This window comes from Micromonospora sp. C31 (assembly GCF_018070575.1).
GTDB lineage: Bacteria > Actinomycetota > Actinomycetes > Mycobacteriales > Micromonosporaceae > Micromonospora.
The window spans coordinates 57,672-115,342 of the sequence record NZ_JAGPXN010000005.1 but is presented as its reverse complement, the minus strand read 5'-3'; the positions used below and the strand labels follow the sequence as shown (position 1 = coordinate 115,342).

The window sequence follows — 57,671 nt, the reverse complement described above, 5'->3', positions numbered from 1 at the left end:
GCCGATCGCGGCGACCGCCCAGTGGCCGAGAACGACCATGCCGATGGCGAGCGCCCGGAGCAGGTCGACGTAGCGTTGCCGACCAGCGGGGGTGCGCGCGGCGAGTTGCCGCAGGCGGCGCATGGCCCCGAGGGTACGTCAGTGGCGGGCTGGCCGGTGCTGATAACGGTTCGGTCCCCGGGGGTTGAAGTCCGCGCCCTCCTGCCGTAGAAATTCTTCAGCAACATATTGCGAACTGAAGACAAATTCCCCCTGCGCCTCGTGCGGCGGTCGCCGTCCCCCATCCCCGCGACCGCCCGGACCGATCCGAGGAGAGACCATGAACAGGCGTGACATCCTTCGGCGCACCGCCGCCGCAGGCCTCCTGGCCACCCCCGCCGCCGCCCTGCTGACCGGCTGCGCCACGGGCGGTGGCGACGACAAGGGCGACGCCGGCACCCACAAGGGCACCAAGAGCGAGCAGAACCCGCTCGGTGTCAAGGAGGACGCGCCCCTCGAGGTGGTGATCTTCAACGGCGGCTTCGGCGAGGAGTACGCGAAGGCCCACGAGGCCATGTACACCGAGAAGTACCCGAAGGCGAAGATCAACCACTCGGCGACGCAGGAGATCAGCAAGACCCTCCAGCCGCGCTTCGTCGACGGCACCCCGCCGGACGTGGTCAACAACTCCGGCGCCGGCCAGATCGACTTCAACGGCCTGGTGTCGCAGAACGCCATCGCCGACCTGGGCGAGCTGCTCGCCGCCCCGAGCCTCGACATCCCGGGCAAGACGGTCAAGGACACGCTCCTGCCGGGCGCCGTCGAGGTCGGTTCGTACGACGGCAAGTTCCTGGTGATGAACTACACCTACACCGTCTACGGCATCTGGCACTCCACCAAGCTCTTCACCGAGCGCAAGTGGGAGTACGCCAAGACCTGGGACGAGCACATCGCGCTGTGCAAGCAGATCAAGGCCGCCGGCATCGCCCCCTGGACGTACGCGGGCGCGCACCCCCGCTACATGAGCTGGCCGCTGATCTCGACCGCGATCAAGTTCGGCGGCCCCACGGTCGCCACGGCGATCGACAACCTGGAGCCCAACGCCTGGAAGTCCGACGGGATGAAGGCCGCCGCCGACGCCTGGCACCAGATCGTCAAGGACAAGTACATCCTCGAGGGTTCGCCCGGCCTCGACCACAAGCAGTCGCAGACCGCGTGGTGCCAGGGCAAGGCGGCCTTCATCTCCTGCGGTTCCTGGCTGGAGAGCGAGCAGAAGGACGTCACCCCGGCCGGGTTCAACATGACCGTCCAGCCGACCCCGAGCCTGGGCAGCGGCGACAAGCTGCCGTTCGAGGCCGTCCGGGGCACCGCCGGCGAGCCGTTCATGATCCCGGCGAAGGCCAAGAACCTCGCCGGTGGCCTGGAGTTCTTCCGGGTCATGCTCTCCAAGAAGGGCGCGCAGGACTTCACCAGGAAGGTGTCCAGCCTGACCGTGGTGGCCGGCGCCAGCGAGGGCGTCGAGCTGCCGTACGGGCTGAACACCGTGGTGAAGGCGCTGGACGCGTCCGGCGCCAACGGCTTCAACTGGGTCTACAACAACTACTACCGCAAGCTGGAGCGCAACCTGGTCGACGCCGCGTGCGGCGAGTTCTTCAGCGGGCGGATCGGCCCGGCGGAGTTCCTCGACCAGTGCCAGAAGGGCGCGGACTCGATCGCCCAGGACAGCTCGATCAAGAAGTACAAGCGGGCCGTCTGAGATCCCGGCCGGTGGGGGGCGGGGTGCTCCGCTCCCACCGGGCCGACGCTGAAGAGGTAGGACCTCATCGTGAGACATGGCAAGTACCCGCTGATCGTCACCTTCCTGGTGCCGCCGGTGCTGCTCTACGTCATCTTCGTCGTGTCGCCGTACCTGCAGGCCTTCCAGATCTCCACCACCGACTGGCTCGGCTACTCGCCCGACGCCAACTCCGTCGGGCTGGCGAACTTCAAGACACTGTGGAACGACGACTACGTCTGGAACGCGTTGAAGAACAACGCGATCCTGCTGGCGCTGGTTCCGGTGCTGACGATCCTGCTCGGCCTCTTCTTCGCCGCCATGCTCAACATGGGTGGACGCAAGGGACGGGCGGGGGTCAGCGGGGTACGCGGCTCGTCGTTCTACCGCACGGTCTACTTCTTCCCGCAGGTCCTCTCCGTCGTCATCATCGCGCTGCTGTGGAAGGAGGTCTACCACCCGAACAAGGGCCTGCTCACCAGCGCCCTGAACAGCGTCGGTCTCGCCGCGCCCACCTGGCTCGGCGATCCGCGGACCGCCTTCTGGTGCGTACTGGCCGTGATGATCTGGAGCAACGTCGGCTTCTACGTGGTGCTCTTCGGCGCGGCCATGTCGGCCATCCCGAAGGAGATCTACGAGGCGGTCATGCTCGACGGCGCGTCCCGGCTGGCCACGCTGTGGAAGGTGACCATCCCGCTGCTCTGGGACACCGTCCAGGTCGCCTGGGTCTATCTGGCCATCTTCGCGCTGGACGGGTTCATCCTCGTGCAGTTGATGACCAACGGCGGGCCGAACTTCTCCACCGACGTCATCGGCGTGCGGATGTACGACACGGCGTTCGGCAGCGAGACGAAGTTCGGCTACGCCTCCGCGATCGGCGTGGTGATGTTCTTCCTGACCCTCACGGTGGCGGTGTTGGCGCTGCGGGCCAGCAAGCGAGACAGGATCGAGTACTCGTGACGACTCTGGACAAGCCCGCCCCGCTGGCGCTGCCCGCCGAGCCCGCCGGCCCCGCCGACCGCCCGGTACGCCGCGAGCTCGGCGTCGCCAACGTGCTGTCGCACGGCTTCCTGCTGTTCTGGGGCGCGCTGACCGTACTGCCGCTGCTCTGGATGTTCATCAGCTCGTTCAAGAGCAACGCGGAGATCCTGGCCGACCCGTGGGCACTGCCCGGCGCGCTGCGCTTCGACAACTGGGCCCGCGCCTGGAGCGGGGCGCACATCGGCCAGTACTTTCTCAACAGCCTGGTGGTGGTCGCCGGCTCGGTCACCCTGACCATGCTGATGGGCGCCACCGCCGCGTACGTCTTCGCCCGCTACGAGTTTCGCGGCAAACAGGTCGTCTACTACCTGTTCGTCGGCGGGCTGATGTTCCCCGTCTTCCTCGCCCTGGTGCCGCTGTTCTTCGTGGTGCGCAACGCCGGCCTGTTCGGCACCTGGACCGGGCTGATCCTGGTCTACGCGGCCTATTCGCTGCCGTTCACGGTGTTCTTCCTGACCGCCTTCTTCCGCACCCTGCCAACGGCCGTCGCGGAGGCGGCCCTGGTGGACGGCTGCGGCCACTTCCGGCTCTTCTTCCAGGTGATGCTGCCGATGGCGCGGCCGGGACTGATCAGCGTCGCGATCTTCAACTTCCTCAGCCACTGGAACCAGTTCCTGCTGCCCCAGGTGCTCATGCAGGGCGACGAGTCCAAGTGGGTGCTCGCCCAGGGGCTCGCCGCGCTCTCGGTCAACCAGGGCTACGCCGGAGACTACGCGCAGCTCTTCGCCGGCCTCACCATCGCGGTGGTCCCGGTGCTGCTGGTCTACATCCTCTTCCAGCGTCAGGTCCAGTCCGGCCTGACCGCCGGCCAGCTCAAGTGACCCTGCTCCGAGTGGCTCGTGTCAACTCACCGGCTGGCCGTTTCTGGTCATCCCGGTAAGACCGATCGAGATCACCGCGCCCCGGGCCCGGCTGAACCTGCCCGGCCCGGGGAAGCGGCGGGTGCCATCGGTGTACGTCGGACGCTGTCGAGCTGCCCCGCACATGGGACCAACGCCGCCAGACCGGGCCTCCGCCCGTGCGCCGGCCCCGGCCCCCTGCCCCTGGAACTCGTTTCGGGCGCCCGCCCTCGTATCCTGTCGGGTGTTCCCTTCCTCACCCTGCGTGGCGCGGACGGGTCTTCCCCGATTTGCCGGCAGGCAATGCGGATTTCCCTGCGCATGCTGTTCGTCCTGACGGTGGTCTCACGGACGGGGCAGCTCGACAGCGGCCGAACGCTCCTTGCCCGACCGGCCGTCACCTCGAGGTACGTCTGCGACCACGCCAACGACGCGGCCCGTGCCGAGGCTGGTGGGTCACGCCCGCGCTGGTGGCGTTCCGCGTGACGCCGTGGAGGCTGGCGGCGCGGGCAACGCAGGCATGCCGGGGCGGCGCGAGCGCGTGCGGCAGGAGGTTGCGGCCGGTCAGGCTGGGGTTGGTCGGGCTGGTGCCGGTCAGGCTGCCGGGACCAGCAGGGCGTGCAGGGACTTCGGGTCGGTCACCTCGGGCAGGTCCCGGGCGGCGAGCCAGGCCGCCGCGGCGGCGCCGTCGCCGGCCGAGTGCAGCGGCGCGTCCGGCCACTGCCGGCCGACCTGGGCCCGCACCGCCGTGGCGAGCGGCGTGTCGCCGGTCAGCAGGCCGCCGCCGAGCACGATCGGGGAGGCGTCGCCGGCCGGACGGATCCGGGCGGCGATCTCCGCCAGGTGCGCCGCGGCCTCGTCGATCAGCGCGCCGGCGACCGGCTCCCCGTCGACGGCGGCGGCGACCACGAGGGGCGCGAGCCGGGCGAGTTCCACGGGGGGCCGCCGGGTCACCGCCTGGACCAGGGCGTCGACGGTGTCGCGGGGGCGGACCGCCACGTCGGCGCAGCCGAGCAGTTCCGCGAGCACCGTGGCGGCCAGCCGGCCCGGCGCGTGCCCCCGGTCGAGGTCGGCCAGCAGCCGCCGGACCGCCTCCCGGCCCAGCCAGAAGCCCGAGCCCACGTCACCGAGCAGCCAGCCGTGGCCGTCGGCGACCCGGTCCAGCCGTAGCTCGCGGACGCCGGCGGCGATCGCCCCGGTGCCGGCGATGAGCACCGTCCCGTCGGGGCTCGCGGTGCCCGAGGCGTAGGCGACCAGCGCGTCGCCGTGCACCGCGTACGGGCAGCGCAGGCCGGCGTCGTGCCAGGCCCGGTCGAAGGCGCCCCGGCCAGCCGGGTCGGCGAGCAGCCGGCCCGCCCCGGCCAGCCCGATCGTGCCGCCCCGCACCCGGGCGGGATCGACGTCGGCGAGTGCCTCCCGCAGGGCGGCGAGCAACTCACCGGCGGCCCGCTCGGCACCGTGGCTGGTGGGGTTTCCGCCGCCCGCCCGGCCGCTGCCGAGCCGCCGCCCGTCCAGGGCCAGGGCGGTCGCCCGCGTGGACGTACCCCCGACGTCGAGACCGACCACGACGCTGCCGGACATCCGCACCCACCTTTCGATCGACGCCGCGTCCATGCTGGTCGGGTCGGCGGCGGCCGGCAAGGGGCGGGCCGGCTTCCGACCGTGTGCGCCAGGTAACAGTTTGAAAACTTCGCCCACGCTCTTGACACGGAGGGGCTTTCAGTAAGAACTTTTACCACTAACAGTTAACACTCTTTTCCGAAAGGTGCCCCATGGTTGATCACGAGGTGGACACCTCCGCGGGGACCGCGGTGGTCGACGCCGGCGCGGTCGACCGGCGGGGGGCGCCCGGGGTCGGCTCGGACGGCGTGCTGGCCCGGGTCCGGGCCGGCGCGGGCGAGCTGACGGGGGCACTGCGCCGCGTCGCCGAGCACGTGCTCAGCGACCCGGAGGCCGCCACCCGGGCGACGATCGTGGAGCTGGCCGAGCGCAGCGGCACCTCTCCGGCGACGATCACCCGATTCTGCCGGGCGATGGGCTTCGAGGGCTACGCCGACCTGCGGCTGGGCATCGCCGCCGAGACCGGCCGGGCCCGCTCGGCGGGGTGGACCGTCGACATCGGACGCGAGATCCAGCCGAGCGACCCCCTCTCCCGGGTGCTCGACCAGATCATGGCCGCCGACACCCGCGCCATGCACGACACCGCCGCGCTGCTCGACCTCGCCGAGGTGGAACGGGCCGCCGTCGCCATCGCCCGGGCGTCCCGGGTGAACATCTTCGGCGCCAGCGGCAGCGCCCTGGTCGGCGAGGAGATGCAGTTCAGCCTGCACCGCATCGGGGTGGCGGCCTGGGCCTGGAACGACGTGCACGAGGGCCTCGCCAGCGCCGCCCTGCTGCGCCAGGGCGACGTGGCGCTCGGCATCTCGCACACCGGCCAGACCCGGGAGACCATCGAGATGCTCGCCGAGGCCGGCAGCCGGGGCGCGACCACCGTGGCGCTGACCGGGTTCCCCCGTTCGCCGCTGGCCGAGCTGGCCGACATCGTGCTGCTCACCGCCAGCCAGGCCACCACCTTCCGCCCCGACGCGCTCTCCGCCCGGCATCCGCAGCTGGTCGTGCTCGACCTGCTCTACATCGCCGTCGCCCAGCGCACCCACGACCGCGCCCACGCGGCCTTCCGGCGTACCGCCCAGGCCGTCGACGGGCACAAGGCCGCGAAGGGGACCACCGCATGATCAGCGCCCAGGGGTACGCCGACGCCGTCCGCCCGGTGCTCGACCGGCTCGTCGACGACAGCGCCGACGGGATCGGCGCCGCCGCCGACCTGATCGCCACCAGCCTGCGGACCGGCGGGGTGCTCCAGGCGTTCGGCGCCGGGCACTCCGAGGCGTTCGCCGCCGAGCTGGTCGCCCGCGCCGGCGGGCTGGTGCCCACCAACCGGCTCTCCCTGCACGACCTGGTGCTGCACGGCGACGCCCCGCGCGACGTGCTCGCCGACCCGAAGCTGGAACGCGACCCCGCCGTCGCCCATCAGCTCTACGCGCTGGCTGCCCCGCACCCGCGCGACGTGTTCGTGGTGGCGTCCCAGTCCGGCATCAACGGCTCGGTGGTCGAGCTGGCGACGCTGGTCACCGGACGCGGCCACCCGCTGATCGCGGTCACCTCGGTCGCGCACACCGCACGGGTCGCCCCACGGCACCCGTCCGGCCGGCGCCTCGCCGACCTCGCCGACGTCGTGCTGGACAACGGCGCGCCGTACGGCGACGCACTGCTGCCGCTCGAGGGCGGCGGCGCGGTCTGTGCGGTCTCCTCGGTCACCGCGGCGCTGCTGGCGCAGCTGCTGACCGCCGAGGTCGTACGACGGTTCCACCAGGTCGGGGAGGTACCCCCTATCTACCTCTCCGCCAACGTCCCCGGCGGGGACGAGCACAACCACGCCCTCGAGTCGCGGTACGCCGGACGCCTCCGGCGCACCGCCTGACCCGAACACCACAAGGAGAGACGACGATGTCGATTACCCCCGACAACCCGGCCGACCTGAGCCGCCGGACCGTGCTGCGTCGGGCTGCCGCGGTGGGCCTGCTCGCCACCCCCGCCGCCGGCCTGCTGAGCGCCTGCGCGACCAGCGGCGGCGACGAGAAGAACGAGCAGGTCGCCGACGGCACCAAGAGCGCCACCAACCCGCTCGGCGTCGCCGAGGACGCCCCCATCGAGGTGGTCATCTTCAACGGTGGCTACGGCGAGAAGTACGCCACCGACGTGCACCAGCCGCTGTACAAGAAGGCGTTCCCGAAGGCCGAGGTCAAGCACCAGTCGACCCAGGCCGTGTCCACGGTGCTCCAGCCCCGGTTCGCCGCGGGCAACCCGCCGGAGTTCGTGAACAACTCGGGCGAGAAGCTGATCGATTTCGGCTCCCTGGTGGCCGACGGCCAGCTCGCGGACCTCACCGAGCTCTGGGACGCCCCGTCGGTCGACGACCCCAACAAGAAGGTCCGCGACACCGTGGTGCCGGGCACCGTCGACGTCGGCTCCTTCAACGGCAAGCCGTACGTCCTGTACTACGTCTCCACCGTCTTCGGCATCTGGTACTCGGGCAAGCTGTTCAAGGACAACGGCTGGGCGCCGGCGAAGGACTGGTCGGAGTTCACCGCCCTGCTCGACAAGATCAAGGCCAAGGGCATCACCCCGTACGGCTACGCCGGGGCGAACGCGGCGTACTACCAGTGGAACGTGATCCTCACCCACGCGGCGAAGATCGGCGGCACGGACGTACTGAAGAACATCGACAACCTGGAGGACGGCGCCTGGCAGCAGGACGCCGTCAAGCAGGCCGCCGAGGCGTGGGCCGAGATCGGCGCCAAGTACGTCGACAAGAGCTTCGAGGGGCTCAAGCACACCGACGTGCAGCTGCGGCAGAACCAGTACAAGCTGGCGTTCTACCCCAGTGGCGACTGGCTGGAGGGCGAGCAGAAGAAGGACACGCCGTCCGGCTTCGAGTACCAGCTGATGCCGGTGCCGAGCCTGTCCGCCTCGGACAAGCTGCCGGCGACGGCGCTGCGGGCGACCGCCGGTGAGGGCTACTTCGTCTCGGCCAAGAGCAAGAACCCCAAGGGCGGCCTGGAGTACATGCGCCAGATGCTCTCGGTGGCTGGCGCGAAGGGCTTCACCGAGGTGGTCAAGGCCCCGACCGTGGTCACCGCCGGCTCGGAGGGCTTCGCTTTCCCGCCCGGCGTGGCCAGCTCGCAGGCCGCGCTCAAGGCCGCCGGCCAGGACGTGTTCAACATCTACTTCGACGGCTGGTACAAGGAGCTCGACACGGAGGTCCGCACGGCCACCAACGAGCTGATGTTCGGCCGGATCAAGGCGGACGCCTTCGTGGAGCGGATCCAGAAGCGTGCCGACGCGATCAAGAAGGACAGCTCCATCGCCAAGTTCACGCGCTGATCGATCGGAGCGTAGGGGTCATGCGGCACGGCAAGTATCCATTCGTGATCGGGTTCCTCTTCGTGCCCGTCACGCTGTACGTGGTCTTCGTCATCGCGCCGTACGCGCAGGCGTTCCAGATCTCGATGACCAACTGGCGTGGGCTCTCCGCCCCGCAGTGGGTGGGCTTCGAGAACTTCCGGAGGTTGCTCGACGACACCAACTTCTGGAAGGCGGTCCAACACCACGGCGTACTGCTGCTTGCCCTGCCGCTGATCACCATCGCCATCGCGCTGTTCTTCTCGTTCCTGCTCAACGTGGGCGGCAAGAGCAGCGGCGGGCAACGCCAGGGGGTCTGGGGGTCGAAGTTCTACCGGGTGGTGTTCTTCTTCCCCCAGGTCCTGGCGGTGGCCATCATCGCGGTGCTGTTCCAGATGGTCTACCGGCCCAACGAGTCCGGCCTGATCAACGGCGTGCTGATGAAGCTCGGCTTCGACCCGGTGCTCTTCCTGGTCCGGCCGAACCTGGCGCTCTGGTCGATCATCGCCGTGCTGGTCTGGCAGGCGGTCGGCTTCTACGTGGTGCTCTTCTCGGCGGGCATGGCCTCCATTCCCGGTGAGATCTACGAGGCCGCCGAGGTGGACGGGGCGAGCCGGGTGACGCTCTTCTTCCGGGTCACCCTGCCGCTGCTCTGGGACACCCTCCAGGTCGCCTGGGTCTACCTGGGCATCGCCGCGTTCGACGCGTTCGCCATCGTCTCGGTGCTCTCGGTGGACGGCGGCGGCCCGGACGGCGCCACCACCGTGCTGGCCATGGAGATCTACCGCAACGCCTTCGTCTACTCGAAGTACGGCTACGCCTCGGCCATGGGCGTGGCGCTGTTCTTCCTCACCCTCACGTTCGCGGCGTTGACGCTGCGGCTGACCAAGCGGGAAAGCGTGGAGTACTGATGAACCCGCAGACGACGCTGCCGCCGACACCGGCGGCGCTACCGCCGAAGACCGTGAAGCCGGGCGCCGCGGGCGGGCGTGGGGGCCGGCGCTCGGAGGTGCGGCTCCTCGCCAACCTCGGGCACGTGGCGCTCGCGGTCTGGGCGGTGATCGTGATCGTGCCGATCCTCTGGACCTTCCTCGCCTCGTTCAAGGACACCACGGAGATCTTCAGCAGCCCGTGGACCCTGCCGGCGGAGCTGCGCTTCGAGAACTACGCCCGGGCGTGGAACAAGGCGAACGTCGGCCGCTACTTCCTCAACAGCGTGATCGTGGTGGCGTGCAGCACGTTCGGCACCATGCTGCTCGGCTCGATGGCCGCGTACGTGCTGGCCCGCTACAAGTTCTGGGGCAACCGGGCGATCTACTACCTGTTCGTCTCGGGGCTCGCCTTCCCGGTCTTCCTCGCCCTGGTGCCGCTCTTCTTCGTGGTGAAGAACCTGGGGCTGCTGGACACGCACACCGGGGTGGTGCTGGTCTACATCGCCTACTCGCTGCCGTTCACGGTGTTCTTCCTGGCCGCGTTCTTCAGGACCCTGCCGTCGTCGGTCGCCGAGGCGGGGATGATCGACGGCTGCTCGCACACCCGGCTCTTCTTCCAGGTGATGATGCCGATGGCGAAGCCCGGCCTGATCAGCGTCGGGATCTTCAACATCATCGGCCAGTGGGGGCAGTACCAGTTGCCGCTCGTGCTGCTCTCCAACGCCAAGGACAAGTGGGTGCTCACCCAGGGCATCGCGGACATCTCGGTCAACGCCGGCTACGAGGCGGACTGGTCGGGCCTCTTCGCCGCCCTCACCATCGCCATCCTCCCGATGATCGTCGTGTACGCGATCTTCCAACGCCAGATCCAGTCCGGCCTCACCTCCGGCGCGGTGAAGTAACCCGGGCCCGCGCCGCGCGCACGGCCTCCGCAGGGCGGTGGCTGTCCCACGGGGGGACGGCCACCGTCGGTGCGGGCGCGCAGTGTCGCAGGGGCGAGGCAGAATCGCAGCCGTGCTGGTGGCGGTGGTGCCCGATGAGCGGGGCGGGGGAGCGCTGCAACCCCTCGACGCCGCCGGGCTGCCCGCCGGCCCGGTGCGGCCGGTCACCGACCTGGCCGCCGCCGTCGCCGCGTTCGAGGCGGCGCAGCGACCGCGCTGGGTGTGGGCCTGCGGCACGACGCTCTACCCGGCGCTGCTGCGCGCCGGGGTGCGGGTCGAGCGCTGCCACGACGTCGAGCTGACCGAGGCCCTGCTGCTCGGGCACGCCGGCCGCTGGGGCGAGCCCCGCTCGTTCGCGGCGGCCTGGGCCCGGCTGACCGGCGCGCCGGTGCCGGCCGATCCGCCGCCGCGGCCGACCGCGCCGCCCGGGCACGGCCAGGGCGCGCTCTTCGACGCCCCGACCGGCCCGCCGGGCCCCGGCGTCGAGGCCCTGACCCGGGTGTACGCCGACCAGCTCGCCCGGATCGCCGCCACCGAACATCCCGGTCGGTTCCGGCTGCTGGTCGCCGCGGAGTCGGCCGGCGCGCTCGTCGCCGTGGAGATGGGGGCGGCCGGGCTGCCCTGGCGGGTCGACGTGCACGACGAGATCCTCGCCGAGCTGCTCGGCGAGCCGTCGCCGGTGGGCGGCCCGCCGCGCCGGCTGGCCGAGTTGGCCGCGCGGATCGCCGACGCGTTCGGCGTACGCCAGCTGCACGCCGACTCCCCGGCGGAGCTGTTGCGGGCGTTCGCCCGCGCCGGCGTGGAGCTGCCCAACACCCGGGCCTGGGTGCTGCGCGGGGTGGAGCACCCGGCGGTGCCGCTGGTCCTGGAATACAAGGAGCTCTACCGGATCTGGACGGCGCACGGCTGGGCCTGGCGCGACGCCTGGGTGCGCGACGGCCGGTTCCGGCCGGAGTACGTCCCGGGTGGGGTCGTCTCCGGCCGCTGGGCGACCCGGGGCGGCGGCGCGTTGCAGATCCCCAAGGTGATCCGGCGGGCGGTGGTGGCCGATCCGGGCTGGCGGTTCGTGGTCGCCGACGCCGGCCAGCTGGAGCCGAGGGTGCTCGCCGCGGTGTCGGGTGACGCCCGGCTCGCCGCCGCCGGTGGGGCCGGTGACCTCTACGCCGCCCTCGCCCGGGACGCCTTCGGCGGCGACCGGCCCCGGGCCAAGGTGGCGCTGCTGGGCGCCATGTACGGGCAGACCGGCGGGGCGGCGGTGCCGGCGCTGGCGGTGCTGCGGCGCAGCTACCCGACGGCCTTCGGCTACGTGGAGGCGGCCGCCCGCACCGGGGAGGCCGGCGGCCTGGTGCGTTCCTGGCTCGGGCGCACCTGCCCGCCAGGCACGTCCGGGTTCGGCGACGACGACCTGGCCGACCCGGACGCCGGTGGTGACCCGCAGTCGCCACGCGCTCGGGCGGCCCGGTCCCGGGGCCGGTTCACCCGCAACTTCGTCATTCAGGCCACCGCCGCCGAGTGGGCTTCGACGCTGCTCGCCGTGCTGCGCGGCGAGCTGGCCGGCGGCGGGGCCGAGCTGGTGTTCTTCCAGCACGACGAGGTGGTGGTGCACTGCCCGGCGGAACAGGCCGCAGCGGTGGCGGAGGCGGTGACGCGGAGCGGCCGACAGGCGTCGACACTGCTGTTCGGCGACACCCCGGTGCGTTTTCCGCTGGATCTGTCCATCGTCGATTGCTACGCCGACGCGAGTTGAGCAACTGTTCGAGGAGGCGTTCCGACCGTGTCGCCGGCGCTGAACAGCCGTGGACAGGCGCGGGGTCCGCGCCTGTCCACGGCTGTGCCCGATACTCAGACGAAGGCGGACCAGCCGAGGCCCACCGCGTTGGCGCTCCCTCCCGAGGCCACCTGGGCACCGTAGGTGAAGGTACGTCCGAAGCACACGGACCAGGAGTTCGCCCCGACCGCCGACAACGGGCACACCCACTCGCCCTGACTCTCGCGGTACACGTTCGTCATGTTCATGACAGCCGCCAGTGAGTAGAGGCTGGAGCGGTTGTTGCGTACGATCACCGCTGCCTGCACGGCGCTTCCACTCGACGACCTGATCGCGCAGACCTGCGCGAGCACATTGCTGGCAACGGCCTTGGTCGCACCACAAACCCACGTGCTGGGGCTGGAGGTGATCGGGTTCGTGTTGCCGTAGGCGTTCCATGACCCGGTCTCCGCAGCTGCGGCGGGTCCGGCCGACGCCAGCCCCAACCCGAGAACAGCAGTGATGACCGTCGTAAGTCCTGCGACCACCCGTGAAACTCGCATGACGATCCCTTCCAGATCTCGTGGGAGTTCTCTTGCAGAGAATTCGATCGGCTGGTCGGAGGTTAGCGGATATCGACGAGTTCCGTGGCCCGGGATTCAGGTCCTGACCTTTCACCGTGGCTGCGTGCTTGCGGTCCGCACGGCGTGCGACTCGTGCGGTGCCGAAGGCGGGTAGATGCGATAGATGCTGAATCGATCCGATTTGCCCCGCTACCCTCTTCGGTCCGTGTTCGTTGCATCCGGTGTGCGTAGGACGGGGCGGACGGGCCACATCGCCCGGCCGATCCCAATCTGGAGGGGGCCCAGCTGAACCGGATCGCAGGAATGATCATCGCCGCGGGTGGGGGGCGTCGCATCGGCGGCCCGGAAGCCCTGCTGCACCAGGGGGAGAAGCCCCTGGTGAACCAGATGATCGACACGATGACCGAAGCGGGCTGCGAGCGGATCGTGGTCGTGCTCGGCGCCGCCGCCGACCAGGTCCGCGCGACGGCGGACCTGAGCCGGGCCACGGTGGTGATCAACAGGGCGTGGGGGACCGGCGTCGGCTCGTCCATCCGGGCTGGCCTGGCCGCGCTCGACGACGACGGCATCGAGGCGGTCGTGGTGGTGCCGGTCGACATGCCCGGCCTGACCGCCGCCGCCGTACGCCGGGTGGTCGCGCTGCCGTACCCCGACGTGCTGGTCTGCGCGACCTACGACGGGCTGCGCGGCTACCCGATGCTGTTCGGACGCCGGCACTGGTCCGGCATCGCCACCCTGGCCAGCGCGGACGTCGGCGCCCGGCCCTACCTGCTGGCGCACAAGGACCAGATCGTCGACATCTCCTGCGACTCGGTGGCCGACGGCAGCCGGGTCGACACCCCGGAACTGATGGCGCTCTACGGGCTGACCGTCCCGCCGCAGCGCGTCGGCGTCTGACCCGGCGGGGAGCGGCCGAGTCAGACGTCGATGTTGAAGCGTTGCAGCACCGACGGGGCGACCAGCCCGGCCGCCGCCAGCACCGAGATCGCGGTCAGTACGGACCGGACGACCACCACCTCGGTCTTGCCGCCGGCCCGCAGGGCGATCTTGTTCGGCAGCCCGATCGGCGTCCACATCCGACGCTTGATCGGGATGGGCCAGAGGATGGGCACCCCGGCCCGGGTGATCATGTCGCCGAGGATGTGCACGAAGCAGCCGACCCCCACGGCGGTGCCGATCAGCGGGTAGCCCCGACCGCCGGGCAGGTTGGCGAAGGTGTACCAGGCGGCGGCGGCCGACGCGAGGGTCACGATGACCCAGCCGGCGCGCTCGGCCCACTTGTCGAACAGCCCGCGCAGCGCCAGCCCGAACATGAAGAACAGGATGCCGATGACGGCCCACTTGCCGTACGCGGCGCAGAGGCTTGTGGTGCCCCAGCCGACCAGCAGGGTGAACGGAATGGTGTGGGTCAACGTCCGGTGGCCGTTGTTGCGGCGTGGATCCTTGCTGAGCTTCGTCGCGTAGTAGACCCCGAGCGAGACCTTCTCCATGACCTCGGCGACGAAGAGCGAGAACACGCCGAAGGTGCGGGCGACCGTCGCCCCGCCCTGGTTGCGGGTCACCTTGCCGGACAGGTCGAGGTCGGGGAAGAGTGCCCCGCCCGCGCAGACGGCGGTGCCGACGGCGAGTTCCAGCGGCGACTGGTGGTAGTCGGCGAACTGTTGCAGCGCCCAGGACCCGGCCAGCCACACCGCCGCGCCGGACAGCGCGTGGGACGGTCCCATCATGTCGGTTCACCCTCCCCAGGGATCTTGAGCGCCAAAACTACGCCACTGTAGTTCGCCGGTGCGGCGCAGGGGCATCGCCCGGACGGTCCACTCGGGACGGTGCCGGGAGGGGGTGGGTGATGCTGGGCGTACCGGCGGGAAGTATGCCGTGTCGGGCGGCGAACGGCGCCGGTCTGTCGGCCATCCGACGGCGGGGGAGTGGCTCCTCAGCGGGCGCCGCCGACGGCGAGCAGGTTCCCCTCGGGGATGGCGATCGTCCGGCGGGTCCCGCCGAGCCGGGCGGCGGCACGCCGGGCCTGCGTCGGGCCGTGCTCCCGGCAGGCCGTCGCGTACGTGCCGGCGGTCCGGGCGGCGATGGTCGCCCAGCCGTACCGCCGGCCGACCATGGTGCGCGCCCGCCGGGCGACCCGCCGCGCGAAGACCTCGTCGCCGAGGAGCTGGTCGACCGCCTCGCCGAGGGCGCCCGGGTCGCTGTGCGGGAACGTCACCCCGGTCACGCCCGGCTCGACGATCTCGGCGAGGCCGCCGGTGCGGGCCACGGCCAGCGGCGCGCCGGCCGCCGCGGCCTCCAGGGCGACCATCCCGAACGGCTCGTAGAGGCTGGGCACCACGGTCGCGTCGGTCGCGCCGAGCAGCGCGGGCAGCCGGGTCGAGTCCAGGAAACCCGCGAAGCGTACGGTCGGCCCGAGCGCCAGGCGGTGGACCTCCTCCTCCAATTCGGCGCGGTAGGGGCCGTCGCCCGCGATCACCACCCGCAGCCCGGGGTGCCGCTCGCGCAGGTACGGCACGGCGCGCACCAGGTGCTGCACGCCCTTCTCGTAGACGAGCCGGCCGGCGTACCCGACGAGCGGGCCGTCGCCGGCGAACCGGGCCCGGGCCGCGGTGACCGCCCCCGGCCGGGCGCGCCAGGCCCGGTCGTCGACCCCGTTGGGCACCACGTCGACCTGCCCGGCCGGCACGTCGAAGAGCGTGGCGACCTGGTCGCGCATGTAGCCGGAGCAGGCGATCACCCGGACGGAGGCGTTGCTCAGCCAGTGCTCGACGCCGTGGATGGTGCGGTTCATCTCCTCCGGCAGCCAGCCCTGGTGCCGGCCGGCCTCGGTGGCGTGGATCGTGGTCACCAGGGGCAGGCCGAGATGCTCGGCGACGGTGATCGCGGTGTGTGCGACGAGCCAGTCGTGGGCGTGGACCACGTCGTAGGAGCCGGCCTCGGTGGCGCGCAGCGCGGCGCGGGTGAGGGTGTGGTTGAACGCCATGGTCCAGGCCAGCAGGGAGGAGGTGGCCAGCGGGAAGGTGACCGGGTCCTCGGCGGCCCGCAGGATGCGGACGCCGTCGGCGTACTCCTCCAGGGGTGCGCCGTCGCTGTGGCGGGTGACGACGGTGACCTCGTGGCCGGCGGCGGCCAGGGCGACCGACAGGGCGTGCACGTGCCGGCCGAGGCCGCCCACCAGGACCGGCGGGTACTCCCAGGAGAGCATCAGCACCCGCAGTCGCCGGGCGGGGTGGATGTCGATCACGTCGGCGTCAGGTGACATGCGGCCCCCTTTGAGTTGTCCCCGAGTGCGCGCCGACGACACCCGCAGCGGTGTCCGTGCCGGTCGCGACCGGATCGGGACCCATCCTGCTGGCGGCTGGCTAACCAGCGGAGACGGCGCCGTTGCGGGCGTGTAAAGCCCTACCGGCCATTCCTGCGGGCGCGCAGCAGCTCGGCGACCGACCACGCCTGGAACGGGCACCCGGTGGCGGCGTGCGGCGCCAGGCCGTCGGCCGTCTCACTCACCGAGCCCAGGCCATGTTCGGTCAGATGGGCCTCGACGCCGACGAAGAGGTCGTCGACCGGCATCCTGGCCCGCCGGGCTGCGTCGGCGTACGGGCCGAGCAGCCACGGCCAGACGGTGCCCTGGTGGTAGGCGCCGTCCCGCTCGGCCGGGCCGCCCCGGTGCCGCCCGACGAAGCCGGGCGAGTCGGGGGAGAGGCTGCGCGGGCCCAGCGGGGTGAGCAGCCCGGCGGCGATCCGGCGCACGGTGGCCTCGTCGGGCTCCATCGGGGCGTACGGCAGCGACCAGGCCAGCAGCTGGTTGGGGCGCAGCAGGTCGTCGTCGTGGTAGGCGGCGCCACCCAGCGGGTACGCCGGCGCGGGCGCGTCCACCACGTCGTGTAGCCAGCCCGTCGGAGCCGGGAACCGGTCCCGGAACGCGGCGCCGGCCCGCTCGTGCAGCCGCCACAGGTCGCCCGCGTCGCGCCCCGCCAGCTCGGTCAGCTCGGCCAGGCCGGCCAGCCCGTTGACCCAGAGCGCGTTGACCTCCACCGGCTTGCCGGTGCGCGGGGTGACCGGCACCCCGTACACCCGGGCGTCCATCCAGGTCAGCGCCGTGCCCGGGGTGCCGCCCTGGGTGAGCAGCCCGTCGGCCGGGTCGACGGCGATGCCGAACCGGGTGCCGGCCAGGTGCGCGTCGATGACCCCGTGCAGCGCGGGCAGCAGCTCGTCGCCGAGGTCGGTGTCGCCGGTGACCGTGACGTGCCGGCTGACCGCGTGCAGGAACCACAGCGTCGCGTCGACGGTGTTGTACTCCACCCGCCCGGTGTCGGCGGTGTTGGCCAGCATCCCCTCCGACAGCGTCGCCGCGTACGCCCGCAGCAGCTCCCGGCCCTCGGCGGCCCGGCCGGTGCAGAGGAACAGCCCCTCGTAGGAGATCATCGTGTCCCGCGACCAGGCGCCGAACCACGGGTAGCCGGCCACCACGTCCGGCCCGGTGGCCGTGTCGACCACGAACGCGTCGGCGGCCAGCGTGAGCGTCGCCTCGACCGCGTCGGCCGGCTTCGCCGCGGCCACCACCCGCCGGTTGCGCTCCCGCGCCGCCGCGACCACGTCGACCGCCGGGGGCGGCTCGGCGGCGAGGTCGCCGGCCCAGGCGAGCACCGACACCGTGTCGCCCGGGCGCTCCAGCCCGCCGGAGCACCGGCCCGCGTACCAGAGGTCCTCGTCGGGGTTCAGACCCCGCGCCGCCTCCTCGCGGTGGCGTGCGCCGAGCCACCACCGGCCCTCCGGGGCCCAGTCCGGCCCGGCGAGCCGGAACGCGCCCTCGACCACCGCGCCGCCGGGCGCCGGCTCCATCCGTGGCGCCGGGCCGTCGGCGCGGCGCTCGCCGTGCGCGTCGCGCCAGGTGCAGACCGCCGCCAGGTCGAGGCGCACCGGCCCGCCGGAGATCAGCCGGTGCACCACGGCCACGCAGGGCCGTCCGTGCGCCATCGCCAGTTCCCGCTCGATCACCACGTCGCCGATCCGCCAGCGCCACCGGGGCAGGCCGTCGGTGAGGTCGAAGCGCTCGAGCAGCTCGAAGCCGCGCGGGTCGACGTCGCCGGAGGCCCACTCGTGTGCGCCCAGGCGCACCCGGGCACCGGAGGGGAACAGCACGGCCGGGTCCAGGCCGACCAGTCCCACCCCGCGGGACGCCGGCGTCTCGCCGGCCACCACGAGCAGGCCGTGGTAGCGCCGGGTGCGCAACCCGTTCACCGTGCCGGTGGCGTAGCCGCCGAGACCGTCGGTGACCAGCCACTCCCGGGCTGAGCCGCCGGTCAGATCGCCGCAGACCTGCGGACCGAAGTGAATGTCGATCAACTTTCCTCCACCGGCGGCGGGGTGCGACACGCCACGACGAGAATGGCTCCTGTGGTGAAGTCTCCCGGCGACGTCGAAGATGTGCGAGTGATCACCGACGTGCCGCCCCCCGAGGACCACGCGCCCGACCCCGAACGGCTCCGGCTGGCTCAGGCCGACGCCGGGGCACAGGACTGGCGCGCATGGGGTCCCTATCTGTCCGAGCGGGCGTGGGGGACGGTACGGGAGGACTACAGCGAGCACGGTACGGCCTGGGACTACTTCCCGCACGACCACGCGCGGTCCAGAGCCTACCGGTGGGGCGAGGACGGCATGGCGGGCGTCTGCGACGACCGGCAGACGTTCTGCTTCGCCCTCGCCCTGTGGAACGGCAGGGACCCGATCCTCAAGGAGCGGATGTTCGGCCTCGGCGGCGACGGCGGCAACCACGGCGAGGACGCCAAGGAGTACTGGTGGTACGAGGACTCCACCCCCACCCACTCGTGGATGCGCTGGCGGTACCACTACCCGCAGGCCGCCTTCCCGTACGACGAGCTGGTCGCGGTGAACGCGCTGCGCGGCCGGGACGACACCGAGTACGAGCTGGTCGACACCGGCATCTTCGACGACCACCGGTACTGGGCGGTGACGGTCGACTACGCCAAGGCGACGCCGACGGACCTGTGCGTCGTCGTCACCGTCGCCAACCGGGGCGACCGGGCGGCCACCCTGCACGTGCTGCCGACGCTGTGGTTCCGCAACACCTGGGCCTGGGGGCTGCCCGGCGGTGACCGGGTGCCCCGGCTGGTCGGCGAGGGGTCGCGGCTCGTCGGCGAGCACCGGGTGCTCGGTCAGTTGCTGCTCGAGGGCGACGGGGAGCCCACGCCGCTGCTCTGCGACAACGACACCAACGCCGAGCGGCTCTGGGGGCTGCCCGGCCGGTCCCGCTACCCGAAGGACGGCATCAACGACCACGTGGTCGACGGGGCCCCGACGGTCAACCCGGCCCGGGAGGGCACCAAGGGCGCGCTGCACTACGTGCTGGACGTGCCGGCCGGGGAACAGCGGCGGATCCGGCTGCGGCTGACCCGCACCGCCCCGCCGCCCGGTGGCAGCCCGCCGCCGCCCGCGGACCTCGGTGACGGCTTCGACGCGGTGGTGTGGGCCCGGCGGGCGGAGGCGAACCGGTTCTTCGCCGGGGTGATTCCGGCCGCCGCGACCCCGGACGAGGCCCTGGTGGCCCGGCAGGCGATCGCCGGGCTGATGTGGGGCAAGCAGTTCTACCACTTCGACGTCAAGCGCTGGCTGGAGGGCGATCCCGGCTCCGCGCCGCCGCCGTCCGGGCGCCGGCACGGGCGCAACAGCGCCTGGTGGCACATGACGAGCTTCGACGTGATCTCCATGCCGGATCCGTGGGAGTACCCCTGGTACGCGGCCTGGGACCTGGCCTTCCACTGCGTCAGCATCGCCCGGGTCGACCCGGGCTTCGCCAAGGAGCAGCTGCTGCTCCTGCTGCGCGAGTGGTACCTGCACCCCAACGGCCAGATCCCCGCGTACGAGTGGGCGTTCGGCGACGTGAACCCGCCGGTGCACGCGTGGGCGGCGCTGAAGGTCTTCGAGATCGACGGGGGCCGCGACCACGACTTCCTGGCCCGGGTGATGCACAAGCTGCTGCTCAACTTCACCTGGTGGGTCAACCGCAAGGACACCGGCGGCAACAACGTCTTCGAGGGCGGCTTCCTCGGGCTGGACAACGTCGGTCCGTTCGACCGTTCGGCGGCGCTGCCGGTGGCCGGCGTGCTGGAGCAGTCCGACGGCACCGGCTGGATGGCCATGTACGCGCTGAACCTGCTCGACATCGCCGTCGTGCTGGCCGAGCACGACCGCACCTGGGTCGACACCGCCACCAAGTTCTTCGAGCACTTCGCCTACATCGCCGCCGCCGCGTACGAGCAGGGCCTGTGGGACGCCGAGGACGCGTTCTTCTACGACGTGCTGCGGCTCGCCGACGGCACGAAGGTGCCCCTGAAGGTCCGCTCGGTCGTGGGCCTGCTGCCGCTGGCCGCCACCACCCGGCTCACCGCCCGCACCCTGCACCGGCTGCCCGAGCTGAACGCCCGGCTGCGCTGGTTCCTGACCAACCGCCCCGAGTACGCCGACGTGATCGGCGCCCGGCGCCTGGGGCCCGACGGCCGGCAGCACCGACTGCTGTCCATGGTGGGCCCGGAACAGATCGTCCGGCTGCTCGCCCGGATGCTCGACACCGACGAGTTCCTCTCCGACTACGGCCTGCGTACGCTCTCGCGCGCCCACCTCGACAAGCCGTTCTCGGTGACCCTCGGCGGCCAGGAGTTCAGCGTCGGCTACGAACCGGCCGAGTCGACCAGTGGCCTGTTCGGGGGCAACTCCAACTGGCGCGGCCCGATCTGGATGCCGACCAACTTCCTGCTGATCAGCGCGCTGCGCGACTACGCGGCCTTCTTCGGCGACGACCTCCAGGTGGAGTATCCGACCCGCTCCGGGGTGAAACGGACCCTCGACGAGATCGCCGACGATCTCTCCGCGCGACTGATCTCGCTGTTCACCCGCGACGACTGGGGCCGTCGGCCGATCTACGGCGCCGCCCAGCTCTTCCAGACCCACCCGGACTGGCGGGATCTGATCTGCTTCCCGGAGTACTTCCACGGCGACAACGGCGCCGGCCTGGGCGCCTGGCACCAGACCGGCTGGACGGCCCTGGTCGCCGACCTGATCCTCACCCTGCGCCGCTGATCCGAGCAGTGCCAGAGTCGCCAATCCGTCGCGAGGCCGGCACGACCGGTGACCGTCACTAGCATCGGCGGGGTGTCGTCAGCAGACGGAGCAGACGCCGGCCCGGCCGAGCGGGAGCGTGTCGTGCTCGCCGCCCGGCAGCTGGCCGAGGCCGAGGGGTGGGTGACGGTGACCCACCGCCGGCTGGCCGAGCGGACCGGCGTCGACATCGAGGCCCTCTACCGCCGGTTCCCGGACCCGGCCGCGCTGATGTCCGCCGTGGCGGTGCGCGGCTTCGCCGACCTGGCCGCCGCGCTCGCCGCCGCCCGGGCCGCCGCAGTCCCGGCCGCCGCAGCCCCGGCCGCCGCAGCGGGGCGCGGCGACTGGCCGGCGGTGGTGGCGGCCTACCTGGACTTCGCGTACGCCAGTCCCGAGGTCTACGACGCGATGCTCGCCCACACCTCGGACCTCACCCTGGGCCGCGACCCGGGACCGGGCGCGCCCGGAGCGGCCTTCGCCGAGCTGCGCGCCGCCCTGGCCCCCCTGGCCGCCGGCCGCGATCCCGACACGCTCGCCGAGCTCGCCTGGGCGTTGCTGCACGGCACGGTCATGCTCACCCGGGGTGGGCGGCTGCGCCCCGACAGGCAGGAGCAGCGCGAGGACATGATCATGTCGGGGCTGTTCGCCGGCCCGTGGACCCCGGCGTCCGACGCGGCCGGGCCGACCCCGCCGAAATCCGGCTGACCGGCCGGCGGGCCGGCAGTACCGTGGCCCCGGCCGGTACCGGGGAGGAGAGGCATGGGCAACGCGATGCGCCGCCGCGACGGGCAGGTGCTCGTCTTCGACGCCGACGACACGCTCTGGGAGAACAACGTCCTGTTCGAGCGGGTGATCGACGACTTCCTCGAGTGGCTGGACCATCCGACCCTCGACCGGGCCGGGACGCGGGCCATCCTCGACGACATCGAGCGGGCCAACGCGGTCGCACACGGCTACGGCAGCAAGGTGTTCCTGCGCAGCCTCGGGGAGTGCCTGGAGCGGCTGCGGCAGCGGCCCGCCACCGAGGCGGAGCGGCGCGAGATCGAGGACCTGGCCGCGGCCCTGGTCGCGCACCGGGTGGAGCTGATGCCCGGCGTGGCCGAGGCGCTGGACGCCCTGGCCGTCCGGCACGACCTGCTGCTGCTGACCAAGGGCGAACGCGAGGAGCAGCAGCGCAAGCTCGACGCCTCCGGCCTGCTGCACCACTTCCGGGCCGCGCACATCGTGCCGAAGAAGGACGTCGACACCTACCGGTGGCTGACCCGGGAGCACGGCGTCGACCCCGCCGTCACCTGGATGATCGGCAATTCCCCGAAGTCCGACATCCGGCCCGCGCGCGCCGCCGGGCTCAACGCCGTGTTCATCCCCAACGACAACACCTGGGTCCTGGAGCACGACGAGCTGGACCCGACCGACCCGGGCGTGCTGCGGCTGTCCGCCTTCCCGGAACTGCTGCACCACTTCTGAGCCGCTACGGGGCTCCGGCCGGAGCGCGGAACGCAGTGGTGGCCTTCGACGGGAAACAGCGCTGGTCGGTAGGGCTGTGTTACGTCGTCATGCCGCTTTTTCCCCTCGACCGAAATCACCGCCGGACGGCCCGGCTCGTCCTTGTAGGGCCCGCCGACGGACGCCTAGCCTGATCCGGCGCTCACGGCTCCTCGGGGTGAATCGGGAGCGCGCCGAAGTCCGGTAGGTGGGCACCATGGAGCTGAGTGCAGGCGGCTGGCTCGCCGTGTTGAGCCCGGCGTGGGCGACGTGCCACGCCCACGCGCTCATCCGGCGCGTCCGCCACCACGCCGGACGGCTGGGGGCAGGACCGGGGAGTTGCGGCCCCGGTCCTGACACCCACCCGGTGGCCGGACTCGTCACGCGGCGTCGACGACCTCACGTCCGAGGGGCCAGAGCGCGGCGGGAACGAGCTTGAAGTTGGCGATCCCGAACGGAATACCGGGCCCCGAACGACCCGTCTCAGGATGCCTCGCCACGCACGATCGCCACCGCCACCCGGCAGAACTCGTCCATGTCGGGGTTGAAGCCGGCGGCGATGTCGGGATGCAGCCCGGAGCGCGTCTCGTCGAGCAGCCGCTGGCAGACCTGCTCCACCGGCTCGCCGGCGTAGCTGGCGCTGACCCGTTCCGTCGCGGCCTGCAGCGCCGAGGTCAGCTGGTCCTCCAGCGGGCCCCGCAGCTTCTGCTGCACGGGATCCAACCCGCGAGGGTCCAGCGTGACATGTGGCTCCGACATCGGCGCTCCCTTCGTCGGCGTCCGCGGTACCCCACCGCGTCCGTCGGTCAAACCACGTTCGGTACGGCGGCCACCCGGACCTGGTACGAGAAGTCCTCGGCCGGCTGCTCCGCGTACGACAGCCGGCGGATCTGCCGGTCGTCGTCGTAGAGGGCGACGTCCACCAGCACGCCGAGGTGCGCCAGGCCGATGCTGGCCACCCGTTTCTTGTCCTGGAGCACCGCGCACACCCCGCCGAGCAGGCTGCTGGCGTCGGAGGTGCGGTGCCCCGGCGGGCAGCCCAGCACGAGGTCCACCTCGACCGGCCCGGCCAGCGGGGTCCAGCCGGTGCGCTGGGCCGCGGCGCAGGCCGCCTGGAGCAGGGCGCGGACCCTCGTCGCCTGCCGGTGGCCGGCGGCGAAGATGGACAGCGCCTCGGTCTTCACCGGTGGCAGGCCGCTCACCTCGAACGTCAGGGCGAGAGCGCGGGTGTCCTGCACGACGACCTCCTCGTTGGGGACGATCCTGCCCAACCGGCCCGGCGGTGGAGGGAGGTTCCCGCGAGAACCAGCCGATCGGGGCGGGGCGGGCGGTCGGAGGCGTGTCGACGTCGGCGGCGAACGCGCTGGCTGCGAAGCCAGGAAAACGCTAGCGGACCGGCCCGCCCCTGGGTAGCTCTCCGCTCACCCGGTGGGACGCCCGCGCGGTGGCGGTCAGTGGCGGGCGCGCTTGACCTCGTGGAAGGCGGGCATCCGGATCAGGGGCAGCAGCGAGTCCCAGATGGTCAGGGCGTCGTCGGTGCCGGGGACCTCGGTGAGGATCGGGCCGTGGATGCCTCGCTCGGCGCCCGGCACCATGAGCACCGGCGCGCCGATGTCCGGGCCGGCCGAGGCGTACGCCAGGGCGTGCGATGCGCGTACCGCCTCGTCCCAGCGTTCGTCGTCGAGGGCCGGCGCGGCGGCCCCCAGGCCCGCCGCCTCGACGGCCGCGTCCACGATCCTCGCCGACAGCGGGTTGCCCGCGTCGTGGCTGCGGGCGCCGGTCTCGGCGTAGAAGCGCGCGACGTCGTCGTGGCGGCTCTCGGCGCGCAGCGCCTCCACCAGCCGCAGCGCCCGGCTGGAGGCGGTCATCGCGTCGGCGTGCTCCGGCGGCACCCGCCCGGCGTTCAGGATGGCGAGGCTGAACGCCCGCCACTCGATGTGCAGGCCCCGGGCGTCGGCGACGGCGACCAGCCAGCGGGAGGTGCGCCAGGTCCAGGGGCAGGCGGGATCCAGGAAGAAGGTGGCGTCCATCGGCCGAGCCTAAGGGCGGTCGGCCCGGCCCGCACGGCGGTGATCCGCGTCACAGGCGACGCTTTCGGCGCCGTCCCAGCAGCGCCAGGTTTCGCAACTTCGCAGGTCGGGCAGTGTTCAGGCCACGAAACGTCCGGGCGGGCGGAACCGCTGATCAGACGGCCCGCACGGCCCGCCGTACGCCGGGGCCCGCAGCCTTGCCCCGGCCTTCGGCCGACACGAGGGGAGGGGTGATGAGCGACCCTGACGAGGCCCGACGCCGACGGCGGCCACGCGTGCGCGCGGCGGCAGCCGCCGCGGCGTTGACGCTGGTGGCGCCGATGGCGGCCGCCTGCGGATCCGGCGAGGACGGCGGTCCGCCCACGATCAACCTGTACTACCCGCCGGAGCAGAACCTGCAGAAGGTCGTCGACGACTGCAACGCGCAGGCCCAGGGACGCTACCGGATCGTCTACCGGGTGCTGCCCCGGCAGGCCGACGACCAACGGGTGCAGATGGTCCGCCGGCTGGCCGCGCGGGACAGCGGGATGGACGTCCTCGGCCTCGACGTCACCTGGACCCAGGAGTTCGCCAGCGCCGACTGGATCAGGGAGTGGACCGGGCAGGACCGGGCCGAGGTCGAGCGGGGCACCCTCGCCGGCCCGCTGGAGACGGCCCGCTACGAGGACAAACTCTACGGCGCACCGAAGAACACCAACGTCCAGCTGCTCTGGTACCGCAAGGACCTCGTGCCGCAGCCGCCGAAGACGTGGGACCAGATGATCTCCTCCGCTCAGGAGCTGAAGCAGCAGGGCAAGCCGTACCGGGTGCTCACCATGGGCGCCCAGTACGAGGGCCTCGTCGTCCTCTACAACACCCTCGCCGAGAGCGCCGGCGGCAGGATCCTCAGCGACGACGGCAAGCGGGCGGTCATGGACGCCGGCACCGTACGGGCGCTGGAGCAGCTCCAGCGCTTCGCCGCCTCGGGCGTGACGTCGCCGTCGTTCAGCAACGCCACCGAGGACCCGGTCCGACTGGAGTTCCAGTCCGGCGACGGCGCCTTCCAGGTCAACTGGCCGTTCGTCTACCCGGCCATGCAGGAGGCCAACCCGGAGCTGGCGAAGCAGGTCGGCTGGGCGCGCGTGCCGGGCGTCGACGAGAACACCCCGAGCAAGGTCACCATCGGCGGGATCAACATGGCGGTCAGCGCCTACTCGAAGCACCCCGAGGAGTCCTTCGAGGCGGCCCGCTGCATCCGTAACGAGAAGAACCAGAAGTTCTCCGCCGTCAACGACGGTGTGCCGCCGACCATCGAGAAGGTCTACGACGACCCGGAGATGGCCGAGGCGTACCCGATGCGGGACACCATCCTCGAAGAACTCAAGGAGCCGGCGGTCCGACCGCTGACCCCCGCGTACCAGAGCATCTCCACCGTCATGTCGGCGATCCTGTCGCCGCCCTCGGCGATCCGGCCCCAGCAGACCGCCGACGAGCTGCGCGACGCCATCGCCGACGCCCTCGAATCGAAGGGGGTCCTGCCGTGAGCGAGCGCACCCGGCACCTCGACGCCGACGGCCGGCAGGTGCCGGCATGAGCGTCAACGCCACCCCCGCGGGCGCCGACGTGGCCGCCGACGAGACGGCCGCCCGGCCCGGCTCGGACGCCAGGGTGCCGGCCCAGCGCGCCGGCCGGGGCCGCAAGGCCCCGCTGAGCGAGAACAAGAAGGCCGAGCGCCGGCTGGGCTGGCTGCTCTGCGCGCCCGCCGCGCTGGTCATGCTGCTGGTGACGGCGTACCCGATCATCTACTCGGTCTGGCTGTCGTTGCAGCGCTACGACCTGCGCTTCCCCGCCGAGCGCGAGTTCGTCGGGCTGGAGAACTACGTCACCGTGCTGACCAACGAGTTCTGGTGGACGGCGTTCGGGGTCACCGCGCTGATCACGGTGGTCACCGTCGCCGTCGAGCTGGTGCTCGGCATGGGCCTGGCACTGATCATGCACCGCACGCTGGTCGGCCGGGGCCTGGTGCGCACCTCCGCGCTGATCCCGTACGGCATCGTCACGGTCGTCGCGGCCTTCTCCTGGCGGTACGCGTGGACGCCCGGCACCGGCTACCTGGCCAACCTGTTGAGCGACGGCGCGCCGCTGACGGAGCGGGCCAGCTCGCTGGCGATCATCATGCTCGCCGAGATCTGGAAGACCACGCCCTTCATGGCGCTGCTGCTCATGGCCGGCCTGGCCCTGGTGCCGGAGGACCTGCTCAAGGCCGCCTCCACCGACGGTGCCACCTCCTGGCAGCGGTTCACCAGGGTGATGCTGCCGGTGATGAAGCCGGCGATCCTGGTCGCGCTGCTGTTCCGCACCCTGGACGCGTTCCGCGTGTTCGACAACATCTTCGTGCTGACCGCTGGCGGCAACGAGACCTCGTCGGTGTCGATGCTCGCCTACAACAACCTGATCCGGGGCCTGAACCTCGGCATCGGGTCGACGATGTCGGTGCTGATCTTCCTCACCGTGGCGATCATCGCCTTCGTCTTCGTGAAGCTGTTCGGTACCGCTGCCCCCGGCAGCGACGACGGGGAGAGGCGTTGAGATGGCTGACACCACCACCCGGGCCAAGTTGCGCTGGGGCCTGCTCGACGCCATCGTGGTCGTCTTCGCGCTGGTGCCGGTGCTCTGGATCATGTCGCTGTCGTTCAAGACCCCGGCGACGCTGACCGACGGCAGGTTCATCCCGCAGGAGTGGACGCTGGACAACTACCGGTCGATCTTCTCCACCGACCAGTTCGTCCGCGCCCTGGTCAACTCGATCGGGATCGCGTTGATCGCCACCGTGATCGCCGTGGTGCTCGGCGCCATGGCCGCGTACGCGATCTCCCGGCTGGACTTCCCCGGCAAGCGGCTGCTGGTCGGGGTATCCCTGCTGATCGCGATGTTCCCGCAGGTTTCGCTGGTGTCGCCGCTGTTCGAGATCGAGCGGCAGCTCGGCCTCTTCGACACCTGGCCGGGCCTGATCCTGCCGTACATCACCTTCGCGCTGCCGCTGGCGATCTACACCCTGTCGGCGTTCTTCAAGCAGATCCCGTGGGACCTGGAGAAGGCGGCGAAGATGGACGGCGCTACCCAGGCCCAGGCGTTCCGGCGGGTCATCGCCCCGCTGGCCGCGCCGGGACTGTTCACCACGGCGATCCTGGTCTTCATCTTCTGCTGGAACGACTTCCTCTTCGCCATCACGCTGACCTCCACCGAGCGGGCGCGTACGGTGCCGGTGGCGCTGTCGTTCTTCACCGGCGAGTCGCAGTTCGAGGACCCCACCGGGGCGATCTGCGCCGCCGCCGTGGTGATCACCGTTCCGATCATCCTGTTCGTGCTCTTCTTCCAGCGCCGAATCGTCTCCGGCCTGACCTCCGGCGCAGTCAAGGGATAGGTGGTACTCATGGCTGACATCGTGCTCGACAAGGTGAGCAAGAAGTTCCCGGACGGGACCGCCGCGGTGGCCGACGTCGACCTGGAGATCGCCGACGGCGAGTTCGTCATCCTGGTCGGCCCGTCCGGCTGCGGGAAGTCCACCACCCTCAACATGATCGCGGGCCTGGAGGACATCAGCTCCGGCGAGCTGCGCGTCGCCGGTCAGCGGGTCAACGACAAGGCCCCCCGGGACCGGGACATCGCGATGGTGTTCCAGTCCTACGCCCTCTACCCGAACATGACCGTCCGGGAGAACATGGCGTTCCCGCTGCGGCTGGCCAAGCTGGACAAGGAGACGATCACCCGGAAGGTGGAGGAGGCGGCGAAGGTCCTGGAGCTGACCGCGCTGCTGGACCGCAAGCCGGCCAACCTCTCCGGCGGCCAGCGCCAGCGGGTCGCGATGGGCCGCGCGATCGTCCGGCAGCCCAAGGCGTTCCTGATGGACGAGCCGCTGTCCAACCTGGACGCCAAGCTGCGGGTGCAGATGCGCACCGTCGTGTCGCGCCTGCAGAAGAAGCTGGGCACCACCACCGTCTACGTCACCCACGACCAGACCGAGGCGATGACCCTCGGCGACCGCGTGGTGATCATGCGGGGCGGTGCGGTGCAGCAGGTCGGCCCGCCGCAGGAGCTGTACGACCACCCGCGCAACCTCTTCGTCGCCGGCTTCATCGGCTCGCCGTCGATGAACTTCCTGCACGCCGCGGTCGAGGAGAGCACGTTGCGTACGGCGTTGGGCGACGTGCCGATCGGCGAGCGGATCCGGCACGAGCTGGCGGGGGCCGACGCCCCGCGCGAGCTGATCCTCGGCATCCGGCCGGAGCACTTCGAGGACGCCGCCCTGGTCGACGACGACACGCGCCGGCGGGGCATGGAGTTCGAGGCGCCGGTCGACATCGTCGAGTCCATGGGCTCCGACAAGTACGTCTACTTCAGCGTGGAGGGGGAGCGGGCCAGCGCCGCCGAGTTGGAGGAGTTGGCGGCCGACGCGGGCGCCGACTTCAGCGGTGGTGGCGCCAACCTGGTGACCCGGCTGTCGGCGGAGTCCCCGGTCGAGGAGGGCCAGCCCCGGCGGGTCTGGTTCAACCTGGAGAAGATCCACCTGTTCGACCCGTCGACCGGGCGCAACCTGACCCTGCACGAGGGCCGGGCGGCCGGCGCGCTCGCCGACTGAGGTACGCCGCGACGGGCGGGCGGGTCGAACCGACCCACCCGCCCGTCGCCGGGTCAGCGTTGCCGTGCCAGCGGTCAGCGGCGTCGCCGGTTGCGCTCCGGGATGTCCGCGTCCACCCGCTCCCGGCGGATCTGGCCGTCGACGGGCTGCTCCTCGACGACCTCGTCCTTACCCAGGTGGACCCGCTCGACGGGCACCGTCTCCTTGCCGACCACCGGCCGCTCGGCCCGCAGGGTCATCTCCTGCTCGGCCTCGCCGATGTCGGCGCGGACGCCGCGCGCGTCGCGGGCGGCGATGGGCTCCCGCTCCACGTACACCTCGTCGTGCTCGACCGGCACGGTGGTGTGCACGTCCTCGGTCACCACGTACTTGCGCAGCCGTGCCGTACCGGCGGGCTGGCTCTCCGTGCCGACCTTCATCCGCTCCTCGGACCGGATGATGTCCCCGTCGGCCGCCGGGGCCCGCCCACGCTCGGCGGTCGGCGGTGCCGGCGGCGCCTGCGGCGCCAGCTGGTAGTGCGCGTAGAGCTGCTCGATCTCCGCCGTGTCCAGGGGCTGATCGGTGCCGGAGTCCACGGACGGTGCGTCCTTCACGGTCGACTTGTCGTAGTCGACCGCCAGCCCGCTGTCGGTGATCCGGGCCTTGTCCAGCGGAGCCATCGACTCCTTGTGGCCCATCAGACCGGTCTTCACACTGACCCAGGTCGGCTCACCGGAGGCGTCGGTCCAGATCTGACCCACACTTCCGATCTTCGACCCCGAGCGGTCCTTGACGTCCTGCCCGTACAGCGAGTTGGCCTGCTGCGCGTCGAGCCTCATGGTCGTCCACCTCCCTCTCGGTTCACGGGGCGGATACCCGTCCGGTCGGCCCGGATTCGTCGACAGCCCATCGGATAGGAGCAGCGCCCCGCCGAACCGGGCGGACAGGGCGGGTGGGGCCGGCGGGACGGATGGGGCTCCGGTGTCGATGCCGGCCGCGTTCAGCGCGGCCAGGCACCGTGCGCGGGTGAGCCGGCCGCCGCCGGCCAGCGCGGCGCCGAGCACGTCGAGCGCGCGCTCCGCGTCGGCCCCGGTCAGCCCGAGCTGCGCGCGGCGGGTGGCGGCGCCGGCCAGCGAGCGTACGCCGGTCAGCTCCAGCATCCACCGGGCGTCGCGGGGCGGCACGAGGTGCACGGTGCCCCGCATCGGCCAGGTGCGCAGCGCTTCCCGGCGTTCCAGGGCGGCGTGCACGTCGGCGTGGCCGAGCGCGGGCAGCCGCACCCCGAGCGACCACATGCCGCTGGCCAGGTCCTGCGCCTGCATGGCCCCGAACCACCGCACCACGTCGGCCACCGTGCGCACGGTCGTCGTGGGGTGCGGGCGGAGCAGCAGGCTGGTCATCCGCAGCGCGAGCGCCGCGGGCCCGCCGAGTTCCACGGTCATCGGGCTCCCTTCGCGACAGGTCGGCGTCAGCCTAGGACGGCCCACCGACCTTCCGACGGGCACTGGGCGTGCATAAGGGCGACCACAGTGGGAAAGCGCCCGGCCGAGATACGCGCAACGGTGCGCGTGGAGGGAGCGACATGACTGCGTCCAGCGAGCCGTCCCGGCGCCGCGCCGTACCGCTACGCCACGGCGAGGGCGGGACCGGCACATCGGCCAAGACCAGCGCCGCCGCCGCCTTCGCACTGGTCTTCGGGGTGGCCGCGCTGATCAGCGTGCTGACCGTGATCCTGTCCTGGATCGGCCTGCTGCTCGGCATCATCGGCGTGATCCTGGGCATCGTCGGGCTCAAGATGGCCGCTCGGCCCGGGGTGACCGGCCGGGGTGTGGCGATCGGCGGCCTGGTGCTCAGCGCCCTGGCGGTGCTGCTCGGGCTGGCCTTCGCCGCCGGGATCACCACCTTCCTCAACAACGAGGGCGGCGTGGACCGGATCCAGCGGGAGGTCGACGACCTGCGCGACCGCCTCGAGAACTGATCCCATCGCCGGCTCGCGCGCCGCGTCGCCGCCGAATCGGACCCGCCCGACGTTTGACGGCGCAAACATCGGGTAGTCGCGGGAGCTGACCCGACATGAGGAGGGAAACACCCGATGGCTGCCCAGACCAAGGTCGCGGTGATCTACTACAGCGCCACCGGCATCACCTACCAGATGGCGCAGGCGGTGTGCGAAGCCGCCGGTGAGGCGGGTGCCGAGGTGCGGTTGCGCAAGGTACGCGAGCTGGCGCCGGACGAGGCGATCCGCTCCAACTCGGGCTGGCACGCGCACCACACGGAGACCCAGGACGTCCCCGAGGCGCAGCTCGACGACCTGTCCTGGGCCGACGTGGTGATCTTCGGTACCCCGACCCGGTACGGCGTGATGGCCGCCCAGCTCAAGCAGTTCATGGACACCACCGGTCCGCTGTGGTCGCAGGGCGCCCTGGCGAACAAGGTCTATTCCGCGTTCTGCTCGGCGGCCACCTCGCACGGCGGACAGGAGGCCACCCTGCTGTCGATGTTCCACGTCTTCTACCACTGGGGCGGGGTCGTGGTGACCCCCGGCTACACCGACCCGAGCCAGTTCGTCGCCGGCAACCCCTACGGCGCCTCACACACCAGCAACAACGGCGAGACGGCACCGGACGACATCGCGCTCGGCGCCTGCGCGCTGACCGCCCGGCGGGCCGTGCAGATCGGTGCGGCGCTGAAGGCGGGCCTGGCCGGCTGAGCCGCCACGGTGGCACCGGCGTCCCGGCCGGCCGCGCGCCGGTGCGCCAGGCCCGCCTGGGCGGCCAGGTGCGGGGACACCCCGCCGGTCGCAGCACCCCTACCCCCGTTCGGGTCGACTATGCACGCCCCGGCGCCCTCCCGACGGTCGCCGTCGACGGGTTCCCCGGCGGCAGCAGCCCGCCCAGCAGGTCGGCGAGGACGGCCATGCCGTCGGGGCTGAGCACCGACTCCGGATGGAACTGCACCCCCGCGAACCCCCGCCCGCGCAGCGCGTGCACCGCGCCGTCCGCCGCGTCGCGGGCCAGCTCCACCGGGCCGTACGGGGTGCTGAGCCGGTCGGCTTCGGCGCGCGCCGTGAAGGTGGAGTAGAAGCCGACCCGGCGGCGCGTGCCGAAGACGTCCACCTCCCGCTGGAGCCCCTGGTAGGGCGCGTCCCGGCGGTGCGGCGTCAGCCCGAGCAGGCCGGCGAGCAGCTGGTGTCCCAGGCAGACGGCCAGGGTCGGCCGGCCCTCGGCGAGCAACCCGGCGAGCAGCCCGCGCATCGTCCGCATCTTCGGCTCGGTGGTGCTGCCCGGGTCGCCCGGACCCGGGCCGACCACCACCAGGTCGTGGGATTCGACCGGCCCGGCGGCGTGCCACGGCCGCAGCGTCACGGCCAGACCGAGCGCGCCCAACTGGTGGGCCAGCATCCCGGTGAAGGTGTCCTCGCCGTCGACGATCAGGGCCCGCCGGCCGGCCAGCCCGGGTGGGCCGGCGACACCCGGCGACCGCTGGTCCAGCCAGAACCGGGCCAGCGGCCGGTTGCGCGCGGCCAGCGCGGCCCGCACCTCCGGGTCGCCGGCGAGGCGTACGGCGGGCTCCGGGCCGGTGCCGGGCGCCTGCGGGCCGAGGCCCAGCGCGGCCAGCACGCCGGCCGCCTTGGCGTGCGTCTCGGCCACCTCGCCCTCGGCCGTCGAGTGCCGCACCAGGGTCGCCCCGACCGGCACGCGCAGCTCGCCGGCGGGGGAGATCTCAGCGGTACGGATCAGGATCGGCGCGTCCAGGGTCTGCCGGCCGGCGTCGTCGCGCCCGAGCAGCGCCAGCACCCCCGCGTAGTAACGCCGCCCGGTGCGCTCGTGCCGGGCGATGACCCGACAGGCGTTCTCCATCGGGCTGCCGGTGACGGTGGGCGCGAACATCGTCTCCCGCAGCACCTCCCGCACGTCCTTCGTGCCCCGGCCGGCGAGCAGGTACTCCGTGTGGGCCAGGTGGGACATCTCCTTGAGGTGGGGCCCGACGACCTGGCCGCCGTGCTCGGCGACGGTGGCCATCATCTTCAGCTCCTCGTCGAGCACCATGTACAGCTCCTCGACCTCCTTGGGGTCGGCGAGGAAGCGCAGCAGCGCGGCCCGGTCGGCGTCCGCGCCGGTGTGCCGGAAGGTGCCGCTGATCGGGTTCATCATGACCAGGCCGTCGTCGAGGCTGACGTGCCGTTCCGGGCTGGCCCCGACGAGGATGCGGGTGCCGGTGTGCACCAGGAACGTCCAGTACGCCCCCCGTTCGCCGCGCAGCAGCCGGCGCAGCGCGGCCAACGCGGCGACCAGCGGCGGGCCCTGCACGGTGGCGCGCAGGCAGCGGTGGATGACGAAGTTGGCGCCCTCACCGCGCCCGATCTCCTCGGCGAGCACCCGGCCGACGGTGGCGGCGTACTCGTCGTCGGTGACGTCGAACCCCGCGTCGGCGGTGCGCACCGGCCCGACGGGCAGCGCGGCGAGCGCCTCGGCCAGGCCGACCCGCACGTGCCGGGCGACGTCCAGGAACTCCAGCGGGACGCCGTCGTCGACGCAGTCGAAGCCCCGCTCGGTGACCTGCCGGAAGGGCACCAGCGCCAGGGTGCGGGGGCCGGGGGTCCCCTCGGGCAGCGGAAGGTCGGCGAGCCGGTCGGCCGTGCGTACCGTGCCGGTGAACAGCTCCAGGTGCGCGGCGCCCTCGCGTCGCACGAGCGCGAAGGGGCCGGGGTCGCCGCCGGCGGTGGCGGTGGCGAGCAGCTCGGTCAGGTCGGTCAAGGGGGTCTCCTCGGGCCGGGCGGCGCCCGGCGGGGCGACCGGGAGGGCCGGGCAGAGACCGGCGGCCGCCTCGTCGGGCGGCCGCGTGGGAAGCTACGCGCGGGAGATGGCCGCCGGGTCGGCGGGCCACCAGCGGGACAGGTGCGCGGGCATGCCCTCACCCTAGGGCCCCGGCGCGGGCACCGGAAGCCGGATCGGGCGTACGGCCCACCCGCTGGGACGCCGGGGCGCGGCGCACCGGGTAACTTGACCCGCGATGAACATTCTCGCGCTCGACCTGGGCACCTCCTCGGTACGTGGACTCGTGCTGGACATGGACGCCCGCCCGCTGCCCAGCGCGTTGGCCCGGCGCAGGGTGCGCCTGGTCGCGCACGACGACGGCACCGGCACGCTGGACGGCCCCGGCTACCTGGCCTGCCTCGCGGAGTGCCTGGACGAGCTGGCCGCCGGTGGGCACCTGCGCGACGTGTCGCTGGTGGCGACGTCCGCGCAGTGGCACTCGGTGGTCCCGATCGGCGCCGACGGCGCGCCCCTCGGGCCCGTGCTGACCTGGCTCGACACCCGGCCCGACGTGCCCGCCGGGGTACCCGGCCCCGCCGACCCGGTCGACTTCCACCGGCGTACCGGCACGTGGTGGCACCGCTGCTACTGGTCGGTCCGGCTGCCCTGGCTGCGGGAGCAGACCGGCGGCGGGGTCGCCCGGTTCGCCGGCCTGGCCGAGTACGTGCTGGGCGAGCTGCTCGGCCCGGTGCCCATGTCGATCTCCCAGGCCTCCGGCACGGGCCTGCTGGACCTGCGGAGGCTGGACTGGGACGCCGAGGCGTGCGTGCTGGCCGGCAGCCGCGCCGGCGAGCTGCCCGAGCTGGCGCCGACCGGGTGGCGCGGTCGGCTGCTGCCGGCGTACGCGCGGCGCTGGCCGCAGCTCACCGACGTGCCCTGGGCCGGCCCGGTGGGCGACGGCGCGGCGTCGAACGTCGGCTCGGGCTGCGTCGAGCCGGACCGGGTGGCGGTGACGGTCGGCACGTCGGCGGCGGTGCGGCTGGTGCAGCGCGTCCCGGCGGGGCAGGCCATGCCGCCGCTACCCGAACAGCTCTGGCGCTACCGGCTCGACCACGACCACGTGGTCACCGGCGCCGCGTACTCCTCCGGCGGCAACCTCTTCGCCTGGGCCAACCGGGCGCTGCGGCTGCCCGAGGGCACCGAGCTGGAGGTCGCGCTGGCCCGGGTGCCGCACGAGCGGGGCCTGCCGGTCAACGTCCGCTTCGGCGGGGATCGGCCGCCCGGGATGGCCCCGGCGGGTTCGGGTGCGCTGGGGGGCCTGAGCTTCGGCACCACGGCGGTGGAGATCCTGGCGGGGTTGATGCGCGGCCTGTGCGACCTGGTGGCCGACGACCTTCTCCTGCTGGAGTCCACCGTCGACGAGCCGGTCGAGGTGGTGCTCGGCGGGGGAGCGATGGCAGCCTCCCGCTGGTGGCGTACGGCGTTCGCCGCGGCGCTCGCGCCCCGGCCGGTGTGGTACGGCCGCAACCCGGAGGTCGGCGCGAGCGGCGCGGCACTGGTGGCGTTGGGCCGCATCGGTGACGCCTCCCGGCTCGCCGCCATCGTCCGGACGGACGACACCACCTCACCCGCCTGAGTCGCACCTCAGCCCGCCCCGTTGACACGGCTCGCGGGCCTGGTTGGATGGACTCCGCTCCCCGGCTCCCGGCGGACGCGGGACAGGGAGGAGACAGGGGTGGGGGCAGGTCCGGAACCGTCCGGCGGCGCGGTGTCGCAGCACCGCCGGCGTCGCTTCGACGTCCGGGTCGTGCCGCACCGCCGCCGCTCCCCGTTCCGGCTGCGCGACTGGCGGATGCGCACCAAGCTCGTCACCGTGCTGGTGCTTCCGTCCGTCGCGTTCCTGGTGCTGGCCGGCGTGCAGACGCACACCCTGGTCGGGCGGACGACCGCGCTGGGCGACTTCGCCCAGCAGGTGGGCATCGGCCGGGAGGTCGTCACGCTGGTGCACCAGCTCCAGCAGGAACGCGACCGGGCCGCCGGTGAGCTGGGTGAGCTGCGCCGCGGCGGCGCGGGCGCCGACCGGGACGCGGCGATCGTCGTGTTGAAGCCGTTGCAGCGCGCCTCCGACCAGGCGCTGCGTGACCTGCGTCGGGCGGCCGAACCGCTGGCCGACGCCGACGCCTCCTGGCGGGTCGCCTACTCGGAGGTGCTGGAGGCATACGACCAGGTCGTCTACATCCGGGCCGCGATCCCCCCGGCGGTGTTGGGCAGCGACACCATCCTGAGCAACTACCACCGGGCCGTCGACGCGCTGCTCGGCCTCCTCGCCGAGCCCTCGCCGGGCGAGGACCGGCCGGCGCTCAGCGACGCGGTGCTGCGCTACGTGCAGCTCGCCCGGGTCAAGGAACTCTCGTCGCGGGTCCGCGCGCAGCTCTACGAGGGTGCCCGCGCCGGCCGGTACGGCGTGCAGGACCGGGTGGTCCTGACCGATCTGCGCGCCCAGCAGCTGACGGCGCTGGGCGCGTTCCGGGTCGTCGCCACCGCCGAGCAGGTCCGCCGCTACGACGAGACCTCGGTGGACCAGGCGTTCCTGGCGGCCACCCGGCTGGAGGAGCAGAGCCTGCCGACCGGCGCCGTCGCACCCGCCGTGCTGCCGGCTCCACAGTGGTGGGCGGCCAGCGAACAGCGCCAGGAGCTGTTGCGCCAGTTCGAGGCGTCGGTGCTCGACGACGCCGTACGGCAGGCCGACGAGGTGAGCGCCACGCAGCTGCGGACCACGCTGCTGGTCGTCGGCAGCATCCTCTCGGTGCTGCTGGTGGCGCTGCTCATCTCCGTGCTCGTCGGCCGGTCCATCGCCCGGTCGATGCGGCTGCTGCGCGGCCAGGCACTGCGGATCGCCCAGATGGAGCTGCCGGAGGCCCTCGACCGGCTGGGCACCGTGACCGGGGGCGTACCCGCGATCGAGGTTCCGCCGGCGGTGGTCCGTTCGCTCGACGAGATCGGCGAGCTGGCGGAGGCGTTCGTCGCGGTGCACCGCAGCGCGGTCAACGTCGCCGTCGAACAGGCGACCACCCGGCGCAACGTCAACGCGATGTTCGTGAACCTCGCCCGGCGCAGCCAGGTGCTCGTGGAGCGTCAGTTGGAGCTGCTCGACGACCTGGAGCGCGAGGAGAGCGACCCGGACCAGCTCGAGAACCTCTTCAAGCTCGACCACCTGGCCGCCCGGATGCGGCGCAACGACGACAGCCTGCTGGTGCTCGCCGGGACCGAGTCGACCCGCCGGTGGAACCAGCCGGTGGGGCTCGGGGCGATGCTGCTCGCCGCCAGCGCCGAGATCGAGCACTACCAGCGGGTCCGGCACGGGGCGGTGGCCGACCTGTACGTCGTCGGCCACGCCGTCGGCGAGCTGGTCCACGTCCTCGCCGAACTGCTGGAGAACGCCACCTCCTTCTCCCGTCCGGACACGGTCGTGGCGGTCACCGCCCGGGCCGAGGGCGCCGGCGCTGTCATCGAGATCGCCGACCAGGGGCTCGGCATGGGCCCGGCCGCCCTGGCCGAGGCGAACGCCGTCCTCGCCACCCCGCCGGCCGCCGACGTGGCGACGGTCGAGCGGATGGGCCTGTTCGTGGTCAGCCACCTGGCCGCCCGGCTGGGCGTCGAGGTGCGCCTGGCCGGCGGCGAGGGCGGCCTCGTGGCCCGGGTGCGGCTGCCCGGCGGCCTGCTGGCGCCGGCCCCCGAGCGGGAGCCACCCGGCCCCAGGCGGATGCTGACCGCCACGGCCGCCGATGCGGCGTGGGGCGGCGTACCGACGAACGGCGAGCTGCCGGTGGCCGGACGACCGCCGGTGTGGGGCGGCGCGCGGGTGGCGGGCGAGCCGCCGGCCGACGGGCGCCGGGCGGCCCGGTCGGTCCCGGTGCGGGCCGAGGACGTCCTCGCCCCGCAGGCCCGGCGGCCCGCGTCCACCGACGGCGGCTGGTGGTCCCGGCAGGGGCCGTCGCCGGCTCCGGCACCGCAGGCCTCACCCACGCCGCCGGCCGTTCCGGTCACCGGCGGGACCAACGAGCGCGGGCTGCCCGTCCGGGTGCCGATGGCGCAGCTCTCGGCCGTCACCCGGCCGGCGGGACCGCAGCAGCCGGCGGTGCGCCACGACCCGGACCCGGAGGCGGTCGGGGGGATGTTGTCCCGGCTCTACAGCGGGGTACGGCGGGCCGAGGCAGAAGACACCACGGAGATTTCCATGCCGCCGGGCGGCGTACGCACCGAAGGGGGACAGCGATGACGACGTTGAGCCGGGAGGCCCGCGACCTCAGCTGGCTGGTCAGCGGGTTCGCGGATCGGGTGCCGGGGGTGGTGCACGCCATCGTGGTCTCCTCCGACGGCCTGCTGGTCGCGATCTCCGACCACCTGCCTCGCGACAACGCCGACAAGCTCGCGGCGGTGACCTCGGGCCTGATGAGCATCACGGCGGGCGCGGCGCAGATGTTCGACGGCGACGTCGTCAAGCAGACGGTCGTCGAGATGGGGCGCGGCTACTTCCTGGTCATGCAGGTCCGCGACGGCTCCATCCTGGCCACGCTGGCCGGTGCGGAGGCCGACATCGGTGTGGTCGGCTACGAGATGGCGCGGCTGGCCAAGCAGGCGGGGGAGATGCTCACCCCGGCGTTGCGGGCGGAACTCCAGCAGGCCCTGCCCCGCTGACGGGGCGGCGTCCGTTCCGGTGCCCACCCCGGCGCCGTCGACCGGTGCCGGGGTGGAGGGGCCGGGCGGTCAGAGACCGTTGGCGGCGATGACCTGGCGGTACCAGTGCGCGCTGCGCTTGAGCACGCGCCGCTGGGTCTGGTAGTCCACGTAGACCAGGCCCCAGCGCTCGTCGTATCCCGCGTCCCACTCGAAGTTGTCGAGCAGGGACCAGACGTGGTAGCTCTCCAGCGGCACGCCGGCGGCCACGGCCCGGTGGGCGGCGGCGAGGTGGTCGCGCAGGAAGGTCACCCGCCCGGCGTCGTCGACCGTGCCGTCGGCGTCGAGGGTGTCCGGGGTGGGCAGCCCGTTCTCGGTGACGGTGAGCGGGATCGGGCCGTAGTCGCGGGTCACCCGGGTCAGGATGTCGTACATCCCGTCGGGGTGGATCTGCTGCCAGGACGCCTGGGAGGTGGGCCAGCGCGGGGTCGTCGCACCGTCGCCGGTGAGGTAGTAGGGCGTGTAGTACTGCACGGCGAGCAGGTCCACCGGCGCGGAGATGGTCGCCAGGTCCCCCTCGCGGATGCCGCGGACCAGCCGGCTGTCGGGCCCGAGGTCGTCCAGCACGTCCTGCGGGTAGCGGCCGGTGAGGATCGGGTCGAGATAGAGGCGGTTCTCGTAGCCGTCGTGCAGCCGGGCGGCCCGGGCCGCCGCGGGTGAGTCGTCGGCCGGGTAGCAGGGGTGCAGGTTGAGCGCCGGGCCGATCCGGCCGGCGCCGGTGGCGCGGTGCGCGGCGACGGCGAGCCCGTGGGCCAGGTGGAGGTGGTGGGCGACCAGGTACGCGGCGGCCGGGTCCCGCCGGCCCGGGGCGTGGTGTCCTTCCAGGTAGCCGTTCTGCACCACCGTCTTCGGCTCGTTGACGGTCAGCCAGACGGGCACCCGGTCGCCGAGCGCACGGAAGACGATCTCGGCGTAGTCGGCGAAGCGGTGGGCGACGTCGCGCGACTCCCAGCCGCCGGCGTCCTGGAGGGCCTGCGGCAGGTCCCAGTGGAACAGTGTCGCCATGGGCGCGATGCCCCGCTCGTGCAGCCCGTCGACGAGGCGGCGGTAGAAGTCGAGCCCGCGCTGGTTGGGTGCGCCGGTGCCGTCGGCCTGCACGCGCGGCCAGGAGATGGAGAACCGGTAGCTGTGCAGCCCGAGGTCGCGCATCAGGTCGAGGTCCTCGGCGTACCGGTGGTAGTGGTCGGCGGCCACGTCGCCGGTGTCGCCGTTTCGCGTGCGGCCCGGCGTGCGGCTGAAGGTGTCCCAGATCGACTCGCCACGGCCGTCCTCCTTGGCCGCGCCCTCGATCTGGTAGGCGGAGGTGGCCGCCCCCCAGCCGAAGCCCGCGGGGAAGCGCAGGTCGCCCGCCGGCGCCCCGTCGCCCGCCGGCGCCGGGCCGTGGGGCTGGTTCCCGTGGCCGGTCAGGGCGCGGACGGCGTCCGTTCCGGTGCCGACCGGGGCGGCGGGGGCGGTGGCGGAGAGCGCGGCGCCGTGGGGCGGGCGCGGGGTGGGCATCGACATCGGTTCTCCTCATGGTCTGCGTGGCCACCGCCGGGCCGGGAGCGCTCCCAGCATAGGGCAGCAGGCCCCGGACGGTCGCCTCCGCCCGGGGCCTGCCGGGTGGTGGTGGCCGGGGTGGCGGAGGGGGGGTGAGTCGTACGCCCGCGACGGCGGTGCGGGAGCGGGGGCGGCGGTGACGCGCCGGCGCTCGGGTGGCCGGCCGCGGGACGCCGGGGCGCCGGGGCGCGGGGCGTCGACCGGGCGGTGCGGGCGGACAGCGGACGAGGCCGGTCGGAACGGCGACACGGCCAGTCCCGTCGGCCTCTTTTCCCATCGTGAAAGGGGGTTTAGTGTGTGGGGACGGGGGAGGGCAACCCCCGTCCCCACCATTGCTGCACACGCACGGGCGGAATTGGCGTCCTGTCGTGCGTGTCGCGCGGGAGCCGGGCCACGCGAGTGGCTAGCGGATCCACCTCCCTCCGTGTTGGCGGGATGGCTGACGGCGGTGTCCGGGCTGGCCCGCCGTCAGCCCTCGGGCTGACTCCCCGGGTTCCGTCGTCGACGGGCCCGGGTGATCTTCTAATTGGAGCTCCGTCGATGGAAGCGCTCCCATCGACCGATGCTGCGACTGTAACGCCCGTCACGGCTTTGTGAAAGCCCCAAAACGAGATCGAAACATGTTGCTGCATCGGCGCGCGTCCGGCCATTGTGGGAGCGCTTCCATGCGTGGCACACTGTCGCCACCGCGACGCGGAGCCAGATCGCGCAAGCGTGGGTCGCCGAGGGCAGCCGGTGTCTCCGGTACGGCATCCGACGCACCCGGCGGAGTCGCCGCCCCGCAGGGGGTGCCGCCCGCCGCACCCCGGCCCCGGCCGGGGCGACCACCATCCCCGGGCGCCCCGGACCCCGTTCGCGGGCAGGGCGCCCCGCCGGGGCCGTTGCGTCCCCGGCCAGGTCCGAGGAGACACCGCGCACATGAGAAATCTGGCAAGACGTCGCCGCCTGGCGATGGTCGCCGCCGCCGCGCTCGCCGTCGGCGGGGTGACCCTGCCGGCCGGCGCCGCGCAGGCCGCCCCCGCCTGCGACGTGGTCTACGCGACCAGCGACTGGAGCAACGGCTTCACCGCCAACGTCACCATCAAGAACCTCGGCGACCCGATCAACGGCTGGACGTTGAAGTTCGCCTTCCCCGGCGACCAGAAGGTGACCCAGGGCTGGTCGGCCAGGTGGAGCCAGACCGGCAACCAGGTCACGGCCACCAACGAGGCGTGGAACGGGGGCATCGGCACGGGCGCCTCCACCAGCATCGGCTTCAACGGCACGCACAGCGGCACCAACCCGAAGCCGACCTCCTTCTCGGTCAACGGCGTCACCTGCGGCGGCACCCAGCAACAGCCGCCGACCGTCGCGCTGGGCGTGCCGGCCGGCCCGTTCGAGGCCCCCGCCGACGTGCCGCTGAGCGCCACCGCCAGCGACCCGGACGGCACGATCAGCAAGGTCGAGTTCTACCGCAACGGCCTGCTGGTCAACACCGACACCACCGCCCCGTACGGCTACACCCTCGAAGACCTGCCCGCCGGCGCGTACACGGTGCAGGCCAAGGCGTACGACAACGCGAACCTGACCGCCACGGCCGAGAAGTCCTTCACCGTCGCGGCGGCGTCCGGGCCGATGCTGGTCGCCACTCCGTCGGCGGTGAGCGTGACCGAGGGCGGCAGCTCGACGGTCAACCTCAAGCTCAGCGCGGCGCCCCCGGCCAACGTGCCGGTCTCGCTGGCCCGCACCGGCGACACCGACATCACCGTCTCGCCGGCCTCGGTGACGCTGACCCCCAGCAACTGGAACACCGGGGTGAACGTGACCGTCGCGGCGGCCGAGGACGCCGACACGCTCGGCGGCACCGCCACCGTCACCGCCTCGGCGACCGGCTACGCGCCGCTGGCCATCACCGCCACCGAGATCGACAACGACACCGGTGGCGGGGACGACACCTACGTCAAGCGGTTCCTCGACCAGTACGGCAAGATCAAGAACTCGGGCTACTTCAGCCCCGAGGGCGTGCCGTACCACTCGATCGAGACGCTGATCGTCGAGGCACCCGACCACGGCCACGAGACGACCTCCGAGGCCTTCAGCTTCTGGCTGTGGCTGGAGGCCCAGTACGGCCGGGTGACCCAGAACTGGGCGCCGTTCAACAACTCCTGGACCGTGATGGAGAAGTACATCATTCCGTCGCACGCCGACCAGCCGACCGCGGGCGCGGCCGGCACCGCCCAGTACGCCGCCGAGCACGACCTGCCCAGCCAGTACCCGTCGCAGCTCGAGGCGTCCGTGCCGGTCGGCCAGGACCCGCTGCGCGCGGAGCTGCAGAACACCTACGGCACCGGTGACATCTACGGCATGCACTGGCTGCTCGACGTGGACAACACCTACGGCTACGGCCGCTGCGGCGACGGCACCACCCGGCCGGCGTACATCAACACCTTCCAGCGGGGCACCCAGGAGTCGGTGTGGGAGACCGTGCCGCAGCCGTCCTGCGACACCTTCGCCCACGGCGGCAGCAAGGGCTACCTGGACCTGTTCGTCAAGGAGGCGAACGCGCCGGCGAAGCAGTGGAAGTACACCAACGCCCCCGACGCCGACGCCCGCGCCGTGCAGGCCGCGTACTGGGCCCTGACCTGGGCCAAGGAGCAGGGCAAGGAGGCCGACGTGGCGGCCACCGTGGCCAAGGCCGCGAAGATGGGCGACTACCTGCGCTACGCGATGTTCGACAAGTACTTCAAGAAGATCGGCAACTGCGTCGGCGCCGCCGCCTGCCCGGCCGGCACCGGCAAGGACTCGGCGCACTACCTGATGTCCTGGTACTACGCCTGGGGCGGCGCGTACGAGCCGAACCAGAACTGGTCGTGGCGCATCGGCTCCAGCCACAACCACTTCGGCTACCAGAACCCGTTCGCGGCCTGGGCGCTGACCAACGTCAACGAGCTGAAGCCGAAGTCGCCGACGGCCGTCACCGACTGGACCAAGAGCCTGGAGCGGCAGCTGGAGTTCTACACCTGGCTCCAGTCCGCCGAGGGCGGCATCGCCGGCGGCGCGACCAACAGCTGGGGCGGGCACTACGGTCAGCCCCCGGCCGGCACGTCGACCTTCTACGGCATGTTCTACGACGTCGACCCGGTCTACAACGACCCGCCGTCGAACCAGTGGTTCGGCATGCAGGCCTGGTCGATGCAGCGCATCGCCGAGCTGTACCTGGAGACCGGCAACGCCAAGGCCAAGGCCCTGCTGGACAAGTGGGTGCCGTGGGCGATCGCCAACACCACGCTGGGCGCCAACTGGTCGATCCCGTCGGACATGAAGTGGACCGGCCAGCCGACCACCTGGAACCCGGCCAACCCGCAGCCCAACACCAACCTGCACGTCGAGGTCACGGTGAAGGGCCAGGACGTCGGCATCGCCGCCGCCTACGCCCGCACCCTCATCGCGTACGCGGCGAAGTCTGGCAACGCGGCGGCGAAGAACACCGCCAAGGGGCTGCTGGACGCGCTGCACGCGGCCAGCGACGCGCAGGGCGTCTCCACGGTGGAGAAGCGCGGCGACTACCGCCGCTTCGACGACGTCTACGACGCCAGCACCGGCCAGGGCCTCTACGTGCCGCCGGGCTGGACGGGAACCATGCCCAACGGTGACGCCGTCGCCGCGGGCAAGAGCTTCCTCGACATCCGCTCCTTCTACAAGAACGACCCGGCCTGGCCGAAGGTCCAGGCGTACCTCGACGGCGGTCCCGAGCCGGAGTTCAAGTACCACCGGTTCTGGGCTCAGGCGGACGTCGCCATGGCGTACGCCGACTACGGCAAGCTGTTCCCCAACGGCTGAACCGACTCCTCCGGGTGGGCGGCGCGGCCCGTCCACCCGGAGGCCGACCGGGCCTGGGGGAACGCAGGCGCCCGGTCGGCGGACGGCCTGACTCCCACGGTCAGGCCGGGGTGGGCCGGCCAACCGGCCGACGCAGCGGGGCAGCCGGCCCACCCCACCACACCCGGATATGCACCCGGCGCGAAAACGCCCGAAAATCCGGTCACCTCGGGATCACGCGCGGGGCCGGGACGGAGTAACGTACGTCACCGGAGAGGCCGCTCCCCCCGTGGCGGCCTCTCCCTCTACTTTCCCGTCGGCTCCGCCACGGCCCCGACGACCGGGTGACGCAGCCCCGGGTGACCGGCCGGCAGCGACCGGCGCACCACCACCCAGCTCACCGCGAGCACCGCCGCCACCAGCGGCCAGGACAGCGCGACCCGGGCCACCGTCAGCGCGACCACCTGACCGCCGAGCCACAGCGGCAGGAACACCGCCACCCGCAGCAGGTAGGACGCCACCCACACCCAACTGCCCCGGCCGTAACCCCGCAGCAGCGCCGGGTCCCGGCGCCAGCGGGTCCGCTGGCCGAGCACGGCACCCACCACCACCCCGAGCAGCGGCCAGCGCACCACGACGCTGACCACCCAGGCGAGGGTGCTCGCCGCGTTGGACAGCAACTGGACGAGGAAGAAGTCCTCGGCGCGACCGGTGCGCAACGCGACCAGCGCCGCCACACAGACGGCCAGCAGCCCGATCAGCACCGAACGCGGCCGGTCGCCCCGGTGCAGCCGCCAGCCGGCGAGCGCGGCGCCGGTGAGCACCGCCGCGCCCACCCCGCCCCACAGCGACTGCCCGCCGAGCAGCCAACCGAGCGCGAACGCCACCGGCGGCAGGCTGGCGTCGACCGCGCCCCGGCGCCCGCCGAGCAGGTCAGCGAGCGTCTCCGGCCGGTCCGCCGGGGCTGCCGCACGCTCCGGTGTACGCCTCACCGCACCCTCCTCACGTCCGCCACCAACCTAGCCGTCCCCGACCAGCAGGCCACCCGCCGACGGGGGTGCGCCTGCCGCTACGGTGTGCGGGTGCGAGCGACGCCGAGGGGTTGGACCGCGGTCTGGTTGGTCGTCCTGGCGATCGTCCAGGCGGCGGCCTTCCTCGCGGCGTGGCGGGTCGCCGTGCACGTCGAGATCGGCCAGTGGGTCGACACCGTCGCCCTGACCGGCAACCGGATCGGGCAGGACCACATCGAGGACCCGGTGGACCGGATCCTCAACGCCATGTCCGTCGTCTCGCTGCTGGCGGCGACCGCCGTGATCGGCTTCATCGCCCTGATCCGGGGCCGGGTCGCCCTGGCCGTCACGGCCACCCTGCTGATCGCCGGCGCCAACGCCACCACCCAGCTGCTCAAGTACGGCCTGGCCCGGCCCGACTTCGGCATCGACCCCGAACGGATCTACGCCGGCAACAGCCTGCCCAGCGGCCACGCCACGGTCGCCGCGTCGGTCGCGGTGGCCCTGGTGCTCGTCCTGCCCCGCAAGGTACGGGTCTTCGGCGCGTTCCTCGGCGCCGGCTACGCCGCGATCGCCGGGGTCGCCACCCTCTCCGCCGGCTGGCACCGCCCCAGCGACGCGGTGGCCGCGTTCCTGGTCGTCGGGGTCTGGGCGGCGCTGGCCGGGCTGGTGCTGCTGATCACCCAGCGCGAACAGGCGCAGGTGGAGTCGGCCGACGCCCACCGGGTCGCCGCGACGGTGCTCGGCGTCGGCGGCGTCCTGGCGATGGTGGCCTGCGGATTCGCCCTGGCCTGGCTGGTCGACCTGCGCGGCACCCCGCCCAGCGAGCTGGCACGCCGGCCGCTCCTCGTCGGGTACGCCGGCAGCGCCGCCGGGATCGCCGGCACGATGGGCGTGGTGATGGCGCTGGTGCTCACCGCCGTGCACCGGCTGGTGCCCCGGGTCAAGGGCTGAGCCCGCAACGGCGGCAGGTGCCCACCATCGAAGCGATCGGGAGCGTACGGACGGCTTTCCGCGACGAGTGCGAGCGGTTGGGCGAGGTGCTGCGCGGCGTCGACGAGACCGATCTCGACCGCCCGACCGCCTGCCGGCCGTGGACCGTAGGCGAACTGCTGGCCCACGTGCGCAGCGGCGCGGGCCGGCTGGTCGACATGCTCGCCGCGCCCGCCCCGCCCCGCGCGCGGGTCGACGCCGCGGGCTACTTCGGCGCCGCCAAGTTCACCGCGCCCGTGGACGCCGCCCGCGTCGCCGCCGGCCGGCGGGAGGCCCGGGAAACCGACGGTCCGGCGCTGGTGGCCGACTTCGACCGGGCCTGGCGGGCCGCCCTGCACGCCGTCGACGCCGCACCGCCGGATCGGGTGGTACGCACCCGGCACGGCGACGCGATGGAACTGGGCGAGTTCCTGCGTACCCGCGTGGTGGAGGTCGGCGTGCACGGCCTGGACCTGGCGGCGGCGCTCGGGCGGCGGCCGTGGCTGACGCCCGCCGCGGCGGAGGTCGTCGCCGACCTGCTCACCGGCGGGCGGCCGGTCCCGCCCGCACTGGGCTGGGACCGGCTCGCGCTGATCCGCAAGGCGACCGGCCGGGCCGCCCTCACCGACCGCGAGCGGGCCGTCGTCGACGCTGCCGGCTTCCGCCGGCTCTCCTTCGGCGCCTGACCCGGGGCAGGACGCTTCAGGCGTCGGCGGCGAGGGGGTCGGCCTCCGGGCGCGGGGCCGGCACGTGCGGGGCGGCCCTGCGCAGGTGGTCCAGCACGACCGGGTCGATCCGGCCGGGCACCAGCCGTTCCTCCAGGTTCTCCAGGCCCGCCCAGGAGAAGAGCGCCTCCTCCGGCCGCGCCGGGTCGACCGGGTGGCCGAGCGCGGCCAGCAGCGCGCCGACCTCGGCGGCGACCGCGCCCGTCAGGTCGAGCAGGGTGGCCGGGTCGGGCCGGCTGAAGAGCAGGGTGTGCACCGCGAGCAGCCGACCCAGCTCGGTCACCGGGTCGGGGTGGTCGTCGACCCGCAGGTCGACCAGGACGTCGCCGGTGCCGTCGTAGCCGCCGCCGTGCTCGACCACGAGCAGCCCGGCGCTCTGCCGGCCACGCCGGTCGCCACCGGCCTGGTCCCCGGCGCGCAGCGCGGCCAGCAGCCGGTCGGGAAACGGCAGCGCGCCCCCGCCCAGCCAGGCGTCGCGGACCGCGTCGATCACCTGCGGACCGGCCAGGATGTTGCCCTGCGCCGCCCAGCCGTCCCCGGCCTGGCCGCCGGCCCAGGGGTGGCAGGCGGGACCGGTCCAGTTCGCGCCGGCGCCGGTGGCGGCGACCACGCCGAGCTGGCGATGGTCCCGGTCCGGGTCGGCGGCGACCAGCCCGGCCACCACGTCGGCCGCGGCCACCCCGGTGCGCAGCAGCGCCAGCCCCTGCGGGCGGTAGGCGAGGTTGACGTGCGCCTGGGTGGCGAGCGCGCCCACCTCGGCCTCGGCGGCCGGAACCAGCGCGCCGGCGGCCAGGAACCGGCTGGCCACGACGACGCCGTGGCGGCGGCCGTCGGCGGAGCGGGCGACGAGCGAGAAGGTCACGCACGGAGACTAGCTCCCACCGCTGCGTACGAGTCCCCGCGAGCCGGCGGGTGTGGGATCCTCGACGGGATCTTGCTCTGCGGCACGGCGAACGGGCACCATCGACCGATGACGACGCGATGGGGCATGACCGTGCCGCTGGACGGCATCCCGCTCGCCGAGCACGCCGCGGTCTACGCGGCCCTCGACCGGGCCGGCTTCACCGACGTGTGGTCCTCCGAGGTCAACGGGGCCGACGCGTTCACCCCGCTGGCGCTCGCCGCCGCCTGGCAGCCCCGGCTGCGCCTGGGCACGGCGATCACGCCGGTCTTCACCCGGGGCCCGGGTCTGCTGGCGATGAGCGCGGCGGCGCTCGCCGACGCCGCCCCCGGCCGCTTCGCGCTCGGCATCGGCGCGTCCTCGCCGGTCGTCGTGCGCAACTGGAACGCGGTGCCGTTCGACGAACCGTTCCGGCGCACCCGCGACGTGCTGCGGTTCCTGCGCGCGGCGCTGGCCGGGGCGACCGTGGACGAGGAGTACGACACCTTCGCCGTGCGCCGCTTCACGCTGGACCGCAGGCCCGCCGTGCCGCCGCCGCTGCTGCTCGCCGCGCTCCGCCCGGGCATGCTGCGGCTGGCCGGGGCCGAGGCCGACGGCGTCATCCTCAACTGGCTCGCCGCCGCCGACGTGCCCCGGGCGCTCGCCGAGGTGGGGGAGCGCCGCCCCGGCTTCGAGGTGGCTGCCCGGATCTTCGTCTGCCCGACCGAGGACGCCGCGCACGCCCGCGCCCTGGGCCGCCGGCTGATCACCAGCTACCTCACCGTCCCCGCGTACGCCGAGTTCCATCGCTGGCTGGGCCGGGAGGAGGTGCTCGGGCCCATGTGGCGGGCCTGGGCCGCCGGGGACCGGCGCGGCGCGGGCGCGGCGGTCCCCGACGAGGTGGTCGACACGCTGGTGCTGCACGGCGCGCCGGAGCACTGCCGCGAGCAGGTCCGCCGTTACGCCGACGCCGGCGTCGACGTGCCGGTGCTGGCCCTGCTGCCCACCCCCGAACTCGCCGCCGGCGGCGCGGCGGCGCTGGGCGACCTGATCACGCGCCTGGGAGTGGGTGGGTCGCGATGAACCTGACCGACCGGGTGGTGGTGATCACCGGTGGGGCCGGCGGCATCGGCTCCGCCCTGGCCCGCCGCTTCGCCGCCGAGGGCGCCGCCGCCGTGGTGGTGGCCGACCTCGACGCCGACGCGGCCCGCGCGGTGGCCGACGGCCTCGGCCCGCTCGCCCACGCCGTCGGGCTGGACGTGACCGACGAGGAGCAGGTCCGCGCGCTGGTCGCCGACACCGAGCAGCGGTACGGGCGCATCGACCTGTTCTGCGCGAACGCGGGCGTCACCTCCGGCGGCGGCATGGAGGTCGACGACGCCGGCTGGGACCGCGCCTGGCGGGTCAACGTGCTCTCCCACGTCTACGCGGCCCGCGCGGTGCTGCCGGCGATGCTCGCCCGGGGCAGCGGCTACCTGCTGCACACCTGTTCGGCGGCGGGCGTGCTGACCTCGGTCGGCGACGCCCCGTACGCCACGACCAAGCACGCCGCCGTCGGCTTCGCCGAGTGGCTCTCGGTCACCTACCGCGACCAGGGCGTCCGGATCAGTGCGCTGTGCCCGCAGGGCGTGGACACGCCCATGCTCGCCGACGGGCTGGCCGCCGGGCACCTGGGCGCCCGCGTCGTGGCCGCCTCCGGCCCGGTGCTCACCGCGGACCAGGTCGCCGACTCGGCGGTCGCCGGCCTCGCCGAGGAGCGCTTCCTGATCCTTCCGCACGCCGAGGTCGCCGGCTACGCCCTCCGCAGGGCGGAGGACCCCGACGGCTGGCAGTCCGGGCTGCGCAAACTCGTCCGCCGCCTGCGGGCCTAGCGCCACGAGCCGCCCGACGAGGTGGCCGACCTGGCGTACGCGCGGCCGAGGACCGCGCCGGTGTCCGTCGGTGACGCTGGACGCAGCGCAGCTACCCGTTTTCAACGCATCCTGTGATCTATCGTGAGCGGGCAGTGCCGGTGCGGCGTCCCCGCCTGGTGGCGTGGGAGCCCGCCGACGCCGGCAGGTCGACCTACCGGCCGGGACGATCAACTCTCCGGGAGTCAGGCATGGGTCTCATCCACATCGAGCTGTTCGCAACCCTCGACCTCGTCGGGCAGTCGCCCGGCAGCCCCGACGAGGACCCGGTGGGGTTCCCGTTCGGTGGCTGGCAGGCGCCCCTGCTGGACGAGGTCACCGGGGCGCAGGTCAGTGCCGCGTACGAGGGCACGGACGCCCTCCTGCTCGGCCGACGCACGTACGACATCTTCGCCGCGTACTGGCCTCACCAGGAGGGCGGCGAGGAGAACGAGATCGCCACGCTCTTCAACAGTGTCCCGAAGTACGTGGCCTCCCGTGGCCGGCCCGACCTCTCGTGGGCCGGGTCCACGCAGCTCGGCCCGGATCTGGCCGGCTCGATGCGCGAGATCCGTGACCGGCACGAGCACGTGAAGGTCGTCGGGAGCCTGAACCTGGTACAGACCCTCCTGCGCGAGCAACTCTTCGACCGGCTCGACCTCTGGGTGCACCCGATCGTGCTCGGCGTCGGCAAGAAGGTGTTCGACGGTGGCGCGGTGCCCTCGAACGTCACTCTCCTCGAACCGCCGGTAGCCAGTCCGAAGGGCACCGTCCACCTGCGCTACGGGCTCGCCGACGGCACCCCCGGGACGGGGGACATGAGCGCGCCCGGTAGAGACGACTGAAGCCACCCCGGCCGTGGTGCGGCGTCCGCTCGGCGGGGAGTCATAGCCGGGCCACCGTTCACAGTTGGACGATCTGACCCACGCGCGGCGGCGTGCGCCCGGCGAGGACCTCCAGCCAGGCGCGCTCCAACGCGTCGGGTCCGGTTCCGGTCCGGACGTCGAGCCACCCGCCGACGATCCCGGTGAACCGCTGCCAGGCGTCGGTGAACCGCTGGTCGAGCCCTTCACGGCCCCAGTCCTGGCGGCGCTTGCGCATCTGCACCGGGGCGAAGAACACCTCCTCGGCGGCGTCGGCGTTCGGAATCTGCGTGGTGAGCCCGACCGCGATGTCGCGTACGAGCCGGTCGCCGAGGCGCCGCCGCAGGGCCGCGCGGGTGGTGGGTGCCCCGGACAGGTCGAGATAGACGGTCGGTACGGCGTCGAGGGCGTCGATGTCGTCGTACGGGACGACGTCGTCGTAACAGCCGAGGGAGCGGGTGAACTCGAGGTTGCCGGGCGAGGTGAGCCCGATCAGGCGCGGGCCGCGCCCGTGCAGTTCGACGGCGGCGGCGTACGCGGTCTTGCTGGACGCCGACGACACCACCAGGGACTCCGCCCCGTAGAAGTCGTTGTCGGCGACCCGGTCGGCCAGCATGAAGGAGGTGAAGAACAGCGGCCGGAACAGCACGAGCAGGTCCTCCTGCCCGGGCCGGTACGCGGGGTCGCCGGTGGTCGACCGGTACACGTTGTACGGCGAGGGCAGGTCGGCCCGGTGCCCGCTCGCGTCGCGGAAACCGGAGGCGTCCACCCGGTCCGGCCGGATCACCAGGTGACCCGCCGGCGGGAGGTAGCCGTAGACCCGCTGTCCCGCCGTGACCCCCGCGACCGTCGACTCGACCACCTCGGCGAAGCCCCACAGCGGCGGCAGTCCCCACTGTGGCCCGAGCCCACGGGGACCGGGCGGGAAGAACTGCCAGTACCGCATCGAGTCGCCGAGCACCGCGTAGGTCACGTTGTTGGCGGTCAGGCCGACGCGGTCCACCCGCAACAGCGCCTCGCCGTCGGCGAGGGTGGGCGTGGTGCCCTCGACGAGGGTGGTCCGGCTCAGGTCGTCACGCGCCACGGCGAAGGTCCAGGAAGCAGGCATGGTGCGACGCTAAGCAGCCCGGGGCGTCGAGACAAGTGCACTGCGAGTGCAAAATCCCACTCGCGGCCCGGGTTGACGGGCGACGACCGCACGACGGTGACGCAGCTGGGGCCGGGACCCGAGGCAGCGACGGCGGTGGATCGCGCCGCGTCGCGGAGGGGTTCAGCGGGGCCAGCGGAGCGGACCGGGGCGTACGGACCAGAGGAGCCGGCGCCACCAGGGGCGGGCGGCGCGCAGCGCGCCGACGTAGTCGCCGGCGGTCGTGACGGCCCGCGCGGCCTGCTCTGCGGTGGCCGTGCCCGGCGCGAACGCCGTCCGGTTGAGCAGCCCCGCCAACTCGTCCACCCGCGCGTCGAGGCCCACGGCACCCGTCGTGCTGCCCGCCATGCCGGTGCCTTCCGGGCCGGTGCCTTCCGGACCGGCGCCTTCCGGGCCCGTGCCGGCGGTGCCTTCCGGGCCGGTGCCTTCCGGGCCCGTGCCGGCGGTGCCGGGGGAGGGGCCCGCCGCCGTCGGGGTGTGCCCGGACATCCGCGCGCGGGCGTCGGCGACGGCCCGGCGGGCCCGCACGGCGACCTCGGAGGCGGAGAGGTCCCCGCCGACCGGGTGACCGGCCAGCCGCAACGCGTCGGTGACCTCCCGCCAGGCGCCGGCGATCCGCTGGCCGGGGTCGCCCCGCTCCAGCCGCGTCCGGGTCAGCGCCCGGCGCATCAGCAGCAGCGTGAGCAGCGCGGCCACGACCAGCAGCGCGGTGCCGCCCGTCCCGCTGCCGACCAGCAGCGCCGTCGACGGTCCGGAGTCGGCCGGCCCGCCCGGCGCTGCCTCCTGCTCGGGGGGCGCGGTCGGCTCGACCGTGGGCTCCGGCACCTCCGACGGGGGCGGATCCTCCGGCGCGGGACGGAAGTCCTCCTCCACCGGGCGCGGCTCCTCGTCGGGCCGGGGCAGCGGGTCGAACGGCACCCAGCCCAGCCCCTCGAAGAGCACCTCCGGCCAGGCGTACGCGTCGCCGGCACGCACCGGACCGTCCCCGGCGGCGCGGAAGCCCACCACCACCCGGGTCGGCAGCCCGGTCAGCCGTCCCAGCACGGCGAACGCCGCCGCGAACTGCTCGGAGGTGCCCCGCTGGCCGCCGGCGTTGCGGGGGCCGAAGAGGAAGAAGTTCAGGTTCGGGTACGCGTGCCCGCTCGGCGCGTCCGCGACGAGGCGGTAGTGCTCGGCGAGGAACTGTTCCACGGCGGTGGCCCGCGCGTACGGGGCGCCGTTGGACTCGGCGAGCTGAGCGGCGAGGCGGCGCAGCGGATCGGGCATCCCGTCGGCGACCCGCAGCAGCCGGGCCACCTCCTCGCCGGCCGGCACGTCCGCCGTGCCGAGCAGGTTGGCGTCCGGCGTCTCCATCGCCGAGGTCACGCTGTAGCGCAGCCCCGGGGTCAGGCCCTCCGGCCGGATCAGCGTCCCGGTCGTGGGGTCGTACGCGACCCGCGCGCCGGTGACCTCGCGCGGGGTGGCGACGGCGGGCAGCAGCCGGCCGCTCAACCCGGCGACGGTGATCTCCTGCCGTACCGTCTGCACGGTGCTGTCGACCGCCGGCGCCGTCACGGGCAGGATCCGCCCCGCGTTGCGGTACGTCGCGCCGACCCGCCAGGTCACCCCGTCGTAGTCGCTGAGCACCGCCAGCCGGATCGGCACCGGGCGTGCGTCGGCGCCCGGCCCGGGGTCCGCCCCCGGGTCCGGGGCCGGTACGGCACCCGGCGGACCCGAGCGTCGCGTGCGCACGTCGAGCAGTTGCTGCCCCGGGTTCAGTGCCCAGCCGGAGATGCGGATGAGCGGGTTCTCGTCCAGGGTCTCCACCTGCGGCGGCTCGACGTACCGCCGGGGATCCACCGGCCGACCGTCGACCTGGCCGGCGAGCAGCGGACCGAGCAGCGCGACCAGCCCGACCACCACCGCGAGGCCGGCGGCGGAGGCAGCGGCGAGCCGGGCCCGGACGGCGGCGCGGACCCCCGGCGCCAGCCCGGCGGCCGGGTCGGCGCCGGCCGTGCCGCGCTCCGGCACCACCAGGCCGAGCACCGCCACGGCCACGAGGGCCAGCGTCGCTCCGATCGCGGGGTCGGCGTTCGGGCCGACGACGTAGAGCGCGGCGGCGTAGAGCAGCACCGGCGGCAGGTAGCCGAGCAGCACCCGGCCCGCCCGCATCGCCACCTCCGCACCGGCGAGGCCGGCCAGCCACGCGGCGACCAGCGGCACCAGCACCGTGTCCGGGGCCGGCTCCACCGGGATCATCGCCGTCAGCAGCCGGGGGATGCCGTTCGCGGCGGCGTCCGCGGTCACCTCGACCAGGCTGCCGGGCAGCTCGGCGCGGGCCGCGGTGAACCGCAGCGACCAGGCCGTCCAGCCGACCATCGCCAGCACCGAGACCGGCGCGACCAACCACGAGGGCAACCGGCGGGCGGCCACGCTGACCAGCACCGAGCCCACCGCCGCCCCGAGCACCAGCCAGGTCAGCAGCGGGCCGGCGTAGACCCGGCCGAGCACGGCGCCGGCCAGGCCGATCATCGCGATCAGCGCCAGCGGCAACGGAACCGCCCGCAGCCCCCGCACCAGCGCCCGCACCGGTCCGCCGCCGCTGGCCCGACCGCCGCCACCACCGCCACCGGCCCCGGCAGGCCCGGCGGTCGCCGGCGTGCCGTCCCCGTCGGCCACCCGCCCCGCCGGGCTGTCGGGCACGCCGTCGACCACCGTCACCACCTGCGCACCCCGTCCCACTCGGCGGCGAACGCCGCCCCGTCCGCGGCGTCGATCACCACCAGACCGGCCGCGCCCGACGGCGCCGGCTCCGTCGCCCCGAAGACCCCCACCACCACCGACGGGTACGCGGCACGCAGCGCGCCCACCGTCCCCAGGTCGTCGCGGCCACCCGGCCCGGTGAGGAAGACCAGGGTGTCGCCGAGCCGCTCCCGCCGCAGCCGGGCGGTGGCCGGCTGAAGCTGGTCCGCGTCGGCGAGTTCCGTCGCCGCGAGCCGGTCCAGCGGCCCGTGCGCCGCCGCGTCGCCGTCCGCCGCCGTGTCGTCCGGCTCCGGGGCGACCAGCAGCAGCACCACCGGCAGAGCCGCACGGTACGCGGCGACCAGCACCGAGGCGGCCGCCTCGCACGCCGACTCGAACGACTCGGCCACCCCGTCGAGGCGCTGCGGGTGGGCCGCCGCCCGGTTGTCCAGCAGCACCACGATCCGCGGCAGGCTGGTGTCGACGTTCTCCCGCACCATCAGCTCGCCCACCCGGGCGCTGGTGCGCCAGTGCACCCGGCGCAGCTCGTCACCGACCACGTACTCGCGCAGCGAGTCGAACGTGATCGACCCGTGCGGCACCTTGTCCACCCGGCCGTCCAGGCTGCGCCCCGCGCCCGTGGGCACCGCGTTCAGCGGGTGCACGCGCGGGTGCACCCAGACCGGCACCGTGCCGCCGTACGGGCGGGCCAGCGCCACCAGGCCCAGCGGGTCGCGCCGGGTCACCCGCAGCGGCCCCACCGGCACCACCCCCCGCCGGGAGGTCGGCACCTCGTAGCGGACCGTGCTGTCGCGGCCCGGCCGCAGCCGCAGCAACGGCACCGGGACCGACCGGTCCCCGCAGCGGTCCTCGGCCACCAGGCTCGCCGCCCGCAGCCGCCCGGCGTTGCGCACCGTCAGAATCATCGTCGCCGGTTCGCCCCGCGCCACCCGGTCCGGGTCCGCGCTGCGGGTCACCTCCAAACGGGGCCGCCAGGCCGCGGTCAGCACGGCGTAGCCGATGGCGATGCCGGCCGCCGCCCCGAGCAGCGTCAACTCCGGGTACGCGAAGCGGAAGCCGGCACCGAGCAGCACGACGGCGGCGACGAACAGCCCGGCACAGCGGGCGGTGAGCGCGGACACCGGCGTCGCCGGTCAGCCCTGGACCGGGGCCGGCTGGCCCGACGGCAGCGGCACCGGCACCGAGGCGACCGCCTGACGCAGCACCTCGGCGGCGGTCACCCCGCGCACCTGCGCGTCCGGGGTGAGCAGCAGCCGGTGCGCGAAGACCGGCTCGACCAGCGTCTTCAGGTCCTCCGGCATGATCCAGCCACGCCCGTCGATCAGCGCGTACGCGCACGCCGCCCTGGTCAGCGCGATCACGCCCCGGGGACTGACCCCGACCCGCACCTGCGGATGGTTGCGGGTGGCCGCGGCGAGCCGCACCGCGTACGCGTAGAGCGGCTCGGCGATGTGCACCCGGCGGGCCATCCGGACCATCTCCCCGACGGTGGCCGTGTCGGTGACCGCCGTCAACGCCTCGGGGGAACGGACCGTCGCCCCGCGCAGCACCTCCACCTCGACCGCCTCGTCGGGGTAGCCGACGGAGAGCTTCACCAGGAACCGGTCGAGCTGGGCCTCGGGCAGCCGGTACGTGCCGTCCATCTCCACCGGGTTCTGGGTGGCCACCACCAGGAACGGCTGCGGCACGGGGTGCCGGACCCCGTCCACGGTGACGGTGTGCTCCTCCATCACCTCCAGCAGCGCCGACTGGGTCTTCGGCGACGCCCGGTTGATCTCGTCGGCGATGACGATGTTGGCGAACACCGGCCCGGGGTGGAACTCGAAGCCCCGGGTGGCCTGATTGAAGATCGTCACCCCGGACACGTCGGAGGGCAGCAGGTCGGGGGTGAACTGGATGCGCCGCCACTGCCCCTTGACGGTGGCCGCGATGGCCCGGGCCAGCGTGGTCTTGCCGACCCCCGGCACGTCCTCCAGCAGCACGTGCCCCTGGGCGAAGAGCGCGGTCAGTGCCAGCCGGACCACCTGGGGCTTGCCCAGCACCACCGCGTTGACGTTCTCGGCCAGCCGGGCGGCGAGGGCGGCGAAGCCCTGCACCTCCGGCTGGGTGAGCGGTTCTGGGGTGTTCACGCGGTGGTGCTCCTTGCCTGGGCTGGTCAGCAGGTGGGCAGGACCTTGATGTCGTCGCCGCCCTCCAGGTTGAGCCAGGCCCAGGGGATGTAGTTGCGTCCCTTGTAGTCGACCTGCACCCACCAGGTGCTCTGCTTCTGGTTGTTGTAGATCCACGAGTCGACGTTCTCGCCCGACTTCCTGCAGTACGCCTTCAACCGGGTGCCGGGCTTCGCCCAGCCGACCTGCCGGTCGTTGTCCTGCCGGGTGACCGAGAAGATCTCGTTGCCGTTGCGCCCGTCGACATCGGAGTCGCAGTAGGTCCGCTGGTCGTCGTCGGGCCCGTTGCGGCAGGTCGCGATGCCGTAGAGGGCACCGGTGGCCTGGGCGCGGCTGACCGTGCCCTTGCCGGCGGCGTTGCTCGCCGTCACGGTGAACGTGTACTTCGTGCCCGGCGTCAGCCCCGTCATCGTGATGCTGGAGCAGCTCCCGGGCTTCGCCGGCTCGCCACCGGTGCTCAGCGAGCAGGTCGCCCTGCCGCCACCGGCGTCCACGGTGAACGTCACCGTCGCCGAGGTGGCGGTGGCCGAGGAGCCGGTGACGGTGACACGGGGCTCGGCCACCGTACGGGCCGTGGTGGTGGCCTCCGGGCCGGGACCGGCCTCGTTGACCGCGCGCACCTTCACGGTGACGTTCTGGCCGTTGCCCAACCCGTCCACCGTGGCCTGCGTGTCGGTCACCTCGCTGCTGCGCCCACCCAGGTCCACCAGGTACTTCGTCACCGGGCGCCCGTTAGCCGCCGCCGGGGACCACCGCACCGTGACGGCGCCCGGCCGGTCGGCCACCGTGCTCGCCCGCAGCTCGCCCGGACGCTCCGGCGCCGCGTACGGCACGACCGTGTTACTCACCGGCGAGGCCGCCGAGCCGGCGCCCCGGTCGTTGACCGCCACCACCGTGAACGCGTACTGCGTGCCGTACTCCAGCTCGCCCGCCGGCACCACCAGCTCGGCCCTGCGGGACTCGCCCGCCGGGGCGTTGGTGCCCGCCGACGTGGCTGTGACCACGTACTTCGCGATCGTGTTGCCCTGCCCGTTCGCGGCCGGCCACTTCACCAGCACCGTGCCGTCGGGACGTTCCTGGGCGGTGACGGCGGCCGGCGGGTCCGGCACCGCGGCCGTCGGCGTCACCGGGTTGCTGGTGCGCGCGGGACCGTCGCCCTTCGCGTTGACCGCGTGCACCGAGAACCGGTACGTCTCGCCGTTGGTCAGGCCCTTGATCTCCACGGCCCGCTGGTTGGCACCCACCTGCACACGTTGGCCGGCGCCCTGCACCACGTAACGGACGATCTCCGCCCCGTTGGCGGGGGCCGGCCGCCAGCTCACCCGGGCCTGCGCGTTGCCGGCGGCGGCGGAGACGCCGCGCGGCGCGCCCGGCTTGCCCACCTCGGGCTTCTTCGGCGGGGGCGGCGGCGGGGGAGC

At 73.3% G+C, this 57,671-nt stretch carries 47 protein-coding genes (2 of these 47 cut by a window edge); 28 read left to right on the top strand and 19 right to left on the bottom strand.

Annotation, left to right across the window (positions count from 1 at the left end):
* Positions 1–123: the 5' end (the start) of an acyltransferase gene (locus tag KBX06_RS09355; RefSeq protein WP_210833906.1), read on the bottom strand. It extends 1,377 nt beyond the left edge of the window; only the first 123 of its 1,500 coding nucleotides appear in the window; it begins with the start codon at positions 121–123; its stop codon lies beyond the left edge, outside the window.
* A 196-nt stretch (positions 124–319) separates the two neighbouring features.
* On the opposite strand from KBX06_RS09355, the gene ngcE (KBX06_RS09350) reads away from it, so the two are divergent.
* From ngcE (KBX06_RS09350) to KBX06_RS09340, 3 genes are all read left to right on the top strand, one after another.
* Positions 320–1,735: an N-acetylglucosamine/diacetylchitobiose ABC transporter substrate-binding protein gene (ngcE, locus tag KBX06_RS09350; RefSeq protein WP_210833904.1), complete on the top strand. Its 1,416-nt coding sequence runs from the start codon at positions 320–322 to the stop codon at positions 1,733–1,735.
* 69 nt (positions 1,736–1,804) lie between these two features.
* Positions 1,805–2,713 carry a carbohydrate ABC transporter permease gene (locus tag KBX06_RS09345; RefSeq protein ID WP_210833902.1) on the top strand — a complete coding sequence of 303 codons (909 nt, stop codon included), beginning with the start codon at positions 1,805–1,807 and terminating at the stop codon, positions 2,711–2,713.
* Positions 2,710–3,615: a carbohydrate ABC transporter permease gene (locus KBX06_RS09340; RefSeq protein WP_210833900.1), complete on the top strand. Its 906-nt coding sequence runs from the start codon at positions 2,710–2,712 to the stop codon at positions 3,613–3,615. The genes KBX06_RS09345 and KBX06_RS09340 overlap by 4 nt, the downstream gene beginning before the upstream one ends.
* 612 nt (positions 3,616–4,227) lie before the next feature.
* Here KBX06_RS09340 and KBX06_RS09335 read toward each other — a convergent pair.
* The gene (locus tag KBX06_RS09335) at positions 4,228–5,214 is read right to left on the bottom strand and encodes an N-acetylglucosamine kinase (RefSeq protein WP_210833898.1); all 987 of its coding nucleotides are present in this window, start codon (positions 5,212–5,214) and stop codon (positions 4,228–4,230) included.
* Positions 5,215–5,405: 191 nt separating this feature from the next.
* Here KBX06_RS09335 and KBX06_RS09330 point away from each other — a divergent pair, with 191 nt between their 5' ends.
* The 6 genes from KBX06_RS09330 (at position 5,406) to KBX06_RS09305 (ending at position 12,215) form a co-directional block, all read left to right on the top strand.
* A complete protein-coding gene (locus tag KBX06_RS09330) occupies positions 5,406–6,368 on the top strand; it encodes a MurR/RpiR family transcriptional regulator (protein WP_210833896.1) in 963 nt (320 codons plus the stop codon).
* Complete coding sequence (locus KBX06_RS09325) at positions 6,365–7,114, top strand: SIS domain-containing protein (RefSeq protein WP_210833894.1); 750 nt, start codon at positions 6,365–6,367, stop codon at positions 7,112–7,114. Before KBX06_RS09330 ends, KBX06_RS09325 begins: the two co-directional genes overlap by 4 nt.
* Positions 7,115–7,140: 26 nt before the next feature.
* Entirely contained in the window at positions 7,141–8,577 is a 1,437-nt protein-coding gene (gene ngcE / locus KBX06_RS09320) for an N-acetylglucosamine/diacetylchitobiose ABC transporter substrate-binding protein (RefSeq protein WP_210833892.1), read from the top strand.
* A gap of 20 nt (positions 8,578–8,597) precedes the next feature.
* Complete coding sequence (locus KBX06_RS09315; protein ID WP_210833891.1) at positions 8,598–9,506, top strand: carbohydrate ABC transporter permease; 909 nt, start codon at positions 8,598–8,600, stop codon at positions 9,504–9,506.
* Positions 9,506–10,429 (top strand): carbohydrate ABC transporter permease, encoded by a 924-nt coding sequence (locus tag KBX06_RS09310; RefSeq protein WP_210833889.1) that lies wholly within the window; start codon positions 9,506–9,508, stop codon positions 10,427–10,429. Before KBX06_RS09315 ends, KBX06_RS09310 begins: the two co-directional genes overlap by 1 nt.
* 82 nt (positions 10,430–10,511) lie before the next feature.
* Positions 10,512–12,215 carry a bifunctional 3'-5' exonuclease/DNA polymerase gene (locus tag KBX06_RS09305; RefSeq protein WP_374225598.1) on the top strand — a complete coding sequence of 568 codons (1,704 nt, stop codon included), beginning with the start codon at positions 10,512–10,514 and terminating at the stop codon, positions 12,213–12,215.
* 95 nt (positions 12,216–12,310) lie between these two features.
* On the opposite strand, the gene KBX06_RS09300 is transcribed toward KBX06_RS09305, so the two are convergent.
* Positions 12,311–12,544, bottom strand: a complete 234-nt coding sequence (locus KBX06_RS09300) for a hypothetical protein (protein ID WP_210833881.1) — start codon at positions 12,542–12,544, stop codon at positions 12,311–12,313.
* Positions 12,545–13,102: 558 nt separating this feature from the next.
* Here KBX06_RS09300 and KBX06_RS09295 point away from each other — a divergent pair.
* Complete coding sequence (locus KBX06_RS09295; RefSeq protein ID WP_210833879.1) at positions 13,103–13,696, top strand: NTP transferase domain-containing protein; 594 nt, start codon at positions 13,103–13,105, stop codon at positions 13,694–13,696.
* Between the two features lie 20 nt (positions 13,697–13,716).
* On the opposite strand, the gene KBX06_RS09290 is transcribed toward KBX06_RS09295, so the two are convergent.
* The 3 genes from KBX06_RS09290 to KBX06_RS09280 form a co-directional block, all read right to left on the bottom strand.
* Entirely contained in the window at positions 13,717–14,526 is an 810-nt protein-coding gene (locus KBX06_RS09290; RefSeq protein WP_210833877.1) for a metal-dependent hydrolase, read from the bottom strand.
* 206 nt (positions 14,527–14,732) lie between these two features.
* Entirely contained in the window at positions 14,733–16,061 is a 1,329-nt protein-coding gene (locus KBX06_RS09285) for a glycosyltransferase family 4 protein (protein WP_210833875.1), read from the bottom strand.
* A 140-nt stretch (positions 16,062–16,201) separates the two neighbouring features.
* Positions 16,202–18,145: an amylo-alpha-1,6-glucosidase gene (locus tag KBX06_RS09280; protein WP_210833873.1), complete on the bottom strand. Its 1,944-nt coding sequence runs from the start codon at positions 18,143–18,145 to the stop codon at positions 16,202–16,204.
* Between the two features lie 42 nt (positions 18,146–18,187).
* On the opposite strand from KBX06_RS09280, the gene KBX06_RS09275 reads away from it, so the two are divergent.
* The 3 genes from KBX06_RS09275 (at position 18,188) to KBX06_RS09265 (ending at position 22,381) form a co-directional block, all read left to right on the top strand.
* Complete coding sequence (locus KBX06_RS09275) at positions 18,188–20,896, top strand: glucosidase (protein WP_210833865.1); 2,709 nt, start codon at positions 18,188–18,190, stop codon at positions 20,894–20,896.
* A 72-nt stretch (positions 20,897–20,968) separates the two neighbouring features.
* Entirely contained in the window at positions 20,969–21,619 is a 651-nt protein-coding gene (locus KBX06_RS09270; protein ID WP_210833863.1) for a TetR/AcrR family transcriptional regulator, read from the top strand.
* Between the two features lie 54 nt (positions 21,620–21,673).
* Positions 21,674–22,381, top strand: a complete 708-nt coding sequence (locus tag KBX06_RS09265) for an HAD family hydrolase (RefSeq protein WP_247685548.1) — start codon at positions 21,674–21,676, stop codon at positions 22,379–22,381.
* Positions 22,382–22,882: 501 nt separating this feature from the next.
* Here the strand turns inward: KBX06_RS09265 and KBX06_RS09260 are convergent.
* From KBX06_RS09260 to KBX06_RS09250, 3 genes are all read right to left on the bottom strand, one after another.
* A complete protein-coding gene (locus tag KBX06_RS09260; RefSeq protein WP_210833861.1) occupies positions 22,883–23,158 on the bottom strand; it encodes a hypothetical protein in 276 nt (91 codons plus the stop codon).
* A 47-nt stretch (positions 23,159–23,205) separates the two neighbouring features.
* Complete coding sequence (locus KBX06_RS09255; RefSeq protein ID WP_210833859.1) at positions 23,206–23,637, bottom strand: hypothetical protein; 432 nt, start codon at positions 23,635–23,637, stop codon at positions 23,206–23,208.
* Positions 23,638–23,850: 213 nt separating this feature from the next.
* On the bottom strand, positions 23,851–24,429 hold the full coding sequence (locus tag KBX06_RS09250; RefSeq protein WP_210833858.1) for a DsbA family protein: 579 nt from the start codon (positions 24,427–24,429) through the stop codon (positions 23,851–23,853).
* 233 nt (positions 24,430–24,662) lie between these two features.
* On the opposite strand from KBX06_RS09250, the gene KBX06_RS09245 reads away from it, so the two are divergent.
* From KBX06_RS09245 to KBX06_RS09230, 4 genes are read left to right on the top strand one after another with little or no spacing between them, the layout of a single operon-like run.
* Positions 24,663–25,952, top strand: coding sequence for an ABC transporter substrate-binding protein (locus tag KBX06_RS09245; protein WP_210833856.1), 1,290 nt, complete (start codon positions 24,663–24,665; stop codon positions 25,950–25,952).
* Positions 25,953–25,998: 46 nt separating this feature from the next.
* Positions 25,999–26,997: a carbohydrate ABC transporter permease gene (locus KBX06_RS09240; protein ID WP_247685546.1), complete on the top strand. Its 999-nt coding sequence runs from the start codon at positions 25,999–26,001 to the stop codon at positions 26,995–26,997.
* Position 26,998: 1 nt separating this feature from the next.
* Positions 26,999–27,832 (top strand): carbohydrate ABC transporter permease, encoded by an 834-nt coding sequence (locus KBX06_RS09235; protein ID WP_210833854.1) that lies wholly within the window; start codon positions 26,999–27,001, stop codon positions 27,830–27,832.
* Positions 27,833–27,841: 9 nt separating this feature from the next.
* On the top strand, positions 27,842–29,047 hold the full coding sequence (locus tag KBX06_RS09230) for an ABC transporter ATP-binding protein (protein WP_210833852.1): 1,206 nt from the start codon (positions 27,842–27,844) through the stop codon (positions 29,045–29,047).
* Positions 29,048–29,121: 74 nt separating this feature from the next.
* On the opposite strand, the gene KBX06_RS27700 is transcribed toward KBX06_RS09230, so the two are convergent.
* Positions 29,122–30,468 (bottom strand): DNA glycosylase AlkZ-like family protein, encoded by a 1,347-nt coding sequence (locus KBX06_RS27700; protein WP_247685545.1) that lies wholly within the window; start codon positions 30,466–30,468, stop codon positions 29,122–29,124.
* 140 nt (positions 30,469–30,608) lie between these two features.
* Here KBX06_RS27700 and KBX06_RS09215 point away from each other — a divergent pair, with 140 nt between their 5' ends.
* Positions 30,609–31,004, top strand: coding sequence for a DUF4190 domain-containing protein (locus KBX06_RS09215; RefSeq protein WP_210833850.1), 396 nt, complete (start codon positions 30,609–30,611; stop codon positions 31,002–31,004).
* Positions 31,005–31,118: 114 nt separating this feature from the next.
* On the top strand, positions 31,119–31,736 hold the full coding sequence (gene wrbA, locus KBX06_RS09210) for an NAD(P)H:quinone oxidoreductase (RefSeq protein ID WP_210833848.1): 618 nt from the start codon (positions 31,119–31,121) through the stop codon (positions 31,734–31,736).
* Positions 31,737–31,854: 118 nt separating this feature from the next.
* On the opposite strand, the gene KBX06_RS09205 is transcribed toward wrbA, so the two are convergent.
* Positions 31,855–33,783, bottom strand: coding sequence for an anthranilate synthase family protein (locus KBX06_RS09205; protein ID WP_210833846.1), 1,929 nt, complete (start codon positions 33,781–33,783; stop codon positions 31,855–31,857).
* Positions 33,784–34,039: 256 nt separating this feature from the next.
* On the opposite strand from KBX06_RS09205, the gene KBX06_RS09200 reads away from it, so the two are divergent.
* The 3 genes from KBX06_RS09200 to KBX06_RS09190 all read left to right on the top strand — a co-directional run bounded on the left by KBX06_RS09200 (position 34,040) and on the right by KBX06_RS09190 (position 38,481).
* Positions 34,040–35,419 (top strand): FGGY family carbohydrate kinase, encoded by a 1,380-nt coding sequence (locus KBX06_RS09200; protein WP_210833838.1) that lies wholly within the window; start codon positions 34,040–34,042, stop codon positions 35,417–35,419.
* A 99-nt stretch (positions 35,420–35,518) separates the two neighbouring features.
* Positions 35,519–38,062 carry a nitrate- and nitrite sensing domain-containing protein gene (locus KBX06_RS09195; protein WP_210833836.1) on the top strand — a complete coding sequence of 848 codons (2,544 nt, stop codon included), beginning with the start codon at positions 35,519–35,521 and terminating at the stop codon, positions 38,060–38,062.
* Positions 38,063–38,067: 5 nt separating this feature from the next.
* Positions 38,068–38,481: a roadblock/LC7 domain-containing protein gene (locus KBX06_RS09190; protein WP_210834197.1), complete on the top strand. Its 414-nt coding sequence runs from the start codon at positions 38,068–38,070 to the stop codon at positions 38,479–38,481.
* 69 nt (positions 38,482–38,550) lie between these two features.
* Here the strand turns inward: KBX06_RS09190 and KBX06_RS09185 are convergent, their stop codons facing one another.
* Complete coding sequence (locus KBX06_RS09185; RefSeq protein ID WP_210833830.1) at positions 38,551–40,023, bottom strand: GH1 family beta-glucosidase; 1,473 nt, start codon at positions 40,021–40,023, stop codon at positions 38,551–38,553.
* Between the two features lie 963 nt (positions 40,024–40,986).
* Between KBX06_RS09185 and KBX06_RS09180 the strand changes: the two genes are divergently transcribed.
* A complete protein-coding gene (locus tag KBX06_RS09180) occupies positions 40,987–43,878 on the top strand; it encodes a glycoside hydrolase family 48 protein (RefSeq protein ID WP_210834196.1) in 2,892 nt (963 codons plus the stop codon).
* Positions 43,879–44,162: 284 nt separating this feature from the next.
* Here KBX06_RS09180 and KBX06_RS09175 read toward each other — a convergent pair whose 3' ends face one another.
* On the bottom strand, positions 44,163–44,849 hold the full coding sequence (locus tag KBX06_RS09175) for a DUF3159 domain-containing protein (protein WP_210833827.1): 687 nt from the start codon (positions 44,847–44,849) through the stop codon (positions 44,163–44,165).
* Positions 44,850–44,933: 84 nt separating this feature from the next.
* Between KBX06_RS09175 and KBX06_RS09170 the strand changes: the two genes are divergently transcribed.
* Positions 44,934–45,821, top strand: a complete 888-nt coding sequence (locus KBX06_RS09170; protein WP_210833825.1) for a phosphatase PAP2 family protein — start codon at positions 44,934–44,936, stop codon at positions 45,819–45,821.
* Positions 45,822–45,838: 17 nt separating this feature from the next.
* Positions 45,839–46,525, top strand: coding sequence for a maleylpyruvate isomerase N-terminal domain-containing protein (locus tag KBX06_RS09165; protein ID WP_210833819.1), 687 nt, complete (start codon positions 45,839–45,841; stop codon positions 46,523–46,525).
* Positions 46,526–46,541: 16 nt separating this feature from the next.
* On the opposite strand, the gene KBX06_RS09160 is transcribed toward KBX06_RS09165, so the two are convergent.
* The gene (locus KBX06_RS09160; protein ID WP_210833817.1) at positions 46,542–47,426 is read right to left on the bottom strand and encodes a DUF1028 domain-containing protein; all 885 of its coding nucleotides are present in this window, start codon (positions 47,424–47,426) and stop codon (positions 46,542–46,544) included.
* Between the two features lie 126 nt (positions 47,427–47,552).
* Here KBX06_RS09160 and KBX06_RS09155 point away from each other — a divergent pair, with 126 nt between their 5' ends.
* The 3 genes from KBX06_RS09155 to KBX06_RS09145 all read left to right on the top strand — a co-directional run bounded on the left by KBX06_RS09155 (position 47,553) and on the right by KBX06_RS09145 (position 50,178).
* Positions 47,553–48,527 (top strand): LLM class F420-dependent oxidoreductase, encoded by a 975-nt coding sequence (locus KBX06_RS09155; protein WP_210834195.1) that lies wholly within the window; start codon positions 47,553–47,555, stop codon positions 48,525–48,527.
* Positions 48,524–49,315: an SDR family oxidoreductase gene (locus KBX06_RS09150; protein WP_210833810.1), complete on the top strand. Its 792-nt coding sequence runs from the start codon at positions 48,524–48,526 to the stop codon at positions 49,313–49,315. The genes KBX06_RS09155 and KBX06_RS09150 overlap by 4 nt, the downstream gene beginning before the upstream one ends.
* Before the next feature lie 230 nt (positions 49,316–49,545).
* Positions 49,546–50,178, top strand: coding sequence for a dihydrofolate reductase family protein (locus KBX06_RS09145; protein WP_210833808.1), 633 nt, complete (start codon positions 49,546–49,548; stop codon positions 50,176–50,178).
* Between the two features lie 58 nt (positions 50,179–50,236).
* Here KBX06_RS09145 and KBX06_RS09140 read toward each other — a convergent pair whose 3' ends face one another.
* The 5 genes from KBX06_RS09140 to KBX06_RS09120 all read right to left on the bottom strand — a co-directional run.
* Positions 50,237–51,304, bottom strand: a complete 1,068-nt coding sequence (locus KBX06_RS09140; RefSeq protein WP_210833806.1) for a DUF2855 family protein — start codon at positions 51,302–51,304, stop codon at positions 50,237–50,239.
* Positions 51,305–51,466: 162 nt separating this feature from the next.
* A complete protein-coding gene (locus tag KBX06_RS09135; protein ID WP_374225605.1) occupies positions 51,467–54,001 on the bottom strand; it encodes a transglutaminaseTgpA domain-containing protein in 2,535 nt (844 codons plus the stop codon).
* 38 nt (positions 54,002–54,039) lie between these two features.
* Positions 54,040–55,206: a DUF58 domain-containing protein gene (locus tag KBX06_RS09130; RefSeq protein ID WP_210833804.1), complete on the bottom strand. Its 1,167-nt coding sequence runs from the start codon at positions 55,204–55,206 to the stop codon at positions 54,040–54,042.
* Positions 55,207–55,218: 12 nt separating this feature from the next.
* The gene (locus tag KBX06_RS09125; protein WP_210833803.1) at positions 55,219–56,214 is read right to left on the bottom strand and encodes a MoxR family ATPase; all 996 of its coding nucleotides are present in this window, start codon (positions 56,212–56,214) and stop codon (positions 55,219–55,221) included.
* Between the two features lie 26 nt (positions 56,215–56,240).
* Positions 56,241–57,671, bottom strand: partial view of a fibronectin type III domain-containing protein gene (locus KBX06_RS09120; RefSeq protein WP_374225597.1) — the 3' portion only. It continues 1,203 nt past the right edge of the window; 1,431 of the gene's 2,634 nt are visible here — the last part of the coding sequence; its start codon lies beyond the right edge, outside the window; its stop codon occupies positions 56,241–56,243.

Excerpts from the sequence above, each read along its gene's own strand:
- ngcE (WP_210833904.1), top strand. The coding sequence starts at position 320 with ATGAACAGGCGTGACATCCTTCGGCGCACCGCCGCCGCAGGCCTCCTG.
- KBX06_RS09335 (WP_210833898.1), bottom strand. The coding sequence starts at position 5,214 with ATGTCCGGCAGCGTCGTGGTCGGTCTCGACGTCGGGGGTACGTCCACG.
- KBX06_RS09330 (WP_210833896.1), top strand. The coding sequence starts at position 5,406 with ATGGTTGATCACGAGGTGGACACCTCCGCGGGGACCGCGGTGGTCGAC.
- KBX06_RS09325 (WP_210833894.1), top strand. The coding sequence starts at position 6,365 with ATGATCAGCGCCCAGGGGTACGCCGACGCCGTCCGCCCGGTGCTCGAC.
- ngcE (WP_210833892.1), top strand. The coding sequence starts at position 7,141 with ATGTCGATTACCCCCGACAACCCGGCCGACCTGAGCCGCCGGACCGTG.
- KBX06_RS09315 (WP_210833891.1), top strand. The coding sequence starts at position 8,598 with ATGCGGCACGGCAAGTATCCATTCGTGATCGGGTTCCTCTTCGTGCCC.
- KBX06_RS09310 (WP_210833889.1), top strand. The coding sequence starts at position 9,506 with ATGAACCCGCAGACGACGCTGCCGCCGACACCGGCGGCGCTACCGCCG.
- KBX06_RS09295 (WP_210833879.1), top strand. The coding sequence starts at position 13,103 with ATGATCATCGCCGCGGGTGGGGGGCGTCGCATCGGCGGCCCGGAAGCC.
- KBX06_RS09290 (WP_210833877.1), bottom strand. The coding sequence starts at position 14,526 with ATGATGGGACCGTCCCACGCGCTGTCCGGCGCGGCGGTGTGGCTGGCC.
- KBX06_RS09285 (WP_210833875.1), bottom strand. The coding sequence starts at position 16,061 with ATGTCACCTGACGCCGACGTGATCGACATCCACCCCGCCCGGCGACTG.
- KBX06_RS09275 (WP_210833865.1), top strand. The coding sequence starts at position 18,188 with ATGGCTCCTGTGGTGAAGTCTCCCGGCGACGTCGAAGATGTGCGAGTG.
- KBX06_RS09265 (WP_247685548.1), top strand. The coding sequence starts at position 21,674 with ATGGGCAACGCGATGCGCCGCCGCGACGGGCAGGTGCTCGTCTTCGAC.
- KBX06_RS09260 (WP_210833861.1), bottom strand. The coding sequence starts at position 23,158 with ATGTCGGAGCCACATGTCACGCTGGACCCTCGCGGGTTGGATCCCGTG.
- KBX06_RS09250 (WP_210833858.1), bottom strand. The coding sequence starts at position 24,429 with ATGGACGCCACCTTCTTCCTGGATCCCGCCTGCCCCTGGACCTGGCGC.
- KBX06_RS09245 (WP_210833856.1), top strand. The coding sequence starts at position 24,663 with ATGAGCGACCCTGACGAGGCCCGACGCCGACGGCGGCCACGCGTGCGC.
- KBX06_RS09240 (WP_247685546.1), top strand. The coding sequence starts at position 25,999 with ATGAGCGTCAACGCCACCCCCGCGGGCGCCGACGTGGCCGCCGACGAG.
- KBX06_RS09235 (WP_210833854.1), top strand. The coding sequence starts at position 26,999 with ATGGCTGACACCACCACCCGGGCCAAGTTGCGCTGGGGCCTGCTCGAC.
- KBX06_RS09230 (WP_210833852.1), top strand. The coding sequence starts at position 27,842 with ATGGCTGACATCGTGCTCGACAAGGTGAGCAAGAAGTTCCCGGACGGG.
- KBX06_RS27700 (WP_247685545.1), bottom strand. The coding sequence starts at position 30,468 with ATGACCGTGGAACTCGGCGGGCCCGCGGCGCTCGCGCTGCGGATGACC.
- KBX06_RS09215 (WP_210833850.1), top strand. The coding sequence starts at position 30,609 with ATGACTGCGTCCAGCGAGCCGTCCCGGCGCCGCGCCGTACCGCTACGC.
- wrbA (WP_210833848.1), top strand. The coding sequence starts at position 31,119 with ATGGCTGCCCAGACCAAGGTCGCGGTGATCTACTACAGCGCCACCGGC.
- KBX06_RS09200 (WP_210833838.1), top strand. The coding sequence starts at position 34,040 with ATGAACATTCTCGCGCTCGACCTGGGCACCTCCTCGGTACGTGGACTC.
- KBX06_RS09185 (WP_210833830.1), bottom strand. The coding sequence starts at position 40,023 with ATGTCGATGCCCACCCCGCGCCCGCCCCACGGCGCCGCGCTCTCCGCC.
- KBX06_RS09155 (WP_210834195.1), top strand. The coding sequence starts at position 47,553 with ATGACCGTGCCGCTGGACGGCATCCCGCTCGCCGAGCACGCCGCGGTC.
- KBX06_RS09150 (WP_210833810.1), top strand. The coding sequence starts at position 48,524 with ATGAACCTGACCGACCGGGTGGTGGTGATCACCGGTGGGGCCGGCGGC.
- KBX06_RS09145 (WP_210833808.1), top strand. The coding sequence starts at position 49,546 with ATGGGTCTCATCCACATCGAGCTGTTCGCAACCCTCGACCTCGTCGGG.
- KBX06_RS09140 (WP_210833806.1), bottom strand. The coding sequence starts at position 51,304 with ATGCCTGCTTCCTGGACCTTCGCCGTGGCGCGTGACGACCTGAGCCGG.